The sequence below is a fragment of the Paenibacillus sp. S150 genome (genome assembly GCF_019352175.1).
GTDB lineage: Bacteria > Bacillota > Bacilli > Paenibacillales > Paenibacillaceae > Paenibacillus_AQ.
Genome location: NZ_JACBYI010000001.1, coordinates 576,717 through 634,387, shown reverse-complemented (window position 1 = coordinate 634,387; position 57,671 = coordinate 576,717). Strand labels below are relative to the sequence as shown.

The following is a 57,671-nucleotide window of genomic DNA, read 5'->3' as shown; positions in this document are numbered from 1 at the left end:
CCAGAAACATCTGCCTGAGCTGCTGAACATCCAGTTCATACTTACCATTCGACTGTCTGGCATAGAATTTTGAGTTGTGGTTGACCCTGTGAGGGCGTATCCAACTTCTAGGTGTGCGATAACAATAACGTATTTTGCATCATCAACGGAAATAAACTCAATATCTATTATGGCAATTCTAGGCTCTATGCCATTATTGAAAATATGCCTGAGCCTTAGTTCTTCTTTATCTATATCTACGCTCTCAACGCCAATCACCTCTGTAGGGATGCCTTCAACTTCGTCAATTCCAATTATTAAATCTCCGCCTTGTGAATTTGCGAATGAGGTAACTACCTCGCACAGTTTTTCTGATCGAATCATATCTCGCTTATAATCTATATTTTGCCCTTCTTTTACAGGGATATCTCCCATTAAAGATGTTATGTCATCAATTGTTAGTTGCCGTATAGGTTTTCGAGACAAAGACAAGAGAATCACACTCCCTTTACAAAAATTAACCCCTACCTAATTCCGTATTCTGTCTTGTACTCTTCAGGCGAATATATTTTTATAATATTCGAAAATGGGACACTGGCATCAAATTTAAGAAAGCAAGTATACTCTCGTGTATAGTTCTCATCATAAATATTAGCTAACGACTGATGGAGTATCCATTTTCTCTTTTTAAGTTCAATTTCTCTATCGTCCAGATAATCCAGTTCATACTTTTTCAATGCAAATCTATGCTCGTCAAAAAAAGTGAATTCTGTACAATGTGACATTAAGACATGAAATTTAATTACATAGCACTTGTTATCTCCGTTCTTCTTCCAGTCACTTTCAATTGACATATCACCCAATAGTTCTGCCAAATTCATTAAAAATTCAGGTCGTATATTACAGTATCCACCATAATCAAGTACATCGTCCGAGCCAAAAAAGGAGTTGATCTGATAATCTTCATACAATTTATAGATCACCCATTTTACAGCTTTCTCATCCTCATCGTCAAACGAACTAAAAGAAGAAGCGTATTTTCTACTTAAATCATATATTTTTTCTTTATAACGTATTTCTCTACCAAGGATATCAATTGATACACCTTTTTGCTGTAAATATCTTTTAAGAGGAGTGTCAAGAGTAAGTGACTGCTGTGAATTTAATAATCCAAGCTCTCTTATAGAACTGCAATTATCATTGTTAGTAGTAACATGAAGAGTTACAAGCAAAATTTCACCACTTAACAGTCCATCATCAGTAATATTAAGAAAATCTAAAAAGTCCTCAATTGAATACTCACCCATGCAATGCTTCGTATAAGACTTAATTGTATTCGCGTTAATATTTAGATGATCAAATAGCCCCTTCATAGTTCCATTAATTGATGTGAGGTCGTATACTATATTTTTGGTCATTAAATTCAAAAACCCCTTAGTTATAATTATTGTTTCCGTTCATTTTTTGCTCCCGGAACAAAGTCATTACGACACCACTTGATAAAGTTACCGGAATGATAAAGATATGTTTTAGCCGCACTTGCCTTTAACACGCCCCTTTTCAGCTTATCTGTAACCTCTTGCTCATAAGTCTCAAATAAAAGCTCTAGCTGGTTGATGAAATCTTGGGAAGCTCTCATATCAACAAATCCTCCTTATCATAGTGTTGGGAGTATTATATAATAACCGCGGCACTTTGTGTAAGTAATTGGTTTGTTGTGACTTGTTGATGTGAGTAAGAGGTAATAGATAAATCTTGTATGAATCATTGAAAAGACTGCTACTAAATCAGCAGAAATTCTTTGCTTGGATTGCCCAAGTGTTGGTGCAAAAGTTGCCAGAGGGCAGGAAACAGATTGAACAATTCATGTTGCAAATCAAGGAAGGAGGAACGGCTATGGGACTGGAGCAAATACTGGATGCGATTAAGCATGAGGGCATTGAGCAAGTGGTCAATCACTTGATAGTCGAAGGGGTAGATCAATCACTCATTGCCAGAGCAACTGGATTTTCAATAGATAAGATTGAATAATTGCGAAAACAATCTCACTGATGCCATGAAAAGACCGTTTCTTGTTGTGAACGGTTCTTTCATTTTGAATTCATTCTCATTCGCTTTCCTCGCTTTCAAGAGTATGTTTGATACCAATGACAGACTCAAACATAAGGCCGGTGTTGCATGTTGGTTTTCTTATTAGATGAACTATATTTCAGGTTCCAATTCTTTCTCCGGCTCTCGATCTGTTTCCTCCGCTTGTTCCTCTATGACGATTTCCTGTCCTTGCAATTCCTTAAACTCCAACGCAGAATTGATCTCGGATTGCCGCATAACCAGTTGTTGCAGCTTCTGTTCCTCCTCAAACGGCTTACCCCATTCTTTTTTCGCCGCGGCAAGCTGCTCCAGCATCTCTTCAGAATGCTGCTTCGTGGCTTGAAGCAATGATGGAAGCTTTTTAATCAGATTTTCGAGACGAGAAATATTCCCCAGTGCCGACTCGCCAAGCTCTGCGGTGTATCTTTCTGCTCCTTGGACCTGAATATGGACGGAATCAAAAATCGAGCGAGATAAGGAAAGAGGAAAGCCGTGAAACTGGCCAATGGTTCTGGGCGGTTGATCAATCTCGGTTAGTTTAGCCAACAAAAGCAGCACTTCCCCGGCTTGCGTTCGTTCTTCATAGTAGGTTCCATCCAGTTGAATTAAGAAATCCGATTGCCGATTCTGTTTTGCTATCTGGATATCCGCTTGAAGCTTCTCCTGTTTCTCCTCGCTTACCGTCAGCATCAAAGGATACTGCTTATGGATACGCTGCTCCAGCATCACCTGCTCATTTTGCCAGTTGGCCTTCAAGAGCTTGAGGCGGGAGACATCATTGTCCACCTGCATCTTTTCAGTCAGCATAGGATTGCCGGTGGCCACGGCCTTTATTTCGGCAGCGGACAGTACCGTCTCATCGGTGTCCTCACAGGAGCGGGAGATACTTTTGCCAGTCATGACCTGGGAGATGTAGCGCAGCTTCTGCTCCTGAATTTGCCACAAGTATGAGTCAAAGGTTCCCTTTGTGACATACCGAAAAATCTGTACAACGGGATTGCGGTTGCCTTGCCGCAGGATGCGGCCGTCTCGCTGGATAATGTCTGAAGGACGCCAAGGGCAGTCGGTATGATGTGCAGCAATGAGACGATCTTGAATGTTGGTCCCGGTTCCGAGCTTGGAGGTGGAACCAAGCAAAACCCGGACTTCGCCGCGGCGCACCTGCTCAAACAATTCCTCCCGCTGGGCATCCGTTTTGGCATCATGGATAAACGCGATTTCGTCCTCCGGTACGCCGCGAAGTATAAGTTGACTTTTTACCTCATGGTATACGTTAAAGACTCCCGGCTTGGGTGTACCGCTATCGCAAAAAACGACCTGGGTCAGCTTCTCGACCTCTGTTTGCTGCCAGATGTCATAGAGGTTGTGGATGCAGCGGTTTAATTTGGAGTCAGGATCGACAGAAGCATCCTCATAAACTAGTCGGGGATCAATGGACATCAGTTTGGCTTCATGCGTCAGCTTGAGCATGTTATCCTCGGAAGCATCCACTTCATTGTTGCGGATCTGCTCGGCCCGTACCACAAACTCATCCATCAGCTGCTGCTGAAACGGAGAACATTCACTGACAATAACGGTGGCTTTATCGCCTTCCAGTTTGGGAGTAGGTAGTTGCAGCATATCAGCGGTTTGAATGTCCGCTACGAGGCGAAACAGATTCATCAGTTCGGGCAGGTTGTGGAATTTGGCAAAGCGGGATTTCATCCGGTAGCCGCTGCCTTCCGGTGTGATTTCCAGGGAGGACACGACTTCACCGAAAGTCGCCGCCCAATTGTCAAAAAAGTTCAGCCCTAGCTTTTGCAGCAAATGAGGCTGGAGAAAACGCTGCATCACGTACATTTCCGACATACTGTTGCTGATCGGTGTGCCTGTGGCAAAGACCACGCCACGTCCGCCGTTCATTTCCTGCAGATACTGGCATTTGAGCAGCATATCGGTGGCCCGCTGGCTACTGGTTTTGCCGATTCCGGCGACATTGCGCATTTTCGTAAAGGTGAAGCAATTCTTGTAGACGTGAGCCTCATCCACAAATAGCATATCTACGCCCAATTGTTCAAAGTTGAGTAGATCATCCTTTTTGCCTTCATTCGCCAGACGCTCCAAACGGGATTTCAGGTTGTTCTCAAACACCACCATCTGCTTGATGCTCCAGTTGTCTCCCTTTTCTTTTTTCACCTGGTCAATGGTTTGAGACACATTGCGAATTTCATCTTGCAGGAGCTGCTCTTGACGTTCGCTGGAAATAGGGATTTTCTCAAACTGGCTATGGCCGATGATAACGGCATCGTAGTCACCCATGGCAATACGGGAGACAAAGCGTTGACGGTTGGTCAGGGCAAAATCCTTTTTCGTGGTTACGAGAATGTTAGCTGCAGGGAAGAAGCGCAGGAATTCATTGGCCCATTGCTCAGTCAGGTGATTGGGTACGCAGAACATTGGCTTTTGAATTGCACCGATTCGCTTCAACGACATGCCGGCAGTAATCATCGCGGCGGTTTTGCCTGCGCCGACTTCATGGGCCATAAGCGCCGTACCGGAGTAGAGAATACGGGCCACCGCATCCTTTTGGTGCTTGCGGAGCTGCATTTCCTCATTCATCCCGGCGAATACGAGGTGGTCGCCCGTGTAATGGCGGGGCCGAATCGTGTTGAATGTATCGTTGTAGATTGCCAGCAGATGGTCGGCGCGGTCCTTGTCGCGGAATAGCCAGGAAGCAAAGGCTTCCTTCATTTGCTGTTGCTTGGCACGGGCAATCATCGTTTCCTTGGCATTCACAACATATTTGATTTGCTCGTTCCCGCTGGAGTCCAGGTAGGTAACAGGATCACGGACGGTGATGCTTTGCAGGTTTAGACTGGATTCGTAAATCTCATAAGCGCTGGCGCGGCGTGTGCCATAGGTTTGGCTCACTTTGATGGAATCGCGCTCCAGGGATTTGCCGGATACACGCCAAAGGTTGGTGTATTCCAAATAATCTACATCGACGGTTTGCGTGGTCTGCAGAACCTGGGCAGTGGCGAAGGTTTCATACATAAACTCCCGGTAATACCGTACCGGAATCCACGGGCTGCCAATGCGAAAATCGATATCGCCGGGAAGCAGGGGGGCGGGCTGAACGGCGGTCAGTGCAGATACGTTGCGTTGAAACAGGTCGGGGTGCTCTTTCGCTTTCAAAATGGCGTAGGCCAGCTTGTCCTTTACGTTACCAGATAGATAGTCTTCATCCAGTTCCCAGCCTTCTTCTTCATCACCTGTATATTTCTGCGGGTTTAAAAAGATGCGTTCGCCCAATTCCTCACGGATTTCAGCTGTCGTTGTACGGCACAGGTGGGCCATGTAGGGCAGGTCAATGCGCAGCCGCTGATTCAGGCAGATTTGCAGCGCTTCAATCGCTGACTCTGCATGATCGGGTAGATGGTTGGAACGGATGGTGGGTCGAAAAAAGATGGCCGCTTTGCTCCACGTTTTCTCTGGGCTCAGGTCTTCGATGGAACGGAGCAGCGGCAGTTGATCGTCGTCGGCAAAAGCGGCTGTGTTGGCCCGATCATTAATATAACCGCAGGCGTGGACAAAGCGGTCATAAGCACTGTTTAATACTTGCTGAGTTGCTGTCAGTTCAGTTTCTTCATAGCCATATTCACGGGACTGAAGCGAAATCACTTCCAGCAGCGCGGTTCGGATTTCGCATAAGCCTTTGATGCGTTCTGCCTTTTTTCCCTTAATGTCCAGGGGCAACAACTCGCCGTTTTCGCAATAATAAATCTGCCCTTGTTCGTGGATATAAGTGAAATTTTTAATTCCGGGCGGTGCTTCTAGGCGTCTCGGTTCATCCGCGTCCAAAAGCATCGATGGTTTTAACTCTGTCACCTGATGGGAAAGGGGAGAGAAGACAGCCTGCAATCTTCCCAGCGCCTGCTCTAGTACGATGGATAGTTGCTGATCTTCATGCGGCACACAAGCAGTTGTCTGCTCCGCCCCGTACATCCCGCGATCCCAAATCATTTTCCCCAACAATTGGTCGGGGTTGCTGAGGTAATAGCGATTCATGGGGACTCCGTCTGGTGTTGTCCCGACGAACACCCAGTCTGGCATATCTTCTTTATTCAGCGTAAGAGGCAGCTCCCTTTTTTGCAAAAAGACAATATCTGTGGTCACGGTAGCACCAGCCAGAGCTTGAAAGGTCGTATTAGGCAGTCGAACGGCACCGATGAGCTCCGCTTTTTGGGCCAGGATTTCCCGAACCGCAGAATCCTGTTTGTCCATCGTTCCCTTACTGACAATGAAGGCAAGGATGCCGCCGGGTTTCAGCAGATCCACGGCTTTAATGAAAAAGTAGTCATGGATCAAATGATTCGTTTGGTAGTGCCGGTCAAAGATGCGGATATTGTGAAAAGGAATATTCGAGAACATCGCGTCAAAACGAGTATCCATCCAATCTACCGTTTCAAAGCCCTGGAGGTGGATCGTGGCTTGAGGGTACAACTGCCGGGAGATTCTGCCGGTCAGTTGATCCAGTTCCACCCCGTGAAGCTCCGCTTGCTCCCATTCCGGCGGCAGCACGGAGAAGAAATTGCCTGTGCCCATGGACGGCTCCAGCAGCTTGCGGCCTGTACCATCCGTTAGCCCAAAACGCTGCAAGGTAGCATGAATCGGTTGAATTACCGCTTGCTCGGTATAAAAGGCAGTAATCGTAGAATTGCGTGCCGCGGCATATTCTTCATCGTCCAGCAATTGCTTCAACTCGGTGTATTCATTCTCCCAGCCGGATGCCGTAGGGTGGAAAGCGTTAGCCAATCCGCCCCAGCCAACATAACCGGCCAGGATCTGCTGCTCTTCCACTGTTGCCTGTCGCTGTTCTGCTTCCAAATGTTTGAGTAAGCGGATCGCTTCCACATTTCGCTTATACTTGTTTTTGGGACCGGACACATAAGGAGATGCTTCCGGGTTAAAGCGATAGTTGACGGCGTAGATGGGATCAGCAGTAGGAGGCTGGTCCGAATGGAATGTGTCTAACTCAATTGGGTCTATCTTTGCATCGATAGAAGGCAGTGAAGTAGAGGACGCTTCTTCTCCAGACGGTTTAGGTAAGGTTTCTTCTGCCTCCATAGAGCCGCCGTCTAATTCCTGTTTTTCTCCATGGGATTGCTGTGTAGCATAGTCGAACAAGGTCCACTCGGGTTCTTCAGATGGGAAGGGGGCAAATTGTTCATCATAGCGTCCTTCCCGAATCAGCCGCAGCATCATGGCGGAAACCTTATTCCAGGTCAAACCTTCTCGATGGTTCCCGTCTGTATCTTTCCATTCCAGTTCCATTCCTTTGCTGGTTGTCAGGTAGCCTTTCAGGTTGTTGCCAAAGCTGCCCCATGTACCGCCAATCCCATACACTTGCTTGAGCAACGGGACAAGAGCGGCAGGTTTCACCGGATGCTGCTCGGTAACGAATTGGTAGATACGTGGCTTAATCACTGATGTTCCTCTATCGCTGCGCAGCAGGTACTCTAGCATTTCCTCGATGGTATGTTTTTCTGCTTGTTTGCTGGTTTCCGGCGTAAAAAAAGAACCGCTGGCAGGCGGCTCCGGGGAAGGGGGTTGCAAAAGATTTGTGGGAGAAGAAGGTACGGTTATCTCGGCTTCAGGACGATGTCGTTCAGTACCAGTTCTTCCGCTGTGGATTTGATCTGATTCAGATGCCGCGTCCGCTCCAGGGTGTCGTTGGTCTGCGGCATCGGCTGGAGCCGAAGCAGTTGCTCGCTCAATTGCTCCATCCGTTCCAGCGCTTCCTGTTCCACTTGGTGCATTTTCTTCATCAGGTCGCCTTGCATCTGGAGAATCAGGAAGCGCTGCGGGTGATGGTTGCGCAGATGGTTCAGTGCCATCCGCCCGTACTTGCCCAGCGGCTGCTGGTCGGCTTCCGGGTTGCCCGAGATTTGCAGATCGGGATACAGTAGACCGTCGATCTCGTGATAGGTCAGGCTTGGATGTTCCTTCTTGTTCATAAAAGGTGCTCCTTTCGTGTTCCATAAGTTTGATGTAACGGGCAATATCAGCAAGCAAGCCGCGGGCGATGGCATTCACCTGATAGCCCAAGCGGGCGACAAGAGGCAGAGTGTCTAAGTGAACAATGGTGGCGAAGTCGATGCCATTCGGTTCCGGCAGCTTGCAGCGGCGGTGGACGAGATAGCGAACGCTGTCCATAATCAGGTCGCCCATATGCTGCTCCAAGCCTTGCGGGGGCACTGTACCGAGAAAGTGATCCTCGATATCGTGTTCGAAGTCTTGCAGCAGTTCGTCCCAAATGGAAACCACAGAGGCTTTAGCCAGATCAGAGATTGCGCTGGATAGGTCCATGGTGTCGTAGGAAGTCAAGCGTCCCGCCAGTTCGGAAACGTCAATTTGCTCCAGACTCCAGAGTGCGGGTGCCGGTTTCCCGGTGGTTTGGGTGACATCAAACAGGTGATTTAACACTGGACTGCCCTGCTGGAAATCGCAAACGGCGATGCTCTTTTCGCCCTTTTTCACATAGCGCCCCAACTGATTCCAAAGAGGGAGGGGAGCCAGCATGGTGGTATCCGGGCGCTGAACATAGATCAGCAGGCTATTGTCAAAGGAGTATTTATAGATGGAAGCAGCGAAGTGCAGGTAGTCACTCCAAGCTTCTCCACTTTGGGTCAGATCGGCAATGGCTGACTCGTACAGATCCGCAACTGTTCTGCTCGACGCATGGCGGCTCTCCTTTCTTATGGAAATGGGATGGATCGCTGGTTTGTGAGACATTACGACTCCATTTCATACTCTTCTGAATGGTCTGCATGAATCGGGGAAAACGGGAGGAACGGCTGTTGCAAGGTGTGGGCATATTCGGCATACCGCAGCTTCAACGCTTCAAAAAAATAGGGCATGAGGCTGGTATCGAACAGGTGATACGGGCTGTAGTTCCGGGAGTAGTCCCGGTCTGCTTCGCTGTCTCCGGTATAGCCGTTAAACAAGTTGAAGGCTAGTCGGGTAAGCTTGATGGAGCTGCTGGTTTGCCAGCCTTGCTCTAAGCCCTCCAGCCGGATGCAGCTTTCCTCATAATCGTAGATATCCTGAATGTGCTGGCGGGTCTGCGGAGTCAGTCCCAGTAAGTAAAATAACGCCTTGCGATAAGGGTCTTGCTGGCTATGGGTCATGCGAATATTGCCTTCGTAAAATTGCTCATGCTTAATGTCTTTAAAGGTCGGGTACATGTTCGGTATCCTCCAGTTCTTGATGGGATTGGGGGGGCTGCTGCTGGGCAAAATACATCTCCAGCGCCTTATCGATAATCTCTTCCACTTCGGAAGCTTTGCTTTGCGGGTTAAAATATTTGGCATAGACCTTGTGCTTGAGTTTGAAAGGAGCAGGCGATTTAGCGCGTGGTTTGCGGGTCGCTTCGCCAGATAAGATTTTGGTTGCTTGTTCGGCGGTAAGCTTGCCGGAGTAATCACGCAGCAATTCGGCTTTCTTCATATCCAGCTTGTAGGCATGGTTGGACAAAATGTCTTCAATGATGGATTGTTCCGCCGCTGAAAGATAGGAGAGACTGACGGCCGGGTAAAGGCCAAGCTCTGCGTCATCCACTCGCTTTTTTAAGGAAGGCATAAGCTTGTCGATACGCAATAAGCGAGCCACTGTATTTTTGGCCAATCCGTATTCCAGGCCCAATTTTTCATCGCTTCTTAACTTTGTACCTAAAAGGGGCGAGGTTGGGTTTTCCTTGTCGTGGTGCGGGTTTTCGAGCTTTTTTAGTTCCTCAATAATATCGTTGCGTTTGCCCTGTGAGAACATATCCGAGTAGCGCAGGGATAGCACCTTAGCTTTCTCTGATGGCAGCATATCCGAAAAGGAGCGTTGCAGCACATTGGTCTCCACCACATACATAAGCGCTTCTTCATCGGTAAGCTGTTCCTTTATAATAGAAGGAAGTTGATCCATACCAATCATCAGGGCGGCGTTCATACGGTTATGCCCGGCCAGCATTTCATATTCGCAGCCGCTTTCGTCCACTTCGATTTTGCGGACAATAACCGGGATTAATACGCCGTTATTTTGAATGCTGTCTGCCATATCTGCGAGCCTTTCGCCCTCATATAAGCGAAACGGATGGTCTTTAAAAAATCTGATTTTGGTAATGGGAAGCGATTGGATTCCCCTTCCAACGCTGAGGGAGTTTCGGTATCCTTAAAGGATTGGTCAGAGAGCCGAAGCAACTCGTCAATGCTGCCGAGCTTCGGAACCATGCGCTTAGTCGTTGCCATGCTGCATCAGCTCCTTGGCTAAGTCTTGATAAGCAATGGTTACTTTAGCATTGGGCTGGTAATCAATCAGACTTTGGCTATAAAAATTGGCCTCCCCCACTGTGACGGTGAGAGGAATTTGTGATTCAAAGATGCGAATGATTCCTTCGTAGTACTCTTTCACCAGCTTGTATGCCTGTTTGTACAGATTGGTACGGAAATCACACATGGTCATCAGGATGCCTTCAATAGTAATTTGCTGATTGATTCGTTTCTTCACTTTTACGATAATATTAAGCAATTGAGTGAGGCCAGTAGCCGACCATAACTGCGGATTTACGGGAATCAATACACTGTCACTTGCGGCCAGGGCGTTGATCGTGAGCAAACCCAGCGACGGGTTGGTGTCGATGAGAATGTAGTCATAGTTTGTCTTCATCGGTTCCAGAAGTTCAGCTAATGTCTTTTCATTCCCCATCTCATTCCGCAAATTGATTTCGGTGACAGCCAGTTCAATGTTGCTCGGTATGAGGTCAATATTATCCTGACGATGCAGGTATTCCTCGGCTGCAGGAAGCGGGAGATCGCTTATCATTGCTTCTAAAATATTGCATATGGTAACCGGCAACAGATTAGATTGCTCAATTCCAAAGCATAAGGTGAGATTGCCTTGCGGGTCGAAGTCTACCAGCAGCACTTTTTTTCCTTCATGGGATAAGGCATGGGCTAAATTGTAGGCGGTGGTCGTTTTGCCTGTGCCACCCTTCTGGTTGGCAATGGTTATGATCTTGGCTTTAGTCATCGGAAAAACCTCCCCGGAGTTTATGCTCCACTAAAATTTGTCAATGGCAGGGAGCGGGGCTGGTTCTTGTCTAGTTCTCTCCGAGTTCTTCCCAACGTGCAAAAATGGCTGCTTTTTGGGTCAACCCGACAAACCCTTGCTGTACTTGGGGAAAACGGAAAAAACCGCGAAAAACCTTGATTCTACAAGGCTTTTCGCGGTTTTTAGATTCCTCTTCTTGGACTTAACTTCTGCTATCTTCCGAATAGCAGGTGCGACTCAAAATGCGGTGCCGAGAGGCTTGCCGGTTCGAGTCCGGCCATCGGTATACCAAAAGGGGTTTATAAGATTGCTTATCTAAGCGATTTTATAAGCCTTTTTCTTTTTAACAGCCAGGATCATCTGGGGCATGAGCACTGTTTTGTCATGCTGCTTGCAGAGGCTTCTATCAGACCTTTATTCAAAAGCCGGGTACTGGCGCGGCCAAGGGCTCCGAGGTCATCCAGTCCTTTACGGTTTCGAGCAAGGAGACGGTGATCAGATGGTTCAGCAGGCGCTTGCGGCCGGCGGTTTCGCAGCCAATGACCCTGTGGATATGGGCTTCTCCGCCGGTGGAGCTTCCAGGATCGGGATAGCCACCAATGGGAAGTTTTTTTCATGGAGGAAGGCGATCCCGGACAAGCCTGAGGGCAGTTTACGCAGTAAAAACCCAGGAGCAAGCCGCATGCTCCTGGGTTTCTTCTGTCTGCTATCCGATTTGTCGAGGAGTTTGTTCCGAAGGCACTTGTGGGAAAGACGAATGATCATATCATGTGCCGCCGCTTGGGGGAAGCCTGCTTATGCTCAGTGGATCAGAATGCGCTTGCCGAATTCCAGATGCGCCTCCATAGCCTGGGCCGCCGTTTCCTTGTGACCCTCCTGCAGCAACCGGAAAATGCGCAGATGATCTTCATATGATACCTGAATCCGGGTGCGGTCCTTGCGCAGCACCCGTACGGCAATTTGGAACAGCTTGTCTTGCAGCTGCTCCATCGCCTGAAGAATTTCGGCATTGCCGAGCACCGCAGCCAGCTTGCGGTGAAAAGCCGAATCGGCCTCGGTAAAGAGCAGGTGTCCTGGGCGAGGGCATAACCGCGCTGCAGCTCCAGGTTCTCTTCAAACCAGCTGATTGACTTGGAGGATCAGGCGAGAGGAAGGATGCAGGAAATGTGAAGAAGGAGATTAGGGAAAAGCGAAGCGAATTTGGAAAAATATTATCGTCATCTTCTTCTAATGGCATTTTAATGAGCCGGTTACGCAGTTTACCAACCGGAATATTCTGGTTATGGATGCAGCGATTTAATTTGGAGTCGGGATCAACGGGAGCGTCCTCATGAACCAGACGGGGATCAATGGCCATCAGTTTAGCTTCAGGGTCTAGCTTGAGCATGTTATCTTCCGAAGCGTCTTCATCATTATTGCGGGTCTGCTCGGCACGTACTATAAACTCGTCCATCAATTGCCGCTGAAACGGAGAACATTCACTGACGATAACGGCGGCTTGCGCGCCCCCAGTTCGGGCGCGGGCAACTGCGGCATACCAGCGGTTTGAATGTCCGCTGCCAGGCGAAACAGATTCATCAGTTCCGGCAGGTTGTGGAATTTGGAAAGCGGGATTTCATCCGGTAGCCGCTGCCCTCCGGGTGATTTCCAGGGAGGACACCACATCACCAAAGATCGCCGCCCAGTTGTCAAAGTAAGTGAGCTTCTTTCTAAGTAAACGAATGTAAAGGGTACACTTCGGTCAGCCGTTATGGATGCCTGGGCATCGGGAATTGAGAAGACACTGATGTGAAAAAGGGAGGTCACAGAAGTTATGACAGTCTGCTGCGGTCTCCCGATTTCATTTAAGTGAGCGGTTCGATTCCGTAAGTGTGTAGTTCGATCCCGCCGCAAATTACTAGGCCAGCTCAATCACAGCCATCTGATGATTCTCCAGATAAGGAACGGTGTAGGTGAGCTCGCCCTCTGGGCCTGCCGTAAACGGCAGCTCTATCTTCGACGGGGCCAGATAGACCCGGCGGACGGGACTGGGAGACGGAAGGCGCAGGCTGACAGAAATGTCCCGCAGCGGCACGATATCCTCGATGGCTTCAATGCGTCCCTTCAGTACAGGGGCGGCATAGAGCAGATGGTTCACATACCGCTGCTCCGCCTGCTGGTACTGCAGGGTTGTGATTCCCCGCGCCGGCAGATTGGTACTCAGGAGTGGCTGCGGGAGCAGCCGGGATAGCGCATGGAGTACTATGTCCTTAAGGATGAGATGGCCGCCATCTGCATATTCGCTGAACACATCCCAGGCGATGTAGATCCCTCCTTCACTCTCGATCATGCCAGGCCCATTGTCTTTCCTGGCACCGGGCGTGTGCTGATGTGAAGAAAAGGTGAAGATATCGCGGTTGAAATACGGATTCTCCAAATGGCCCAGAGAGAATCCGCCGTCCAGTTCCACAAGCTGGCCTTCGCCATACATCACATAGGATGCGGGCAGCAGGGCGCCCGGAGTGAAATGCGGACGGAAATATGATGGCCGGTAAGGATTGGCTCCCAGCCAGCTGATCCCCAGGTCCAGTGCAAATGCATCACCTGCCGCATTCAGGCCCGAACGCCCGGTAGCCAGCACCTTACCGCCGCCTGCCGTAAAGGCTGCTATTGCAGCGGCCAATTCCGGCCATACCGGCACCTCGTCCGGCAGAATCAGCACCTTGTAGGCGGTGAAATTGGTCAGTGTATCTACGATGTCATACAGATAATGGCCTTCACTGAGAATACGCACCGCCCCGGCATCGGCCAGATTGCGCTCCCCCTTCAGCAGCTGCCCGCCGGGACAGGCTTCACGCGCTGCCTCGAGGGACAGAACAGCGATGTCGGCAACGGATTGTACCCCGCTGCACCACTGTTCCTTCGCTTTCACCTCGGCATAGGCGGTGCCGATCAGCGCATAGGTCGCTTCATCCATCAGGCCTGAGGGGTGAAGCTGGTCGCCGATGGAGCATTTGGCACCATGGGCGAGGCTCAGAGCCGCTTCATACCGCAGTGCATTCGGATGCTTGTAGCCGCCGAATTCGCCCCAGGAGGTATGGAATTTGCCGGTCATGCCGAGAAAATCCATACCCAGCGTCTGGGCGTACCGTGCCGACAGCGGGAAGTGATCGTAGCCCCAGCCTCCGGTCGGGAGCGACTCCAGCTCGAGGTGGCTGTTGACAAGGACAAGGTCCCGGCGGCCCCGCTTTTGATGGCCGTTGTTGTGATAGACGGGAAGACCAGGCTTAACGGCATCGATAGTCTCCCGTACACGGCGCGCATAGTTCAGATAAGTCTGTTCACCCAGGGCAATGACAGCGGCTTCATCGCGCGGATCCTGGCCGGCTGCCCGCAGCGCGGCTACGCAATACTGGCAGCGGCATTTACGGACGCCGACAATGTCCAGAAAGATGCCGTCTGCGTCGTACCGGGAGACGACCTCATGGATTTGCGCCAGTAAAATATCCAGATAAGGCGTGCCCAGGCAAAATTCATGGTAACCCGGCGTCATAAAGTCCTGTACCCAGCGTGTGCGGTCCTCTGCATCGCGGATCAGCCACTCGGGATGGCGGCGGGCAAGCTTCTCATCAAGCCCCGCTGACAGGTATACCGGCGTCAGCACCCCGATTTCGTGCGCTGCCGTTATCATTTCCCCCAGCAGGTCAAAGGAAAGATGCGGATGAATCTCATTGGCTTCACTGGGATGGTAAGCCCAGCCATGATGGCATTTGGAGAAGACCGTGACCGAATCTATATGACCGGTACGCAGCATGGACTGGAACTGGGGTCTGGAGAATTCCTTGCCGATGCCGGGAATGGCTTCGGAAGTGTGGAAATCGAGATGAATCTGACGAAAACGCATTGATGAACAGCCCCTTATATGGTTGGATGAAAAGCGGATTCTCAGTCAATGTACCTCTTTTCGGCCGGAGGAGCCAGTGATAATATAGACTTTGAATAGCATAAAATCGACTTTTACAGGGGAGAGAGATACAGTGCTGTGTCTGGAATTTGCCATTCCGCCGCTGCCGCAGTTCGTCACGGTGGGGCTTGCCGTCTGGTCGCCGGGAGACCGGCATTTCGCCCGCACCTTCGGTGTGTACGATCTGCTATTGGTTAAACGCGGAACGCTCTACATGAAAGAACAAGATAAGGAATATGCAGTTGGTCCGGGCAAGCTGCTGGTACTGGAGGCGGGACTGCCGCATGAGGGGTACCGGGCGTGCGGGGAGGATACGGAGATATATTGGGTTCACTTCATCCATGAAGGCAAGCCGGCTTATATCCGGCAGGAGGAGATTCCATGGTCTTCGCTGCTGGCTAAAGGGACGGTAGAGGATGAAGAGCCTTCTGCACAGCAGCGGCTGTATATGCCGAAGTTCGCTGCAGTCGATGTAGAGGCACTGGAGCCGGTTTTACATGAGATGAATGAGCTTCACGGCCGGCTGAACGCTGAAAATGCGCTCCGGCTCCATGTTCTGCTGGCGGGGCTGATGGCTCTGCTTCAGGCGGAATGCGCGCGGACTGTCCTGCCGGAGCCGGCGGTCCGGCTGGCCCGGGCGGCTGCAGCCTATCTGGATGCTCACTGGAGAGAGCCGTTTAATCTGGCAGGACTTCAGGAGGAGCTGCATTTCCAGGCGGATTATATCACGAGGTGCATGAAGCAGCATATCGGCACAACCCCGCTGCAGTACGTGCTGCACCTGCGCCTGGAAGAAGCCAAAAAATTGCTGGGCGGTACGGTGCTGGGCATTCCCGACATTGCCGAACGGGTAGGCATCCGCGACCCTAATTACATGACGCGGCTGTTCAGTGCGAGGTTCGGCATAACCCCCGGAGCTTACCGGAGAAGGCTGCGCCAGAGGGAAGAGTCCGCTGCTGCAGCCGGTACGGAGGAGTCAGGGCACTAATCAGGAATGCCGTCACGAATGAAGCATTTTCTCGCGGTAAGCGCTTGGCGTGCAGTTGAATATATTGCGGAACTGGCGGGAGTAATAGTTCTGGTCATGAAAGCCGCTGTCCATGGCCACCTGGGGTATGGACAGGTCCGGGCTCCGCAGCAGTGTGCAGGAATAATCCAGCCGCTTGCGGATGACGTAATCCATAGGAGTGGTCTGATAGTTGCGGGTGAAGACCCTGAGAAACTGGCAGGTTGACATATAGGCCATATCCGCCATGGATTGCAACGTAATTGGCTGCAGAAAATGCTCCTCGATATAGGTGACCGTCTCGCCGATCCGCAGCGCCTTGTTGTCCTCAAGTCCGCTGCTGTTCTGATAATATCGCGAAAGCATGCCAACTCTTAGGTGGAACGGATAATGATTCTCCCGGACTGAAAAGTATGGGATGACGAAGGACAGGAAGCTTATATTGAGCGGCAGGCTGCTGATGAGACCGGCCAGCCGCAGAAGAATTACATGGCCTCTGCGAAGCATCTGGAGCACATAAGGAAGCAGTGTCATTTTCTTAATGACCAGCAGGCTTGACAGCGGACCCGCAAATGCGCCAGGGTTAATCTCTGTTGTCAGGTTGAACACCAGCAGCCGGTTCTCCGTTCCGCTTGTACATTATGGAGCCGCTCCTTATATGAACGTTACTCAGCTGCCTACCCCGAACAAAGGGTCAGGGCTATAATTTGTTAAATCGCTATAAATTTGTACTCTCTTAAGAGCAAACGCAAAGAAGCCGCCCCCGGCTTGCTTCAGGGAGCGGCTTCTTCAATATTGGCAGGGCAGCATTACAATTAAACCTGGTTGGGAATCTCCACTGCCGGATCGGTATCGGCCCCGTAGTCCACACCTTCGGTCTGGAAGCCGAACAGGTGGAAGAAGTCTTCACGGTAGCCTTCAAGATCCGAAAGCTCAGGAACGTTGCCGGTCTCCAGCTCGTTCCAACGTCTCATGACCTCGTTCTGCACATCCTCGCGCATCTCCCAGTCATCGATCCGGATCAGGTGGCTGCCGTCCGCTGCCGCTTCACCGCCATTGTACAGGTGCTCTGCGAACAAACGGTACATTTGCTGAATGCAATTTTCATGCAGATCTTTTTCCTTCATCACTTTATACAGCGCGGAAATGTACAGTGGAACCACCGGAATAGCCGAGCTGGACTGTGTGACGAGGGCTTTGTTGACGGATACAAAAGCGCGTCCGCCTTTTGCGCTCAGCTTTTCATTCAAGGCGATGGCGGTCTGCTCCAGATCATTTTTGGCCTGGCCGATGGTTCCGTCCCGGTAAATCGGATGGGTGACTGCAGGGCCGATGTAGGAATATGCTACGGTTGTTGCGCTGTCCGCAAGCACACCGGCTTCCTGGAGCTGATCGATCCACATGCCCCAATCTTCTCCGCCCATTACGGCGATAGTCTGGCGAACCTCGTCGTCTGTTGCCGGTTCAATGGTAACCGTGGATACTTCTCCTGTATGGAAGTTCATCGTTTTGTTCGTATAGGCGGTGCCGACCGGCTTGATAACGGAAGAGAAGGTTTCTCCTGTCACCGGATGGGTACGGCGCGGGGAGGCCACACTGTACACCACAAGATCTACCGTTCCGTATTCCGCCTGGATGAGTTCAATGGTCTTGGTCTTGATGGCATCGGAAAAAGCATCTCCTACGATGCTGTGTGATTTGAGGCCCTGCTGTACGGCTGCCTGTTCAAAGGCTGCGGAATTGTACCAGCCTGCGGAGGCGGTGCGCACGCCTTCTGCGGCTTTGTCGAAGAATACGCCGATGGTACTGGCACCGGCACCGAAAGCGGCGGCAATCCGCGAGGCCAGGCCATATCCGGTGGAGGCGCCGATAACGAGCACATTCACAGGTCCGGTTAGCTTTTTCTGCGCTTTCACATAATCGATCTGTTCCTGTATTTGTTTGGCGCACCCTTCCGGATGGGCGGTTGTGCAAATAAAGCCGCGTGTTTTTGGCTGAATGATCATCAAGGATTACCCCTTTGTTTAGATTTTTAACTTTTTCGCTAATATAGAGTATAGCAAATGATGGCATAGAAAGATAAGTATGAATGTATTTTTTGAGTTAATTCTCAAATGAAGGGCAAATACATCAATTTTTCTGTAAAAGCGCATAATTGCTCCCTTCACAGGCCACAATAGGAAAAAAGCAGAATGAAGGGATCAACGTGAATGCTTTTCGCTTAAAGAAACAACTGTGGCGGCGTTGGAGACGTTGGAAAAAAGCTCCCTGGGTAGGCGCGGCCTGTATCGCCTTAACGGTGCTGGCCTGGCGCGGCATGCAGGTGCCCGAGGAAATCAGCGGCTTGCTGAATGATTCCGCATGGGCTGTGCCGGATAGTCTGGACAGGCTGCAGAACGGTAATGCGGGAGAAAGTGTGCCGGCAGCGGCGGCTGTATATAGCCATGCTGAAGAGAACGACAGTGAAGCAGCGCCCGTAATGGGAAGTGAACAGCTGCTTGAGGCCGTCAGGGCAGAGCCGATCTCCAGGATAGTCCATCTGAAGACCACCTACCTTTCAGGTGAGGAAATTGTGACCCTGCCCGGCAGCCGGTCGATAATCCAGCTCAAAGAGGTGATTGTAAATCACCCGGACTGGAATGGCTGGATCAGCACGGATGGCGATTTGTGGCTGGAGCACAGCGTCAATGATTTGTCGCCGCTGATTAAGAAGGATGCCTTTATCGGCGTGGACGAGCACGGAAACCTGACGCTGTTCAAGGGTCCGCCCGCAGGGGAGAAGGTGCTCAAAACTTTTTTTCAGATGGATATGGGCTCCATGAAGTCCTCGCTGCCGGAGGATATCCTGGACCAGCTGCATGCCGGTATCCGTGTTCAGGATGTGGAGGAGTACAATAGCGTGCTGTCCACCTTCAGCGATTACGCGCGGGATTCATCCGAACAGGTTATGCAGAGCGAGGAATAGCATATATGGAATGAAGGCCGCCCCAGAGCTGCTGTCTGGCTTGGGCGGCTTTTTTGTTGTTTAGGAAATTATGCTTCTCGTCAGTTGTGGATAAGGCAGATATGAAGTTAGGGAAAATTATAATGCGTCTTAATCGTGCTGAATGGTGGTGAGTTTGCTGAGCCGTGCTGAATGGTGCGGAGTCTGTGGGTTCTATGTTTTGCAGGAGGAATTCACATCGTCAACCGCTGATTTTGGGTTTGAGCCAAAAAGGTAATTTAATCCATAGGAATGGAACCGGAGAACCTGAAAAAGCTGATGGAACGTAAGGGAGAGATTCATAGGGAACGGAAGCGAAGTGTAAAAAGTAACACTAATGGGCTGGAATTCTGGCTTGAACGGGCTTTAGTGGGATTTTGTACACCTAATGGAGGCCATCTCCCCCCATACGGCTGATTTCAGCCGGATTAGTTGTACTTTTTTCCACTAGGGATGATCCAGGATCCGAATGCGGTGGATTAGTTATCCTTTTTACCACTAAAATGACTGCCCTTTGGAAGAATGGTTCAAGTACATCTTAATGTAGGCGTCTTCCTCTGCAAGGGAGAGAGACGGATCGATCAGGTATCCTTTTTTCCACTAACCCTTGCGAAAAAGCGGCTGCGGAATATGAAGAGACCTTTTCCGCTTGGCTTCCCGCCTGGCTTCAGCAGCCGGCCTTACACTTGAAATGCAAACAGCTTCGCTGCCCGGTCAAGGACGGCATAGCCGTTTTGTTCTTTTCTGCAGAAACTTTTATTCTCCCGGAAGAAGGTTTTTTGCTATAATGGTTAGAAGGAATACATATGTTCGCTTTACGGCTCGGAAATGGATGAAACAGTGGGAATATCCTGCCTGTTTAAGAGGAGAGAGTGGATTTGCGCATCTTGGGAATTGACCCGGGGCTGGCTATTGTCGGCTTCGGCTTCGTAGATAAGGAAGGAAATAAATTGACCCCGGTTCAGTATGGTTGCATCCAGACCGAAGCGCACACGCCGGATGAGGAGCGTCTGCTGCATGTCTATGAAGGCATGGTGCAGCTCATTGAGAAATACAAGCCCGATGAGGTAGCAGTGGAGAAGCTGTTCTTCAGCCGCAACGTGACCACAGCGCTGCCGGTGGCACAGGCAAGGGGAGTGCTGATTCTGGCTGCTGTTCAAGCCGGACTCCATGTTGCGGAATACACCCCGGTGATGGTGAAGCAGGCTGTGGTCGGCTACGGGAAGGCCGAGAAGAAGCAGGTGCAGGAAATGGTCAAGCTGCTGCTGAAGCTGTCGGCGGTCCCGAAGCCCGATGATGTCGCGGACGCGCTGGCGGTTGCGGTATGCCACGCCCATTCGGTTAGTCTTAATTCCAAATTAAATGAGGTATTGCGAAAATGATAGATTACTTAAGAGGTCCGGTTGTGCATTTGGAGCCGGAATATGTGGTGCTGGATGTTCAGGGTGTAGGCTACCGGGTGTTCTGCCCGAATCCGTATGCTTTTGCCAAGCTGGAGGGTCCGGTGACCATCTACATTCATTACCAGACCCGCGAGGACGCTACATTGCTCTTCGGGTTCCCGACAAGAGAAGAGCAGAAGCTGTTCCGCAAGCTGATTGAGGTATCCGGCATCGGCCCGCGCGTGGCGCTGGGAATTCTGACCGGCGGGACGCCGGATCAGCTGATCTCGGCGATATACCAGGAGAATATCACCTTCCTGACCAAGCTTCCGGGTATCGGCAAAAAAACGGCCCAGCGGATGATTCTTGATCTGCGTGACAAGCTGGGCGGTCTGGGCGAGGTGCCGATGCAGACCGGACTGTTCGCTGTTGCGGCTGAAGCCCGGGAAGCGGCGGAGGCGCTGCCCTGGGAGGAAGCGCGGGACGGGCTGAAGGCACTCGGTTATACCGAAGCCGAATTGGACCGGGTATGGCTGATCATGAAGAAAGAGGGCGCCGATACCGGACCTGTGGATGTGCTGATGAAGAAAGCGCTGGGGCTGCTGTATATAGCCAAATAGGCAGCTTGACAGAACGGAGTGATGGATGAATGGACGACCGGATTATATCGGCTAATCTGATGATGGACGAGCAGGCGGCGGAATTAAGTCTGCGCCCCCGTTACCTGGGGGAATACATCGGACAGAACCGGGTCAAGGAGAACCTGAAAATATATATCGAAGCCGCCAAAATGCGCAGTGAAGCGCTGGACCATGTGCTGCTCTACGGACCGCCCGGGCTGGGCAAAACGACACTCGCCAATATTATCGCCAATGAACTGGGCGTGAATCTGCGCACAACCTCCGGTCCGGCGATTGAGCGGCCCGGCGATCTGGCCGCGCTGCTGACCAACCTGCAGCAGGGCGATGTGCTGTTCATTGACGAGATTCACCGGCTGCACCGCACGGTGGAGGAGGTCATGTATCCGGCGATGGAGGATTTTGCGCTGGATATTATGATCGGCAAAGGGCCAAGCGCCCGCTCGGTGCGTCTTGACCTGCCGCCATTTACACTGATCGGGGCTACGACCCGCGCCGGGCTGCTGTCTGCGCCGCTGCGTGACCGCTTCGGCGTCGTCAGCCGGCTGGAGTATTATACGATCGACGAACTGAGCTTCATCGTCTCCCGAAATGCCGAGCTGCTTGGCATCGAGATTCTTGGCGATGCCGCAGAGGAGATTGCTCTGCGTTCCCGGGGAACTCCGCGGATCGCCAACCGCCTGCTGAAGCGGGTCCGTGATTTCGCCCAGGTGCGCGGCGACGGGATTATCACTCCGGAGATTGCCGGAGAATCGCTGAAGATGCTCCAGGTGGACCCGCGCGGGCTGGACAGCATCGACCACAAAATGCTGCATTCCATGATCACTTCCTTCCGGGGCGGACCTGTCGGCCTTGATACTATTGCTGCAACAATCGGTGAAGAGAGCCAGACTATCGAGGATGTGTATGAGCCGTATCTGCTGCAGATTGGCTTCTTGCAGCGGACACCGCGGGGGAGAGTGGTGACACCCGCCGCTTATCAGCACTTGGGCCTTCCCCTCCCTCCGCAGCCGCAGTGAGCTTGTTTTGCTATCATTTCTATAACTAGGAGGCCTCAGGATGAATTTTGCCAGATGGAAAAAGACAGGAATAGGCTTGCTTGCGGGTGCGCTGATTGCCGGCGGCCTGCTGCTTCCTGCCGCTGACAGCCATGCCGATTCGAATGCAACGATTCGTGTGGCCTTATATGCAGATATAGGCAGCAAATATAAATCTACCGTCCCCTTCGTGACGCTGCAGTCCACAATGGACTTCAGCCTGATGTCCGGCAGTTCGCAGCTGCTGCCCATTCCGGCGAATAACAGAATCCGTGTCAGCCTCGACGGGTACAAGGTCAAGGTTATGGAGAGCCCCGCTTGGCAGGCGGCGGCAGATGCCGCCAAGAAGCTGCAATCCACCTCCGATAAGCCGATGCTGTTCGTGGCTTCGCGGAAGGGTGCGACCGTCTATCAGCTCTACACCGGCCCTTATACCAGCGAAAGTGCGGCTAAGGAAGGATTGTCCCGGGTAGGCAAAGCTGGCCTATCCCTTCCCCAAGGGCAGGCTCCGGCACTGACGGGCAGCAAGCATTTGTCTGCCGGCCAGTTCAGCACCCAGAGTGAAGCCGATGCTGTCCTGAGCACGATTACAGGCGCGGGCTTTGACGCCTGGAAGACTCTGGTGGACGGAACGGACGGCAGCGCGCAAGTGGCGGTATGGGTCGGCGAAGCGGCTAGCGACAGCGAGCTTGCCGCTGTGCGCACGGCCGTTGCGGCTGCGCTTCCGCAGCTTGCCGTCTCCGCCGGGGCGGCTGCTGCGCCGGGAATGATGATCCGTACGGACGCCGGTCTGGATCTTAGCAGCGAGACCCAGGCATACCACTACCAGGTATCCGGCACAGGGGCCAAGTTTGTGGCCGCAGGGAATTCGGCCGGCATTCAATTGGCGGAGCGCTCCCAGCGTATTTACCGCGGCGATCTGGAGCTTAGCGGCCTCGCCGGGTCGCTGGCTGTAATTAATGAAGTCCCGTTGGAACAGTATTTGTATGCGGTTGTCGGCGGAGAAGTTTCCTCGGGCTGGCCCGAAGAGGCGCTCAAAGCTCAGGCTGTTGCGGCCCGAAGCTACGCGCTGGCGCAGGGCAACCGCTTTGATGTGGCCAATGTGGTGGACACCACACTCAGCCAGGTATACAACGGCATCGGCGCTGAGGCACCGGTAATTACCAAAGCGGTAGATGCTACCGCAGGCGAGGTGCTTATGAGCGGCGGCAAGGTAGTGGAAGCCGTATTCTCCTCCAACAGCGGCGGCGTGACGGCCGATCCGTCTGAGGTGTGGGACAATGGAGGCGCGGCGTTCGCCAGTGTCGCCAGCGCCGAAGACGCTGCAGCTGTTGCGACTACGAAGAAATGGTATTACCTGCTGCTGGATAGCGGCGTCTCCGGCTATGCCCGCGAGGATAATATTCAACTGACCGGCAGCAGAACGGCGGCCGGGCTGACTATTGCCACAGCGAGCACCAAAGATGTGAACATCCGCCCGCTGCCCGTCATTGATAGCAGCGCAAGTCCGGTAGGCAAGCTGAATCCGGGCGATCAGGCCGTTGTGCTGGACCAGTTCTATGAGAACGGAAGCTATAGCTGGGTCAAAGGACCTTACACCTCTGCGGACCTGCTCAAAAGCCTTGCGGGGAAGACCGACAATTCGCCGCCCTCTTCCATAGTCAGTCTGCAGGTTACGCAGCGCGGCCCTTCGGGAAGAGCCACACAGGTAAAAGCCAATGGGGAGATTCTGCAGGTGAAATACCCCGATCTTTTCCGTTCGGCGTTTGGCGGACTCCCCAGTACTTTGTTTGATATTGTACCTGCCTCCAGTTATACTGTATTGGGCGCTGACGGCTCTACGGCAACCATCAACAGCTCCCAGAGCGCTGGAGTACTCTCAGCCTCCGGCAAAGTGACGGTGAACGGCAAAGGTACGGTTGTGATGGGCGGAGATGCTTCGTCCAGGGTCGTTACGAGCAGTCCCGGCTTTTATTTTATCGGCTGGGGCAACGGCCATGGTCTGGGAATGTCCCAATGGGGCGTGAAGGGCATGGCGGACAACGGGTATGATTACAAGCAAATATTGCAACACTATTTTAATAACGTTACTATAGTTAAGGAATGAAGACTTGAACATGAATGTAGATGATTATGACTTTCATTTGCCGGAGGAGCTTATAGCCCAGACTCCGCTGTCCGACCGCAGCGCTTCCCGCCTGCTGCTCGTGAACAAGGAGAACGGACAACTGGAGCACCGGCACTTTACGGATATACTGGAGCAATTTCAACCTGGTGATACACTGGTTTTGAACGATACGCGGGTGATCCCCGCCAGACTCTTCGGAGTCAAGGAAGACACGGGCGCGAAGGCGGAGGTTCTGCTGCTGAAGAGTCTCGGCGAAGACCGCTGGGAAGCGCTGGTGAAGCCCGGCAAGAAGCTGAAGACCGGAGCTGTAATTATTTTCAGCGGGGAGCTCCGTGCAGTCATTGAAGATGAGGCAGATATGGGGGGACGGACGCTCCGCTTCATCTATACAGGGATATTCCAGGAAATTCTGGACAGGCTGGGAAGCATGCCGCTCCCGCCGTATATTAAGGAGACACTGGATGACCGAGAGCGGTATCAGACGGTATATGCCAAGCATGAAGGCTCGGCAGCCGCACCGACCGCCGGTCTGCATTTCACCCGGGAGCTGCTGGAGCAAATCGCTGACAAAGGCGTGACAATTGCCTATATTACGCTTCATGTCGGACTTGGAACCTTCCGTCCCATGTCGGTGGAGAAGGTGGAGGAGCATGTAATGCATGCCGAGTATTTCGTCCTGCCCGGGGAGACTGCGGAGGCGCTTAATGCGGCCAGAGCCGGAGGAGGACGGATCATAGCCGTTGGCACAACGTCCTGCCGGACGCTCGAAACGGTCGGAAGGCAATTTCAGGGCGGTCCGATTGCAGAATGCAGCGGCTGGACGGATATTTTCATCTATCCCGGTTATAAGTTCACCATTGTTAACGCACTGATTACCAATTTTCATTTGCCCAAGTCTACACTGGTGATGCTGGTGAGCGCTTTAGCCGGACGTGAGAATATCCTTGCCGCCTATGAAGCCGCGATCCGGCAGAAATACCGCTTTTTCAGCTTCGGCGATGCAATGTTTATTTATTAAGCAAGAGGAAGGGTTAAATCTATGGCAGCAATAACTTATGAACACATTAAGACCTGCAGGCAATCCGGTGCCAGGCTCGGCCGGGTGCACACTCCGCATGGCATAATTGAGACACCTGCATTTATGCCTGTCGGCACACTCGCTACCGTCAAAACGATGAGCCCTGAAGAGCTGAAGCAAATGGATGCCCATATTATTCTGAGCAACACCTACCATTTATTTTTGCGTCCGGGCCATGATATTATCCGTGAAGCAGGCGGCCTGCACAAATTCATGAACTGGGACCGGCCGATCCTGACGGACAGCGGGGGCTTTCAAGTATTCTCTCTGAGTGATATGCGCAAAATCTCCGAAGAAGGCGTACATTTCCGTTCCCACTTGAACGGGGACAAGAAATTTCTCTCGCCGGAAGTGGCAATGGAAATTCAAAATGCGCTCGGTTCCGATATTATGATGGCTTTTGATGAATGTCCGCCGTATCCGGCAGAATACGATTACGTCAAAAAGTCACTGGAACGGACTACCCGATGGGCCGAAAGATGTCTCGAAAGCCATGCCCGTCCTGAAGATCAGGGCCTTTTCGCTATCGTTCAGGGGGGGATGCATGAGGATTTGCGGCGCCAGAGTGCGGCTGATTTGACTTCCATGGATTTCCCGGGGTATGCTATTGGGGGGCTCAGCGTCGGAGAGTCCAAGCAGCTTATGTATGAAGTGCTGGATTATACGGTTCCACTGCTGCCGCAAGGAAAACCCCGTTATTTAATGGGCGTGGGTTCACCGGATGCGCTGCTGGAAGGTTCTATCCGCGGAGTGGACATGTTCGATTGTGTTCTGCCTACGCGTATTGCCCGCAATGGAACAACGATGACCAGTCAGGGAAGACTCGTAGTACGCAACGCGCAGTATGCACGTGATTTCGGGCCGCTCGATCCGGAATGCGACTGCTATACCTGCCGGAATTATTCCCGCGCTTATTTGCGCCATTTGATCAAAGCCGATGAAACCTTCGGCTTGCGGTTAACGACATACCATAATTTGTACTTCCTGCTGGAATTGATGCGTAAAGTGCGTGAAGCCATCAGGGAAGATCGGCTGCTTGATTTTCGCGATGAGTTTTTTGCACAATACGGATTATATGATAATCTAAAAGGCTTTTAGTACAACTGGATTGTGCTTTAGTGCATTTTGAAAGGGGGGGAGAATTATGTTTCAATATGCAGCAGCTTCTGGGAGCGGCGGAAGCATTCTGGGTCTTGTAGGCCCATTTGTGCTGATGTTCGTGGTGTTCTACTTCCTGCTGATTCGTCCGCAGCAGAAGAAGACCAAAGCGCGCAACGGCATGCTGAAAGCCTTGAAAAAAGGCGATAAGGTAGTAACCATCGGTGGCCTTCACGGGACGATCATGGAAATTTCCGATGATATCGTGGTCCTGCGGGTAAACGATGTAACCAAGCTGACTTTTGACCGCGGATCCATCAGCCACTCTGTTGTGGAAGTAGAAGACAAAGAGTAGCTTTTAATTGTAAACGGTACATAAAAGCGGCGTCCTCTTTAAGGAGAGTGGCGCCGCTTTTTTAAATGAATTTATATGTTTCACGCTAAAAATTAGCCTTATCTTTCCCGCTGAAACGGGTACCGCCTTTATAAGGACGGCGAAGCCGTTTCTTCTTAAAAGATAAGAATTTATCTGTTTTGGGGTCCCCGCAAAGTACCTGAGTCATCATCGAAGCCAAGGCCCCGCTTTGTGGGGTTATTTTGCAGGAATTCAAGCTTAAAGATTTGCATGAAACAAAGGGACTGCCGCAGAAGCAGTCCCTTTTGAAATGGCTTGCAAAAAAATGTCAGCGGGTATCGGTTGCACGGCTGCGGACGGTCAGTCTGTCTTCTCCGCTGCGCAGAGTGAGCTTGGCGAGCTGGACGGCAGCCGTGGTCGACAGAACCGCCAGCAGGGTACCGCCAACCATGTCGGTCAACCAGTGAATGCCAAGATAGAAAATTCCGAACACAATAATAACTGCGGAGACCGTAGTCATTGCCATCCAGCGGCGGTTGCCGGAACGGTAGGCAAGCAGTGCTGTGGATACTGAGATTGCGGTGTGCAGGCTCGGAAAGCAATTGTTGAGACCCGATAAGGGCCTGTACTCCTGCTCGAACCTTGGGAAGACATCCAGCATGGTAAAGCGGACACCCGCCGGAACATAGGACCAGACCTCGTTCACCGGGAAATACAGATAGAACGGAATAGCGATGGCATAATTGATAATAATCATGTAGCAGGTTGCGTAGAGCATCACACGGTTCTTATCCAGCAAGTAAACGCCCAGAGAGGCGGCCAGCACGGATTGCAGCATGAAAATATAGAAGAATACAATGATTGGCGTCAGCCAGGGAGTATAGAATAAATGCTGCAAATTTCTGACAAAGTGACCCTCCAGTCCAAAAACGAAGGACGTGTAATCGGAAGCAAGATGCATTTGCTTCTCTATCTGCAGTTCGTATTTATTTAAGGCCAGCACGCCGAACATCCCTGCAACCAGCAGCAGAAATTTATAAGAGCGCAGGAGTTCTCTTCCGATCTCAACTAACGCCAATAGAGGGTTGCGGCGGGCACCGAGCCACATCAACACAGCTACAATTACAACTGTGTACAGCACAACATAATTCATAGATTGGTAAAGCAAAACAATCGAAGCCTCCTTGATTCCGCAAATGAAGTCAGATGGATTCAGTTTACCATATTTTCAGGAACGGGATTCGATTTTAAAAAAATTAATAATTTTAGGATTTATGTAAATTAACCCCAAATATTCCGCCGAAAGCCGCGATGCCTGCAGCAGCCAGAATCCATAAGCAATCTATACCGGCAGGTGTGCTGTCCAGCGCCAGAAAACCAATCAGCAGAACAAGAACGCCGTAGAAAGCTCCCGTGATTCCCCCGTGATACCATCCTTTGCTGGATGCTCTTCGTCCTGCAGTCAATCCCCCGAAAGCGGCAGCGATGCCGTGTACAATATAGGTATACATGGTAAGATCCTGTTCTTCCAGTCCGCTTCCCCAGAGCAGAAGAGAGAGGATAAGTGCGCCCAGCAGCATCCAAACGAATGAACGGCATAAACCCGATAATACAGGACTCGATATTCTCCACGAAAACAGACGGCGGATTAAATACATGGTACAACCTCCTAAAAGTTTTTTGAGCGTTACACCTGCGAATAAGCCTCGAGAAAAACTGCTTCGAAAGCATACGCCGGGTTTTTTGAGCGTTACCCCTGCGGACAAGGCTCTTGCAAAAGGCCTCAGACAGTTTGTGCCAAGTATGATTACTAATTATTGTATGGGGGGGCTTGCCCCAATAGTACAAGAAAGGGAGGAATGGTTTTACCATTAATTAATAAGCAGGCTTCCGAATGTTCCCTGAGTGCAGAGGCCAGAATAGGGAGACATTAATTTGCCCGCACTGAAGGTCTGCGGGAAAGAAACGGAAGGGGAGCGAAGAGAATATGTTCCAGCATATTTCCGCCCATATCTTTCTGACCGTGCTGATGTATATCTTCATTTTCCTGAGCATGAGGATTATGGGCAAACGGGAGATCGGCAAGCTGTCGGTATTTGATTTGACAATTTCCATCATGATTGCGGAGATTGCAGTACTCGTCATTGAAGATATTGAACGGCCGATTTACGATGGGATAGTGCCCATGGCAACACTGGTTCTGATTCAGGTTCTGGTTGCACAGCTCAGCCTGAAGAGCAGAAAGCTGCGGCTGCTGGTCGACGGCAAGCCAAGCATTCTTATATCGGACGGCAAGCTGCACCGTGGAGAGATGCGCAGACAGCGTTACAACATTGATGATCTGCTGCTTCAGCTGCGCGGACAAAATATAGACAGCCCCGCGGATGTTGAATTTGCAATTCTTGAGACCAGCGGCCAGCTTACAGTCATTGAAAAAAACAAGGGCGTCTCCTCCAGCAATCAAAGCGGCAACAGCAGCTCCGGCGCAAAACAGGGAAACCAAAAAGGGGATTCAGGGGAAAGCGGCTCAGGCAGCGTGAAGCTGCCGAGCCATAAAATCAGATATGAGGGCCTGCCGATTCCGCTGATCATGGACGGCAAGGTTCAGGACCAAAACCTGGAGATGATCGGCAAGACCCGTTTCTGGCTTAGAACACAAATCCGCCAAAAGGGTGTAGCTGATTTCCGCGATGTGTTTCTTTGCTCCATTGACCACAAGGGTAAGATTTATGTAGACCGCCTGTAGACCAAGGGCTTCAGCGCCATTTTTTAATAAACGGCACCCGGTCCAGATCGCGTATGGAGATTAAGCCGGATAGCAGGCAGATCCCGAAGTACAGCGCCATTCCGCTGCCGGCGGCGAACAGGAATTGCGCCCACTGTGCTTTGGCGATTGGCACAGAGGTGTAGATATAGGACATCCCGGCAGCCATGATGATCATCGCCGCAATTGTTTTGAGCGGGTCGGCGATTCTCACCGACAGAGAGATCAGCTTGACCACACTGAAGCCGTGAAGAAGAGTCACCATGATGCTGTTGACGATAATCGCGATAATCGCGCCGTAGATTCCATATTCCGGCTGTGAGGCCAGCGCAAGTATTAGCAGGATTTTGACGACCGCCCCAATCAGTGTGTTGATCAGCGCCCTGCCCGGGCGGTCCATGGCCTGGAGGGCTGCCTGCAGGGGTGCTTGGACATATAAAAACAATCCGAAAGGCGCCATCATCCGCAGCATTGGTGCGGTGTCGGGGCTGCCGTACATCAGAGTGCAGAGCGGTACGGCAAAAATGTACATAACCGCAGCAAACGGAGCGCCGGTTACCATCGCGAGGCGCAGCGCCTGGTGCATTCTTTTGTGAATCGCGGGCAGATCATGGCGTGCCGCAGCCTCCGACAAGGAAGGCACGAGCGATACAGCGAGTGAAGAGCTGAGCACCCCAGGCAGCATCAGCAAGGGAATGACCATCCCCTGGAGAGAACCGTATTGTGCAGTGGATACGGCTGTGGCGATTCCGGCAAGGGCCAGGCTGCGGGCAGTGATAATGGATTCCAGCAGATAGGAGAAGGACCCCACCAGCCGTCCGGCAGTAACGGGAACAGAGATGCTGATCAGCCGCTGCAAAATGGAAAGCTCCTTGGGGGAAGGACCGGGCTCCGGCTGATTGTCCGGTACAAGGGCGGGGGTGTCTGCTGAAGGGGATAAGCCCGCGTTCTTGTCCTTTTTTACGATAAAATAATATTGCCATAAGAGCGCCAGCATGCCGACAATCTCTCCGATCGTTACTCCCAGCATGGCTCCAGCCGCCGCGTAGGCAATTCCCCGCGGAAGCAGCATCCAGGAGAACCAGAGCATGAACACAATCCTGATGACCGATTCCAGCACCGAGGACAGCGCGGAGGGAATCATGTTCTGTCTGCCCTGGAAATAGCCCCTGTAGACTGCGGAAACAGCAACAATGGAGATCATCGGTGTCATGCCAACAAAGGTGTAATAGACACGGCTGTCGGTCAGAATGACATTGGAGACCCAAGAGGCGCCGAACAGTGCGAGTATGGTGAAAAAAATACCCAGCCCGAGACTGAGGGCCAGTCCGCTATGAAGAATCCTCCTGGATTTCCCGGGGCGTCCCTCTCCCTCGGCTTCTGCGACCATTTTGGCGATGGCCAGCGGAATTCCGCCGGTAATGATGGTAACCAGTACAATGAAAAAGGGGTAACCAAGCTGATATAGACCCACGCCCTCGGCGCCGATCACACGCGGTAAAATAATTCGCGGAATAAAACCGAGCATCCGGTTAATGATGCCTGCGGCCAACAGAATCAAGGTTCCTTGAATAAAGCTCTGTTTCCTCAAAGGGCACTCCTTCTTCCCAAAATAGTGTCTCCTACATTGATATGCGGCACATGGCCTTTTCCATGACAAGCTTTAGATGTGACAACTTTTCAGCCGGAAGAAGGAAAGACCGGAAGTCTGGTCGAATATATACTTGTGAACATGCATAAGCGAGCGATCTTTGGAGGTGTCAACACGTGGAATCGGAACAATGGAATTACGAACAGCTAAGTGATGAAATCGAAGCCATGTGCCGCAGTAAAGCGGAGGAATTCAGGCTCCTCGGCTATGAATATGTAACGGGCAGGGACATTTGGGATTGCGTCAGCCGCAATTATGCCAAGGAAGGCAGACCTGCCCTGCATAAGCTGGTGAATGATATCTATTCATTGAAGGCCAATAGTTATATGAACTATCTGACTATTGCCGCTTATCGCGGTTTGAACTGATAAAGGAACCATTTTCTTTTGCAAACGGCTACAGGAAGCGGTAAAGTAAGAGAAGAGCAATTCAGCATTTCCTATGACAAACGGATGGCTTGCCGCTTGAGCAGAGCCGGCCGTTTCTTTGTGTGAGAACCGTTCCGTCATTCCTGCCTGAATTGACGGTGATTTCGCACGTAGCTATAATAGGAATATTGAGTAATGAAAGGGGAACTAGCAAGAGCATGAAGAGAATGTTGAGCTTTATTATTACCGTGCTCGTATTAACAGGGGTTATGGTGTTCACCACTCCGGGGCTGCTGGACAAGGTTCGTCTGGGGCTTGACCTGAAGGGCGGCTTCGAGATTCTGTATCACGCCGAGCCGATGGAGGCGGGAGCCGAATTATCCCGTGCTTCGCTGCAAAAAACAGCGGAAAGCCTGGAGAAGCGGGCGAATGCGCTTGGAACAAGCGAGCCTGAGGTCACTACAGAAGGAACGGACCGCATCCGCCTGAAGATCGCGGGCGTTACCGACGAGGCCGAAGTCCGCAAGAAGATGAAAGAGCCCGCAGTCCTGACCTTTCGCAGTGCTGCCGAAGGCGATGCTGCAGGAACGTACAGCAAGATTGAGCTTGTCGGCAGTGACTTTGTCGAGGGAGCAGCGGAGGTTCAGCGCAATAATCTGAATCAGCCTGAAATCAGCATAAAGATTAAGGATAAAGACAAATTTGCAGAGATTACCAAACGTCTGCTGGGTCAAGAACTGGCTATTTATCTGGATGATAAGTTGTTGTCTGCCCCCACTGTCAGAGCAGAGCTTACGGACGGATCTGCCTCAATCTCCGGGAACTATACTTTAAATGAAGCCCGGGAACTGGCCGATACAATTAACCTTGGTGCGCTGCCGCTGAAGCTGACGGAGAAGTATTCCCAGAGCGTAGGCGCAACACTGGGCAAACAGTCTCTTGATCAGACGATCAAAGCCGGACTTGTAGCTTCGGTAATTATTCTGCTCTTCATGATCGGCATGTACCGTTTGCCGGGTGCTCTGGCCAGCTTCGCGCTGATCCTGCATACCTGGCTGCTTATTTTCGTGTTCGTCGTTGCCGACTTTACCTTGACTCTCCCCGGTATTGCCGCATTCATTCTCGGTATAGGGATGGCGGTCGATGCCAATATCATTACCAATGAACGGATAAGGGAAGAAATGCGCAACGGCAAGAGTATTCTGTCTTCTGTCAAAGCAGGCAACAAAACCTCCTTCCGCACAGTTATGGACGCGAACATAACCACTATTATTGTGGCGGCCGTAATGTTCGCATTCGGAACTGGTGCGGTAAAGGGCTTTGCATTGATCCTGATTGTGGAAATTGTGCTTAGTATTGTGACAAACCTTTATTTCGCCCATTGGCTGCTTACCGTGCTGGTCAAAGCCGGCGCTCTGAAAAAGCCGAAGCAATTTGGGGTAAAGGAGAGTGACATCCATGCGCTTTAAGAAAGAGCTTGATTATGTACATCTGAGTAAATATTTCTATATCATCTCTATTGCGATTACTATAGTGGGTCTGGTTTTTCTGGCAACATTGGGGCTGAACTACAGCGTTGATTTCAAGGCAGGCTCCAATGTTGACGTGGCGCTGTCGAAGAACATCACGCTGGAGGAGCTTAAGCCCGCTCTTAATGAGCTGAGCGTCTCCCATGAGCCAACCATTACCTTAGGCGAGAACCGGGTCAATATCCGTTATGATGAAGTGCTTGATGAAGATCAGGATGAAGCACTGAAAGCTGTAATTTCGAAGCTGGATGACCAAGCCTCCTTCGAGATCAACACTGTCGATACGGAAATGGCCAAGGAGCTGGCGCGCAACGCCATCTATGCCGTGCTCATCTCTTGTCTGGGGATTATCATCTATGTGAGTATCCGCTTTGAATGGCGGTTTGCCTTGGCTGCGATTGTGGCGCTCATCCATGATGCGTTTATCGTCGTTGCCTTCTTCTCCATCTTCCGTCTGGAGGTCGATCTGACCTTCATTATAGCGGTGCTTACGATTATCGGTTACTCCATCAATGACACGATCGTTATCTTTGACCGGATACGAGAGAATTTGCGCTTCGGCAAGCAGAAGACGTATGAGGATCTTAAGACGCTGGTCAACAAAAGTGTGGCCCAGACGCTTATGCGGTCCCTGTACACAGCATTTACAGTATTCGTTGCGGCCTTCTTCCTGCTTGTTCTGGGCGGAGAGTCGATCAAAATGTTCTCACTCGCCATGGTTATCGGCCTGCTCTTCGGAGCCTACTCGTCCATCTTTATTGCAAGTCCGCTCTGGCTGGTGCTGAAGAAGCGCCAGAAGACGGCTGTGAAGAATAGTCCGGCCAAAGTCTAAAGCCGGTCACACCCGAAAAGCCGCGTCAAAGACGACGCGGCTTTTCGGAATCTTTGGAACGGGATGTCAGACGGAGCTGCCATCATGAGATTACTTGCTAGTGGTAAGGAGGGCCTCGTAATGAATGACAAACAATCGCTGCACAGTGATAAAGTTGTCTGGACCGGAGTTGCCAGTGATCTTGTGCTGGCTGTAGCCAAAGGAAGCTTTGGTTATATTTCGGGCAGCAAGGCATTAATGGGTGACGCATTATATTCGGGATCGGACGCGGCAGCCAGGCTGGCGGAGATTCTCCCGCTTCCGTGGCGTACCGAGCGAAAACAGAAGAACAGAGCAACACAGCGCAATCAGGAGAGCAATAAGAGACCGATTATTGCCATTCTTTTTTCCGTGCTGATTCTGATGGGGGGACTGCAAATTGCCTTCTCGGCGATTCGTGATCTGACCAGAGGACATCTGACGGCACCCGGACAGGCGGCACTTGTCACCGTCCTCATCTCCATTGTTGTGAAAGAGGCAATTTTTCAGTGCCACTACCGTTATTTCAAAAAAAAGGGCGATGGCAGCCATGCCGCATATGCGGATAACCACCGCTTCAGTCTATATACCTCCATCACTGTATTTATCGGGATATCTCTGGCTATGGCCGGAGGAACGTTCAACTGGCATCCGCTGCTGTATATGGACCCGATTGCCGCGCTGCTCACCGGGTGCTTCATTATCCGCAAAGGCTATTCACTCATCGCAGCATCCGTGTACGGCAAAAAGCTTCAAGAGCTTCCTTCCGAAGAAGCAGCCACCTTCATTGAAACTGTTCAGCGGGTGCACGGGGTTATCCGTGTAGAATATCTGCAGGCCCTGGAACAAGGCCGGTATGTAAATCTGCAGGTCAAAATCAGTGTGAATCCGCGCATTACGGTAATGGAAGCCCAGGATATTTCGGAATGCGCCAGAAAGCTGCTGCAGCACCGTTTTGTGCATGTTGGCGAGGTGCATATGGATGTCGTGCCTTATGATCCGGGTTATCCTTACAAAAGCAACCATGAGCTCGTGGACAATGAAATTCCCACGCTGCTCCAGTAGCCCGCAAAGGGAGAGAAAGGTGAATTCTATTGCTGCATTCAAAAACAAGATGGCAATCTCCTGCAGCCGACCCCAATGAAGTCCGGGAGCTGGCCCGGAGCCTTTCGGTTTCCCCGCTTCTGTCGTCGCTGCTTGTGAAGAGAGGCATGAACACGCCTGACAAGGCGCTCGTGTTCATGGAGGGCGGAGAGCAGGATGGGCATGACCCTTTTCTGCTTAAAGGGATGGCCGAAGCGGTTCCCCGAATCCGAAAGGCATTGCAGGAAGAAGAACATATCCTTGTGTATGGCGATTATGATGCGGATGGAGTGTCCAGTACTGCGCTGATGATCTATCTGCTGCGCTATCTGGGCGCTTCTTTTGATATTTATATTCCCCACCGTGCAAGTGAAGGCTACGGGCTGCACAATCACGCGCTGGATTGGGCGAAGCAGCAGGGCGTCTCGCTTGTGATTACCGTAGACACCGGAATCAGTGCATATCATCAGATTGCTTATGCGCAGGAGCTTGGGATTGAGGTAATCGTTACAGATCATCATGAGCCTCCTGAGCTTCTTCCCGAGGCGTATGCCTTGATCAACCCCAAGCTGCCGGATTGTCCTTATCCCTTCAAGGGATTGGCTGGAGTGGGGGTAGCCTATAAGCTGGCTCAGGCGCTGCTTGGGGATAAGGTTCCCGGGGAATGGAGCGAGATCGCTGCCATTGGCACGGTGGCCGACTTGATGCCGCTGCTGGATGAGAACCGCAGCATTGTGCGCAAAGGCCTCTCAAGCATGCGGAACTCGCCGTTCCCCGGTATCCGCGCCTTGCTTGCAGTAAGCGGAATCATGATGGACACGGTAAGTGCGGTGAACATCGCTTTTGGCATGGCGCCGCGCATCAATGCCAGCGGGCGTCTGGATCATGCCGGACGCGCGGTCACTCTGCTGACTACGGAGCAGCCGGATGAAGCAGAAGAGCTTGCCGGTGAGCTGGACCTGCTGAACAAGGAACGGCAGCTGGTCGTCGAGAGAATTGTAGCCGAAGCCACGGCTATGCTGGAGCTGAAGATCCAGCGCGATAAGCTGCCCGATATTATCGTCCTTGCCCAATTGGGCTGGAACGTCGGAGTAGTGGGCATTGTAGCCTCCAAGCTGCTGGAACGGTACTACCGCCCGGTAATCATTCTCAATATTCATCCGGAGACAGGGATGTGCAAGGGGTCGGCCCGCTCCATTCCCGGCCTGGATATTTACGCAGCATTATCCTCCTGTGCAGACTTGATGGATCATTACGGCGGCCATCCGGCCGCTGCCGGCATGAGTCTGCATCAGGACAGGCTGGAAGACTTTGCGGCAGCCTTGAACGACTATGCCGCTACGGTGCTGACACCGGAGCACTTCCTGCCCGTTACGGCAGCGGACGAAGAAACGGCAATTGCCGATTTGTCGCTGCAGGCTGCACTCGAACTGGACAGGCTGGCTCCGTTTGGAATGTCTAATCCGGTGCCGAAATTCATTGTCCGCGGTGCTGCCGTGAAGGAAACCCGCAAGATGGGCCAGGACGGCAAGCATTTGAAGCTAGTTCTCCAGCAGGGCAGCCATACCATTGAAGTGGTAGCCTTCGGCAAGGGAGGTCTTGCCGAATTGCTTCCGGGCGGCACTCCGATTGATGTTCTGGCAGAGCTGTCGGTCAACGAGTGGAACGGCTCACGGAAGCCGCAGCTTATGCTGCAGGATTTGGCGGTGCCGAAGCCTCAGCTCTTTGATCTTCGCGGAGCTGCCGACGCCGTGAAGCAGGCTGCACAGCTCAAGGAGCTGCTGCAGCCCTACAGCGGCGGACAGCCGCTCCGGACAGCTGCGGTCTTCCAGAACAGCCGCTTGTCGCCGCTGAGCGCGCTCAAGGGCATGTCTCTGTGGGTATATGATGAAGATGCCGGGATATCCCCGCTTCAGCTTGAGCCGGGGGATACGGAAGAGCCACAGGCATCTTTGCTCTGCCTGCTCGATATGCCGGAGACACCGGAGCAGCTGGATGCGCTGCTTGCTGCATTTCCGAATGCGGAGAATATCGCCTTGCTGCATTCGATCCGGGATGGCCGCGACCGGCTGCAGATACCGACAAGAGACCATTTCAAAGTGTTATATAAATTACTTGCCGTGCTGGCTGCAGCTCCAATACCTGAGCATGAGCTGCTGCTGCGGCTCAGCCGCCAGTCTTCAACGGGGATGCGGATGCTGACCAAAATGCTGGACGTGTTCGAGGAGCTTGATTTTATCCGGCGCAGCCGCGGGGCCATCACCTTTGTAATCCAGCCCGCCGCTAAGAGCCTTACGGCTTCGCAGCATTTTGTCAGATTGGGGCAGACCGCGGAAATGGAGCGGTATTTCATGGAGAGCAGCCGGATTGAGCTGCAGGAATGGATGCTGTCCCGCCGCCGGGACGTATCCCGGGTGGGATAAAGCTCTCTGCTTGCGCAGCAGGTTTTGTACGAAGATAACACAGTGAAATATATGCCAACAAAACTTTCAGGAGATGATAATGTGGATTTCAAAGACAACATTCGTGTGATTCCGGATTTTCCGCAGCCGGGCATCAGCTTCAAAGATATAACTACTCTGCTTAAGGACGGCGAGGCTTACCGCCGGGCGATTGATGAGCTTAAGGCTCTGGTCTCCCATCTTCAGATTGACGTAATTGCCGGACCGGAAGCACGCGGATTCGTGGTGGGTGCGCCTCTGGCTTATGCCCTCGGCGTCGGTTTCGTACCGATCCGCAAAAGCGGCAAGCTGCCGTATGACACTATAGAGGTAGGCTATGACCTGGAATACGGGAAGGACACACTCGCTGTCCACACGGATGCGGTCAAGCCCGGACAGAACGTACTTATTGCCGACGACCTGCTTGCAACGGGGGGGACCATTGCCACTTCGGTCAGCCTGGTGGAACAGCTTGGCGGCACAGTAGTCGGAGCAGCTTTCCTGATTGAATTGACTCAGCTTGCCGGCCGCAACAAGCTCTCCGGTATTGAAGTTTATTCGCTCCTTACTTACGAAGACTGACATCAACCGGATAACTTTTCCCGGGAAATAAAAAGCGGACTGCTGTCGAATAAAGACAGCAGTCCGCTTTTGCAATTGTTTAGGATTTTCCACTTGTACAAATCATGAATTATAAGTAAACCGCAAGTTTAAGTATCTATTGCTTAATGCTCAGCTTTCCCGCTGTCCTGCTCGTTGGACAAACCGAGAACTTCGATTAATTTGAAGAGCAGGGACAGAATCATTCCGACAATGGTCGCAAGCGCCATGCCTTTGAGCTGTACGCCTTTGACAGTCAGCGAGATGCCGCTGATGCCGACCACAAGAACCAAAGTAGCCAGAATCATGTTGGTTGCCTTGGAGAAATCAACCTTCTGCTCGACAAAGATGCGCAGGCCGGATGCGGCGATAACGCCGAACAGCAAGAGCGACACCCCGCCCATAACAGGCTGGGGAATGTTGGAAATAATAGAAGAAAACGTGCCGGAGAACGAGAGCAGAATTGCAATTACTGCTGCGCCGCCGATCACATATACCGAATAGACTTTGGTCAGCGCCATCACTCCGATATTTTCCCCGTAGGTTGTATTGGGTGTAGAGCCGAAAAAGCCGGAAATTATGGTGGAAATCCCGTTGCCCATCAGCGAGCGGTCCAGCCCGGGATCTTTGGTCAGGTCTTTGCCGACGATATTGCTTGTCACGAGCAAGTGGCCGATGTGTTCCACAATAACAACAAGCGATACCGGGACGATGGTCAGAATAACCTGCCAGTCGAAGGAGGGGGTTACAATAGTGGGGTGGGAAAAGAAATGCGCGCTGGAAATTGCCTCCGTGTTCACCACTTGCATAATATAGGCTAAAATGTAACCGGTCACGATACCGATGAGGATATGAATGATTTTGGGGAAGCCGCGGAAGAGCACTGCGCCAAAGACAGTAACGCCCAATGTTACCAGAGAAAGGGTGATTGCTTTGGGGTCCGGTGTCCATTCAGTCACGCCTTCAGGGGCAATGAGTCCGGACATCCGCGCCGCAACCGGGACCAGCTCCAGCCCGATGGTTGCTACGATAGCGCCCATAACCGCCGGAGGAAAAACAACATCAATCCAGCCGGTTCCGGCATAACGGACGATCAATGCGACAATAATGAAAATCACGCCAGTTATGATAAAGGCACCGAGAGCAAGCGAATATCCATGCAGATGATCTCCCTTATGTTTATCCAGCACGCTGAGCACCGGCGAAATAAAGGCAAAGCTTGAACCAAGATATGCAGGGATTTTGCCGCGGCAGATCAAAATGTAGAGCAGTGTGCCGATACCGTTCATCAGCAGGATCATGCCGGGATCTACCCCGAACAGGTTAGGGACAAGCACCGTGCTGCCGAACATGGCGAACAAATGCTGAAGACTCAGCAAAAAGCCCGGACCCCAAGGAAGTCTTTCGTTAACTTGAATTTCGCGTTGCAATGGTGTTCACTTCTCTTTCATGTCTATTTTATGTGAGGTTCCAAAAAACCGCCTTTACTAGATTAAATAGAACGGCGATTTTTTACAACAACATTTTTGCAAGTGCCACGAAATTGTCTATTCTTGACGCATTTTCTTGCCCGGATGCCATGCTATGGCAAGTGTTGACGTAATCCATTGCAAGCGTCATAATTATAGACAACTTTAAACTGCGTGTAGCGCAGATTTGGAACATATGGAACCTGCAAATTCTGCAACGCTTGCGGGTTCATTTTATTATAGAAAGGAAACGGATACGACGAGAATGGGCATAGAGCAATTAATCGAAAAGGCCGGCGCCTATATAAAAGAAAAAGATCTTCTCCGCATCCGGGAAGCTTATGAGTTTGCCGATCAGGCTCATCACGGGCAGGTTCGGAAGTCGGGGGAGCCGTACATTCTGCATCCGCTGGCGGTCGCAGATATTGTCGTTAATATGCAAATGGATGTAATATCCATAATTGCAGCGCTGTTGCATGATGTCGTAGAGGATACCACCGTATCCCTGGAGCAGATCCGTGAGAAATTTGGCGATATTTGCGCCATGCTGGTAGACGGTTTGACCAAGCTGGAACGGATTCGTTTCCGCTCCAAGGAAGAACAGCAGAATGAGAACTACCGCAAGATGTTTATCGCTATGGCTCAGGATATCCGGGTCATTGTGATTAAGCTGGCGGACCGTTTGCATAATATGCGTACTCTTAAATATCAATCCGAAGAAAGCCAGCGCCGTATTTCCTATGAAACGCTGGAGATTTTTTGTCCCATCGCCGACAGGCTGGGGATTTCCGCGATTAAATGGGAGATGGAGGATATCGCTCTCCGTTATTTGAATCCGCAGCAGTATTACCGCATTGCCAATCTGGTGCATAAGAAGCGGGCGGAGCGGGAGCAGTTCATCGAGAGCGTCATCGGCCGTATCCGTGCCAAGCTTGACGAAATGGGCATCGAAGGCGACCTTTCGGGCCGGCCGAAGCATATCTACAGCGTATATAACAAAATGAACACGAGAAACAAGCAGTTCAACGAGATTTACGATCTGCTCGCCATCCGCATTATCGTCGACAACATTAAGGACTGTTATGCCACACTCGGTATTATTCATACTCTTTGGAAGCCGATGCCCGGCCGTTTCAAGGATTATATTGCTATGCCCAAAGCGAACATGTACCAGTCGCTGCACACCACTGTGGTGGGTCCGGGGGGAGAACCGACGGAAGTGCAAATCAGGACGTGGGAGATGCACCGTACTGCCGAATTCGGGATTGCCGCCCACTGGGCCTACAAGGAAGGCAACAGCAATGCTGTCAATCCGGAGAACCGGATGCCATTTTTCCGCGAGATTCTGGAGCTGCAGCACGAAGCCAAGGATGCCGAGGAGTTCGTAGAGTCGCTGAAGATGGACTTTTTCTCCGATCTCGTGTTTGTTTTTACGCCTAAAGGTGAGGTTGTGGAGCTTCCTGCCGGCTCTGTGCCGCTTGATTTCGCCTTCCGGATTCATACGGAGGTTGGGAACCGGACCATCGGCTCCAAGGTGAACGGGCGCATTGTGCCGCTGGACCATAAGCTGAAGACCGGGGATATTGTAGAAATCCTGACCTCGAAGAATTCCTACGGCCCAAGCCGCGACTGGCTGAAGATCGCCCAATCCTCGCATGCGCGCAGCAAGATCAAGCAATGGTTCAAGAAGGAGAAACGCGAGGAGAACGTTGAAAAGGGACGGGAAGCGATTGAGCGCGAGCTCAAGCGTCTGAACGTGGAGGTTTCGGATTGGCTGACGGAAGATAAGCTGTCGGAAGCGGCGAAGAAATTTGCGTTCAATGATATTGAAGATATGCTTTCGGCAGTAGGCTTTGGCGGAATCACAGCTGCGCAAATCGCTTCCAAGCTCACGGAGAAGCTGCGCAAGGAACAGGAAGAGGCGGCTGGACATCTGGAGCTTACCACCGAAATGAAGGAGATCAAGTCCAGCGGGGAGAAGCGCAATCAGCCGACCAACGGGGTGCGCGTAAAAGGCATCGACAATCTGCTTGTCCGCTTTGCCCGATGTTGCAATCCGGTGCCTGGCGACGATATTATCGGCTATGTAACCCGGGGCCGCGGCGTTTCCGTTCATCGTGAAGACTGTCCGAATATTCCCACCGATGGTGATAATGAAGAATCGGCACGGGTTATCGAAGTGGAATGGGAAGGCAGTATGGAGGCCAACTACAGCGTGGATATTGAGATTACCGGCCATGACCGCAACGGCCTGCTCAATGAGGTGCTGCAGGCGGTGTCGGAGAGCAAGACGAATATATCTGCTGTCACCGGACGAAGCGACAAGAACAAAATGGCGATGATCCATATGACGATTCTGATCCGCAACACCGATCATTTGCAGTCCGTAGTGGACCGGGTGAAGCGGGTCAAGGATGTATATACGGTTAACCGCATCATGCAATAACGCAAGGAGCTGAAAGCATAATGAGAGTCGTTGTGCAGCGCTGCAAGCAGGCAGAGGTCAGTGTAGCGGGTGCAGTGGCCGGAGCGATTGGGGAAGGCCTGATGCTGCTGGTCGGATTTGCCCATGGGGACACGGAGAAGGACGCCAAGTATTTGGCCGGAAAGATTGCCGGTCTGCGAATTTTTGAGGACAGCGCGGGGAAAATGAACTTCAGCGTTACCGACACAGGAGGAGCCATATTGTCGGTGTCGCAGTTCACATTGTATGGAGACTGCCGCAAAGGACGGCGGCCGAATTTTATGGCTGCGGCAGCGCCTGCCGAGGCAGAGCGGCTGTATGATTATTTCAATCAGGAGCTGAGAGAAGGCGGTCTTCAGGTGGAGACCGGTGTTTTTGGTGCGATGATGGACGTATCGCTGACCAACTGGGGGCCGGTAACGCTTCTGCTGGACAGCCATGGCTGAACAGAGCCGGGACCCGGCGTGGGCAGCCAGACCAATTGAATATATCTGCTGATCAGGAGTGCCGTACGAGATTCCGGAAGGAACCTTGCGAGCGGTGCTTTTTTTGTTGTTTAGGAAATTATGCTTCCCGCCAATTGTGAATAAGGCAGGTATGAAGTTAGGGCAAAATTATAATGCGTCTTAATCGTGCCGAATGGTGCGGAGTCTGCTGAGTTTGCTGAGCCGTGCGGAGTTTGCTGAGCCGTGCGGAGTCTGCTGAGTTGCTGGGTCGTGCTGAGTTTGTTGAATTGTGCTGAGTTTGCTGAGCCGTGCGGAGCCTGCAGAGTTGCTGAGTTGTGCGGAGTCTGCTGAGTTTGCTGGGTTTGCTGAATCGTACTGAGTCTCCTGAGCCGTGCAGAGTCTGCGGGTTCTATGTTTTGCAGGAGGAAGCGCGAAATAGAGCGGGTCCAACCGAGGCTGCTACCGGGGCAGGGACGTGAAGTGGAATGGAGTAAAGTGGAATTCGCAAGAATTAGTGCACTTAAAATGGACGGAAAAGTCTTCGGTAAAGGAATCGTGGAAAAAAGCTGGCTCCATCAAAAATTAGGGGCCGGCACTAAATGCGGACATAGGGAGGGCCAGAGGAATCCTGGAGAAACGATACTATTCGCTTTTAAAGACCGGTTTCAACCAGTAGTCTTATTCCAATCAGGAAACCGGGCTTTAGCAGCGGCCGGAAGAACCCTCTGAACCCGCAGCGGACTTCATTCACATCGTCAACCGCTGATTTTGGTGTTGAGCCAAAAAGGTAATTGAATGTATATGAATTGAACTGGCGGACCTGAAAACGCTGATGAAACGCAAGGAGGTTCATAGGGAACGGAAGCGAAGTGTAAAAAGTAACACTAATGGGCTGGAATTCTGGATTTACCGGGCTTTAGTGGGATTTTGTACACTTAATAGAGGCCCACTCCCTCCAAATGGCTGATTTCAGCCGAATTAGTTGTACTTTTTCCCACTAGGAATGAATCAGAATTCGAATGCGCTGGATTAGTTGTACTTTTTCCCACTAGGGATGTTCCAGGATCCGAATGCGCTACCTTAGTTATCCTTTTTACCACTGAAATGGCTGCCCTTTGGATGAATGGTTCAAGTACATCTTAATGTAGGCGTATTCCTCTGTAAGGGAGAGAAACGGATCGATTAAGTCTCCCTTTTCCCGCTAACGCAAGCGAAAAAGGGAGGATTACGTTTCCTTTTTCCACTTGGGCGTAGCCGCCGGGGCTGAGCAGGAAAGTCTGGAGGGATCGGGGAGGAAGAGCTTCAGCCGGCCGGGGGAACCGGAGAGCCAGGGAACCGCAGCCAGCCTTACACCTGAAATACAAACAGCTGCGCTGCCCGGTCAAGGACGGCATAGCCATTTTGTTCTTAAAAGATCAAGAATGTATATGTTTCACGCTATAAATTAGCCTTATCTTTCTCGCTGAAACGGATATCGTCCTTATAAGGACGATATCCGTTTCCACTTGTTTGGAAATGCAGGCAGACCGGTGCGGTCCCGCTTTGGCGGATAGAGCCTCGTTCAGCTGGATAAACTAGAAGGGAGCGAATATTCACGAACAGCAGGGAGTCCTGTCATGAGACAATCAGAAAAAGCCCGGTGCTGGAGAAGCATTCCTGCATATTGTGCAGGCTGCTCAGCCGAAGCCGCGGCGGCGGCCAGGGTTGCCGAAGACAATAAAGAACTTCAAATCCTAAAGGGGAACAGCCGCAGCCTTTTGCCGCGCACCTGAGGTGCCGAACAGCGCGCCTTTTCCTGTGCGTGTCTCCAGTTCATTTCTCCGGGTCGTTAGAAAGTCCGTGAATGCGGGTAATAGAAAGACGAAGACAGAATAGTGAAAGGAGCGTTCATCTACATGAGCAAAGTAGCTTTTCTGCTTGCAAGCGGTTTTGAAGATTCCGAAATGAAGGTACCTTACGATGAAGTGATAAAAGCAGGACATCAGGCCGAGATCATCGGTTTGAAGAAAAATGAGACTTTGCTGGGCAAAAAAGGCGGCGTGTCTTATGCGGCGGAAAAAGCCATCAGTGAGGTCAAGGCTGGCGATTATGATGCTGTAGTCATCCCGGGAGGTTCTTCGCCGGAGAATTTGCGGCGGGACCCGGACATTCTCAAGTTCGTCAAGGAAGCGGATGGTGCGGGCAAACCGATTGCTTCCATATGCCATGGTCCGCAAATCCTGATCAGCGCCGATCTGCTGCAGGGCCGCACGGTAACCTCATATCCGCCGCTGAAGGATGATGTGATTAACGCCGGTGCCGAGTTTAAGGATGAAGAGGTTGTCCTTGACCGCAATTACATTACGTCACGCACACCCAAGGATGAGCCCGCATTTGTGCGTGAGCTGCTTAAGGTGTTGTAATACTTGCAACACAGCTGTACAGGATTGCTGATTTGACCATTCATGAGGAGGGAACGACCATGACTAAAAGAATTCAGGCGTATTTCAGAACCGAAGATGAAGCAGAAGGTGCGAAGACGGCATTGATACCTTACGGAGTGGAAGGCCTTGAAGTATCCGCATTGACAGATCCACTGGACAAAGGGGACCATCGCAGCCGCAATATCCTGCTGCCGCTGGTGCCTTACAACAATTCAGCGATGGCAGGCGGCGCTTTTGGGGTTGCGGGAGCATCGGGCTCACTTTCAGGGGCGGCTATTGTGCCGGGCATACGGGTGGACGATGATCCGGACGACGACACAGATGCCCGCAGTGCCGGAGATGTGCGCAGTGAAAAAGATGTCGATGACCGTGATTTGGGAAATCTGCATTATGTTATGGACCTTAAAGTTTCTGAAGAGAAGCACAATGAGGTCATAGAGGTGCTGCGCGGCAAACGCGCCTTTGTGGAGATTTTTGAAGATTGAGAATGAATTCCTGCCGGCCGTTTAAAAGTAAGCCCTGGCTGCCCTTAAAAGGCGGCCGGGGCTTATTCGATTTGAAAAGGGCGGCAAAGCCGTTTCTGCTTGTTTGTTAAAATATCAAAAATTGTACTAAATCCCTGGACAGAGAATAATGTTGTAGTGTAAAGTAATTTGTGGGTAAGAGGATCAGGGGATGTCCGGATAAATAAAACGCTTTCTTTTCTGTAATGCAACCGTAATATTTCATTCATGATTCCTTAATATAGCGTGTTTATAATAGAAGCATGACCCCCTTTTTTATAATATATGATGATGGACCTGCAGCAATCGGCTGCAGGTCATTTTTTTTGAAATATAAGACACCCATGCCGCTGCGCGGCACCGCTGAGAAATGAAATATCGCTGCGGCCGCGTGATTACAGGGCAGAATTTATATGCTTGGCACACTAAATGATCCTTCTATTTCTTGCTGAAACACCCCGTCCCTCATAAGGACGGCGTAGCCGTTTCTGCTTGAAAGATAAAAATTTATAGGTTTTGGGGTAAGCGAAGCTTATCCGTTATTTCACGGCTGCGCTGTAAAGAATGGATCGGGACTGCGGCCAAGCAAACTGCGCGATTGCGTTGGCCGCAGCGGGCAGGTAAAGGGAATCAAAGGCAGAAGTACCTTTGAATTCGCCCGAAGCCGGCAGGACGGTGAAATCAAAGGCAGAAGTACCTTTGAATTCGCCCGAAGCCGGCTGGGCGGTGAAATCAAAGGCAGAAGTACCTTTGATTCTCCTAGAAGCCGGCAGGACGGTGGAATCAAAGGCAGAAGTACCTTTGATTCTCCTAGAAGCCGGCTGGGCGGTGAAATCAAAGGCAGAAGTACCTTTGAATTCGCCCGAAGCCGGCAGGACGGTGAAATCAAAGGCAGAAGTACCTTTGAATTCGCCCGAAGCCGGCAGGACGGTGGAATCAAAGGCAGAAGTACCTTTGAATTCGCCCGAAGCCGGCAGGGCGGTGAAATCAGCGCGAAATGCTTCTTCTCCTTCTTCTCCTCCCCACTGAAATGGCTGCTTTCTTATATAGGACGCCGATAGGCGTCTTTCTTGCATTTTAGGAAATTATGAATTCCTTTTGCTGTGTATAAAGTTGGAAGGGTATATAAAGTTGGATATGCAGCCAGCCTTCAAATAACGCTGAAGGTGGCGGATTTTGTAGTAATTTAATGCTTGGAGGGACATGATTTCATTTCATTCCTTGACTTTAGCGCAGTGGTTCAGTAGAATCTAACAATATACGGTATGTTATAATGTTTTGATGACGGGACCAAGTAATCCGTACCCCACAACCCCAGAGAAGAATCCCGGCTGAACCGGCTGCAAGTCCATTCGCAGGACGAGCGCCCCCTTTCCGCCTGGCTGTAAGGATTCTGTTGATGAACGGATGAATGACTTCCCCGAGAACGCACGGCGAAAGCAGGCAATCATAATTGCCGCAGATCAGTAGCCGGAGCGCGTAGGCGGGCGTTAACCGCTTAGAGCGGATTTAGGGCAGGTTGCATGAATCCGGAATGTGGGTGGTACCACGGGTGAATTATTGGTTATGATAATCCCTCGTCCCTGTTTGTAACAAACAGGACGAGGGATTTTTTGTTATTTTCAGGAGGGATAGGCTGTGGCTAAGGAAAGATTCGAGAAACCTACGGGCACGCAGGATGTGCTGCCGGGTGCAGCGGAGAAATGGCAGGCTGTAGAGAGCAGGGCGAGAGAGCTCTGCCGGCGCTTCAACTATCGTGAGATCCGCACGCCGATGTTCGAGCATACGGGGCTTTTCGAACGGGGCGTAGGGGAAACAACGGATATTGTGGAAGGTGAAATGTATACCTTCAAGGATAAGGGCGACCGTGATCTGGCGCTCCGTCCGGAAGGAACGGCAGGTGTCGTGCGCGCCTATGTTCAGAACAAGCTGTACGGCGAGCCGGATGTCAGCAAGCTGTATTATATCGGACCGATGTTCCGTTATGAGCGGCCGCAGGCGGGAAGATACCGCCAGTTCCACCAGTTTGGCATTGAGGCCTTTGGAGCGGTGGACCCGGCCATTGATGCCGAAGTCGTTTCACTCGGATATCAGTTCTATAAGGATTTGGGCCTTAAGAATGTGAAGGTAGAGCTGAACTCCGTAGGGAATGCGCCCAGCCGTGCCGCTTACCGGGAGAAGCTGCTGGATTTCCTGCGGCCGATGAGAGACAGCCTCTGCAGCGACTGCCGGCGCCGGATGGAACGCAATCCGCTGCGTGTGCTGGACTGCAAGGTGGACCAGGACAAGTTTGGCGGTGCGCCGTCCATTCTTGACAGTCTCGACGAGGAATGCACTGCGCATTTTGAGCAGGTCAAAGCACACCTGGATGTTATGGGTGTGGAGTACAGCATCAACCCCCGTCTGGTACGCGGTCTCGATTATTACACGCACACTGCGTTTGAATATAAAGCGGCAGGCATCGGGTCTATCGATACAGTCGGCGGCGGCGGCCGTTACAACGGTCTGGTGGAGGAAATCGGCGGGCCGGACCAGCCGGGCATCGGTTTCGGAATTGGCCTGGAGCGGATTCTGCTGATTCTGGAGAATCAGGGTGTGGAGCTGGAAGCGGCCAAACCGCTGGATGTGTATTTTGTCGCTCTTGGCGAAGCGGCGGATATGGAGATTACGAAGCAGCTGTTCATCCTGCGCAGCCTGGGCTATTCTGCCGAACGCGATTATCTCGGCCGCAAATTGAAGGCGCAAATGAAATCGGCAGACCGGATGTCGGCGCGGTTTACAGCGATTCTCGGCGAAGACGAGTTGAATAACGGCGTCATCGCACTGAAAACGATGGCCACAGGCGAACAGCGGACTGTCAAGCTGGAAGACCTGGCATCGTCGCTGGGCTGAGATTTTGAAGAGCAGAACCGAATGATCTGCAATAACCTAAAAGCGTGGTGAAAAGTGTCCGGAGAGCCGACAGGGAGTAGGAACAGTGATAGCGTTCGCCTTTGTAGCCGGATTTTCCCCTATAGCGGGATACAAAATCAAAAAATCTGGCTACAACAGCGAGTGGAAACCCCTATCGGCCGTAGGCCACGACAAAATCACCACTCTTCTAAGTATTTAAACCATAAAGGGGTAGGATGAATGATGAGTAGAAGCCATAACTGCGGACAATTGACGCCGGAGCATATCGGTGGGACGGTAACATTGAACGGCTGGGTGCAGACCCGCCGCGACCTGGGGGGCGTACTGTTCATCGACTTGCGTGACCGTACAGGTATCGTGCAAATCGTGTTCAACCCGGACTATTCCGGTGAAGCCCTGCAGATTGCCGACAAGGTGCGCAGTGAATATGTGCTGTCCGTTACGGGTAAGGTTGTGAAGAGAGATGAAGAAACCGTCAACCGCAACCTGCCAACCGGAGAGATTGAAGTGCAGATTACGAATATCGAAGTGCTGAATGCTGCCAAAACGCCGCCATTCTTCATTGAAGACGGTGTGGAGGTGGATGAATCTCTGCGTATGAAATACCGCTATCTTGATTTGCGCCGCCCGGAAATGTACAAGACACTGCTGCTCCGTTCCAAAGCGGCGAAGATATTCCGCGATTTCCTGGACAACGAAGGCTTTATCGATGTGGAAACACCGATTCTCACCAAAAGCTCCCCGGAAGGCGCACGCGATTACCTGGTGCCGAGCCGGGTGCATGAAGGCGAATTCTTCGCGCTTCCGCAGTCGCCGCAAATCTACAAGCAGCTGCTGATGGTCGGCGGCATTGAGCGCTACTACCAGATCGCGCGCTGCTTCCGCGATGAGGATCTGCGCGCCGACCGCCAGCCGGAATTCACCCAGGTCGATATTGAGACTTCGTTCATGCCTCAGGACGACCTGCTGGCTATGATGGAAACTCTAATGCAGCGCCTCTTGAAGGAAACGGTTGGAGTAGAGGTTGCCGTTCCGTTCCAGCGCCTGACGTATGCCGAAGCCATAGGCAAATACGGCTCGGATAAGCCGGACCTGCGCTTTGGCCTGGAGCTTGTGGAAATGAACGACATCGTCGCTTCCAGCGGAGTGAAGGTATTCGCTTCTGTTATTGAGAAGGGCGGAGAGGTGAAATGTCTCAACGCCAAAGGCTGCGGTACCTGGACCCGCAAGGAAATCGATGACCTGGGACCTTATGCCGCGCGTTACGGGGCGAAGGGTCTTGCCTGGATTCAAGTGAAAGACGGCGAATTCAAGGGTCCAATCGTCAAGTTCTTCACAGAAGAAGAAATTGCGGCTGTGAAGGAACGCACCGGAGCCGAAGAAGGCGACCTGCTGCTGTTCTCCGCAGACAACCAAAAGGTAGTGGCTGATGTTCTTGGGGCGCTGCGCCTGAAGATCGGCCGCCAGCTAGGCCTCATCGACGACAGTGTGTTCAAATTCGCCTGGGTTACTGAATTCCCGCTGCTCAGCTATGATGAAGACCAGAAGCGCTATGTGGCGGAGCACCATCCGTTTACCCGTCCGATGGACGAGGATCTGCACCTGTTCGAGACCGATCCGGGAGCCATCCGTGCGCAAGCCTATGATATCGTGCTTAACGGCTATGAGGTGGGCGGCGGCTCACAGCGTATTTATAAACGCGACGTCCAGGAAAAAATGTTCGATGCTCTTGGCTTCACACCAGAAGTAGCCTACGACAAATTCGGCTACCTGATGGATGCCTTCGAATACGGCACGCCTCCGCATGGCGGAATTGCCTTCGGTTTCGACCGTCTTGTTATGCTGCTGGCCGGCCGCACCAACCTGCGTGAAACCATTGCTTTCCCAAAAACGGCAAGTGCTACCGATCTGCTGATGGACGCTCCGTCGCCGGTGGATGCTGCGCAGCTGGAGCAGCTGCACATCAGGCTGGCGCCTAAGCCGGAGAAAGTGAAAAATTAACTAAAGCACATGCATGCGAAGCGGCTATAAGCCGTCCGCATGCTTCATACAAGGAGGCATGAACATTATGCTGCATCAGTTCTCGCGTACAGAGCTGGCGATCGGACCGGAAGGTCTGGAGATCATGAAGAACAGCACAGTGGCAGTGCTCGGGATCGGCGGTGTGGGTGCCATGGCGGTTGAAGCTCTGGCCCGCACCGGGATCGGCCGCATTATCCTGATAGACAAGGACTCGGTGGATATCACCAATATCAACCGTCAGATTCATGCGCTGACCACAACCGTCGGCCGGAACAAGACGGATCTGATGGTGGAGCGCATCAGGCTGATCAATCCCGAATGCGAAGCGGTTGCCCTGAACATGTTCTATACGGAGGAAACGTATGAGGAGCTGTTCAAATACAAGCTGGATTTCGTAATCGATGCTTCGGATACCATTATCTACAAAATTCATATCATCAAGGAATGTCTGGCCCGGGGAATCCCGTTGATCTCCAGTATGGGCGCAGCCAACAAAATGGACCCGACCCGCTTTCAGGTCGCTGACATTTCCAAGACCAGCATGGACCCGATTGCCCGTGTCATCCGCCAGAAGCTGCGCAAGGAAGGCATCAAGAGAGGGGTTAAGGTGGTGTTCTCCACCGAAACGCCGGTAAAACCGCGTGAGGATGTCACGGAACAGATTGTTCCCGAGAATGCGCCGGACAGGCGCAAAGCGAAGCAGCCTCCGGCCAGCAACTCCTTTGTCCCTCCGGTCGTCGGCCTGATTATGGTCAGTGTCACGGTGCGTGATCTGCTGGAGGCGGGCGGCGTCACTGTTTGAATGAAGCTTTGCCGTCCCTTATACAGAAGCATTGCTCCTTAAGCAGCGATAGTTCTTATCGCCTTCAGGAACGCTTCAGCGGGGAATAGCAGGGTAATGTATAGCGTACTGCTTATAATTTTTATATTTGGACAAAGGGCGTACAGCCGCAATCCGGCTGCTTACGCCCTTTTATTGCGGCTTGTGAGAAGAGAAGGTCTTTCAGGCGGTTTATAGATCCGTGGAGGTTTTTACATGAAATTGAAGGCTTGGCGGAATAGTGTGGGCCTGGAGCCGGGCGACAACTGGAAACGGGAATTCCCGGCGGGCATCCTCTCCTATTTTGCTTCTGTATATATTGTAATGGTCAATGCGGCGATTCTGCATGATGCGGGAATGCCGCTGCGGGCGGCAATGGTGGCTACGCTGCTGACGGCGGTAACCGGATGTCTCCTGATGGCCTTTGGCGGCAAGACGCCGATTGTCGTGGTGCCGGGCATGGGCATCAATGCTTTTTTCACCTATACGCTTGTGCATTCCATGAAGCTGGATTGGCGTGAAGCGCTCGCTGTAGTGGCGGTAACCGGTGTGCTGTTTGCCGTCGTGGCTTTTACCTCGCTGTACCGGATATTGAGCGACGCGATTCCTTATAATCTGCAGCATGCGATCACTGTCGGAATCGGCTTGTTTCTGACATTTATCGGTCTGCAAAAAAGCGGGATCGTCATTGCCCACCGCACGACGTTTGTCGCTATCGGACATTTCAGCGATCCGGCAGTCATCACCTCCTGCGTGACTCTGATTCTGGCGCTTATGCTGTTCATCCGCGGCACACGGGGCGGGCTGCTGATCAGCATGCTGGCGGGCACAGGGCTGGCCTATCTGCTGGGGGCGGCCCATGCGCCGGAGAAGACGGCTACCGGGCATGTGTTCACGGGATACAGCGGTGTGTTCGCCGGCATGGACTGGAGCAGAGGGATCAGTCTGGTCTTCTGGATTGCGGTTTTCCTGCTGCTGCTGATTGTCGTGTTTGAGAATATTGGCCTGATCTCGTCCCAGACGCTGATGGCAGGCCGTCCGGAACGCTTCAAAAGCAGCCTGAGGGCGCTCTCCATCGCCAATATCGCCGCGGGCCTCTTCGGGAGCAGCCCCGTGGTTGCGGCTGCGGAATCCACGGCCGGGATTGCCGCAGGCGGGCGCTCCGGCTTAACTTCGCTGGTCACCGGCCTGCTGTTCGGGGCCACCTTCCTGTTCATTCCGCTGCTGGCCTATGTGCCGGACAGCGCCATCGCGCCGATTCTGATTGTCATCGGCGGGCTGATGGTGCAGAGCGTGCGGGAGATGGATTTCAGCGACTTGACGGAGCTGTTTCCCGCGTTCCTGATCATGGTTATGATTCCGTTCACCTACAGTATTGTGGACGGCATGGCGTTCGGTTTCATTGCCTATCCCCTTGTTAAGCTGGCCGCGGGCAAAGGCAAGGATGTACCGCTTGCGCTGTATGGCATCGCTGGTCTTTTTGTCGCCAACTTTGTGCTGCATGCCTTTATGGGGTGAGCTTTCCGCTCAAAATTTACAGGCTGAAGGGTATGGTATTCCTGAAACTGTTGTGATATGATGAATATCCTTTTTGTGTGAGTGAAGCCAGTCTTGCACGGGGTAAATCAGGGTATGCGTATGCTTCCGAAGCGAGTTTGTACGAAGCTGAATCAAGAAGCAATGCCCGCATAACTTTTAGGAGGTAACTGAAATTGGAGGACAACTTTCAAAGTGCCTATCAAGAGGAAGAAGACAGGCTGAACAGCGCGCTTACGGAGATTGACACAGTTCTTGAGAGACTGCGCAGCATTCCGGTGTACACAGGACACGAGTATACGGAGCAGGCGCTGGAAGCCTCAAGAGAGCAGCGGCGCAAAGATCTTGCCAAGCTGCGGCAGGAGCCTTATTTCGGACGGCTTGATTTTCAGGGCAAGGATGAGGAAGAACGCAAGGCGCTCTACATCGGCAAAATCGGTGTAGACCGGGAACAGGTAAGCGACCGTCCGCTGGTGATCGACTGGCGCGCTCCGGTGGCGAGCCTGTTCTATTCGTTTACCGGCGGCACGGAGCCGGCCTCCTACGAAGCCCCCGAGGGGTTGATCGAAGGGCTGGTATATCTGAAGCGCAACGTGGTGATCCGCAAGCAGATCCTGGAGCGGGTGGCGGACACCTATAACCGAGACAGCGACGGGCCGGCCGTATCGGATGAATTCCTCGTCTACCGGCTGGGCGAGAATAAGGACAACCGGCTCCGCGATATCGTCTCGACGATTCAGGAGGAGCAGGACAAAATTATCCGCGCGGCAAAGAACACCGCGCTGATTATCCAGGGCGTGGCCGGCAGCGGCAAAACCACAGTCGCGCTGCACCGTCTGGCGTTCCTGCTGTATCAATACAAGGATCAGGTTTTGGCGGAAAAAATGATTATTTTTGCCCCCAACCGGATGTTCCTGGATTATATTTCAGATGTGCTGCCCGAGCTTGGCGTCGGCAATATTGCCCAGAGCACCTTCCCGGACTGGGCGGCGGAAGTGCTTGGGGTTGTCTTGCCGGAGCAGAATGCGGCAGAGACAATGAATCTTTGGTTTGAAAGAGAAGGCGGCATGCCGGAGATTACGGAAGAAACACCGGGCCGCTTCAAGGGGTCGACAGTCCTGATGGGAATTATTGAGGCGGCTGTCCGGCTGCTGGAGAACGGGGCGGTGCCGGAAGGCGATTTCGCCCCGTGGGAAGGCTCGGTGCTGCGCCGCTCCATGATTTTGCGCTGGCATAACGAGGAATACGCTCCGTATCCGCCGGCCAAGCGCAAAGAGCGGGTCATGGCGCGGATTCACCGCTGGATCGGAATGGAGCTGAAGAAGAGCCCCTCGGCTGCTGCACTTAAGGAACGCAAGAAGAAAAGCGCGGCTAAGGAAAAAGCATACAGCGCGAAATGGCCGAAGTATGATCCGTTGAATATTTACAAGCAGATTTTCCGCGCGGTGAAGGTGCCCGAGGACTGGCCGGTGGAAGCACCGGAGGCCATTCCGCAGGGGGTGCTGAAGTCTACGGTCAAGGACCTCAAAAAAGGCATTCTGCATGATGAGGATCTGCCGCCGCTGCTCTACATTCATTATTTGCTGAACGGCAATGACGGCGGCAGCCGGTTCGACCATATCGTTATAGATGAGGCCCAGGACTTCTCGCCATTTCAGATTGCTGTGCTGGATTTGTATGTAAAAGGGCATTCCCTTACCATCCTGGGCGATCTGTCGCAGGGAATTCATGCTTATAAAGGTGTACACGCCTGGGAAGAAATGCAAACCCTCTTCGCCCCGGAACACACCGCTTACCATGCGCTGACCCGCAGCTACCGTTCAACGATGGAAATTATTGAATTCGCGGGCGGTATTCTGTCTGCCGGGGTCGGCAGCAGCCTGCTTGCTGTTCCTGTCTTCCGCAGCGGAAATCCGGTCCGGCTGATTTCCTATGGGGATCGGCTGCCGCAGGCGGCAACGGGCGGGGACAGCCGCATTCAGGCTGTCAGAACGGCGCTGGCGTTACTATCGGGCCGGGAATACCGGACAGTGGCTGTATTGACCCGCAGCCTGCGGGAAGCCGCAGAGCTGTACACAGCGCTTGAAGGACAGTTCGAAGAGCTTCATCTGATCGACGGAAGCATGACCGAATACCGCGGCGGGCTGTCCGTGCTGCCGGTCTACCTGTCCAAGGGGCTGGAGTTCGACGCCGTGATTCTTGCGGATGGCGATTCGGAGCATTACGGACCCGCAGCGTGGGACGCCAAGCTGATGTATGTAGGCTGCACCCGCGCACTGCATGAGCTGTGGCTGCTGCACGGCGGCAGTCTTCCGCCCTATTTGCAGAGCGGGGCTGGGACCGTCTTGGGCTGGCCTCTACACGAACCTCAGTAAATACAACGCAAAGACCGCAACGGGAAAATATCCCTTGCGGTCTTTGTTTTCTATTCCGTTCAGCTCTGTTATGGCTTCACCCGTGGACTGGAAGCAGCTTGCCTTTCAGGCTTGCGCCGTGAAATGAAACCGCTCCACCTTCTGCTGCATATCGGAAGCCATCGCGGACAACGCCGCGGAAGAAGAGGTGATCTCCTCCATAGAGGCCAGCTGTTCTTCCGTTGCCGCCGTTACACTTTGGAAGGAATCCAGTGCCGCTTTGGCGACAGCGGCCATTTCCTGGACCGAGGCGGCTACCTCGGCGGAGCTGGCCGACATTTGCTGGGTAACCGCCGAGACCTCATGAATCTGTTCCCCCACATGGCGGGTGGACTGCTCAATCTGGATGAATGCCTCACCTGCTTCAAGCGCCAGGACCATGCCCTGCTCTACATCTTCGACCACCTGATGCCGCATGATCTCATAGGTGCTGGCGATCAGCTCGATCATCTCGGAGATCGTCTCCTGGATTTGCCCCGCGCTCAGCTTGGAGGCTTCAGACAGCTTGCGTACTTCTCCGGCCACAACGGCAAAACCTCTGCCATGCTCCCCGGCCCGTGCGGCTTCAATCCCCGCATTCAGCGACAGCAGATTGGTCTGCTTGGCGATAGAGGCAATGGCCGTGCTGGCCTCGGCGACCTTGGCGCTAAGCCCGTTCAGCTCGGCGATCAGGCTGCCGGACTGCTGCACCGAGCGGCGGATGGTCTGCATCTGCGCTTCCACATCCTGAACTTTGGCACTGCCGTTCGTTACATCCTTCTCTGTCAGCAGAGCGGCGTTGACAATGGACTGCGAGGCTGAAGCAATCTTGTGGATTGCGGCTGACATCTCATCCATCGTTACAGCAACTTCGGCGGACGCATAGGCCTGGGTCTCCACGCCCCGTGTGGATTCCTCAATCAGTGCGGTGACATATTCCACGGCCTTGCTGTTCTCGCCGGTGCTGGCTGTCAGCTGCTCACTGGCTGCCGCCAGGTGGCCCGATGTGCCGGCGACATCCTGCACCATTGTGCGCAGCGATTGAACCATGGCATTATAATTGCCGGCGAGCTCGCCGATTTCATCCTTGCGCTTGGTATGGACCGCTTCATCCAGCTGGCCTTCACTCACCCGCTTGGCTGAACGGTTCAGAGCTTCCAGCGGTGCGGTGATCCGGCGGATTATGATAAAGGTGACAATAGCGGCAAGGAGCACGGCAGCGGCGAGGACGATCACAGATTTCAATAAAATAGGATACACCGCTTGGGTGTATTCGTCTTCGGGAAGGACGCCTACGACTTTGAACCCGGTTAATTGATTGGTCACATAATAGCCGTCCATCCGGGTATCCGCCGCATTGTCTTTATAGGAGACCTTGCCCATAGGTGCTGCACTCAGGGCCTCCAGCTGTGAACCGGTAACGGATGCGGCAACCTCCATTGACGGATGATATATGACCCTGTTCGTGCTGTCCAGAATGTATACATAACCGCTCGAGCCGAGACTTACCGTCTTGGCCAGATCCATTAGCCCGTTCATGCTGAGGCTGACGGTGATTGCTCCTTTGCCGTCTGAAAGGGCTCTGGAAATGGGGAGAATGAAGGAACCGGTCACTTGGGAGTAAATCGGATCAATCACCGATGCGGCCTCCGGAGTTTGGAGTGCAGCGATGTACCAGTCCCGTGCCCGGGGATCATAATCCTGCGGATCGGATACGGGAGCCAGCATATATTTGCCGTCACTGTTGCCCAGGGCAACGATATCAATTTCGGGATGCTCCGCTTTGAACTTGTCAATCAGCTTGCGGACCCTGGGTGAATTGTTGGTCAGCTCTTCTGCGGTGATTTGGTCGGCCAGCTCATTGACACTTGCGCTTTCCAATTGAACCAGCTGGGTCAGGGTTTTGTCGAGAATTTGGATGCTGGAGTTAGTGGTTTCCTCCATTTTGGAGCGCAGCTCCGATTTGGAGGTTTCCGAGGAGATGCCAGCCAGTGCAAGAGAGGGCAGCACAATGGCGGTAATAATGAACAACATCAGCTCTGTTCTGAGTTTCTTGATGTGGAAAAAAAGCTTTAGAGTACCCCGGATTGCTGTCATAGTAATTTCCTCCATATCTCAAAATAACTAGATAATTTATTATCTATTTCGACATAAATCGACTAATTATTTAGTATTTCGTCAAATTTTTTTTGGCCCATCTGGTGGAAAACGATTATAACTATTCTTGAACTTGTAACTGCGGATGCCCTATGGCTTAATATAAGTGTCCGGCCGGGCAAGATTACTTCTGGAAGGAGGCTGATTGCAATGATTTCAGAATACGAGGTGGTTTCCGTCTAGTACGGAAGCCTGTATATAAGGAGGCCGCGAGGCCTCCTTATCATTTATGGACAGAAGCGGAGCCGGCTGCTGATTACCGCTATTCGGCTGACGGGACCCCATTGAATGTAGACGCTGACCACAGGGTTTTATATAATGAAATTACGGTTTTTCCAAATTTGAGCAGAAGAAAGGAGGCAGGTGACATGAAGCTGATGAGCAGCAAAAGGATCGGACCCAACGGTACACACCTGTTGAAGGAGGAAACGATACGTGAGTTA

The 57,671-nt window shown here is 52.2% G+C and carries 49 protein-coding genes (3 of these 49 running past the window's edge); 28 read left to right on the top strand and 21 right to left on the bottom strand.

The annotated features are described in order from the left end of the window. Positions 1-10, bottom strand: the 5' end (the start) of a protein-coding gene (locus HYD27_RS02555) for a hypothetical protein (RefSeq protein ID WP_219211004.1). It extends 629 nt beyond the left edge of the window; only the first 10 of its 639 coding nucleotides appear in the window; the start codon lies at positions 8-10; its stop codon lies off the left edge, out of view. Then, positions 1-471, bottom strand: partial view of an AlbA family DNA-binding domain-containing protein gene (locus tag HYD27_RS02550; protein ID WP_219211002.1) — the 5' portion only. 63 nt of this gene lie to the left of the window's left edge; the window shows 471 of its 534 coding nt (coding positions 1-471); the start codon lies at positions 469-471; the stop codon falls past the left edge of the window. Before HYD27_RS02550 ends, HYD27_RS02555 begins: the two co-directional genes overlap by 73 nt. A gap of 32 nt (positions 472-503) precedes the next feature. Beyond that, positions 504-1,397, bottom strand: a complete 894-nt coding sequence (locus HYD27_RS02545; protein WP_219211000.1) for a hypothetical protein — start codon at positions 1,395-1,397, stop codon at positions 504-506. A 26-nt stretch (positions 1,398-1,423) separates the two neighbouring features. Next, on the bottom strand, positions 1,424-1,618 hold the full coding sequence (locus tag HYD27_RS02540) for a hypothetical protein (RefSeq protein ID WP_219210997.1): 195 nt from the start codon (positions 1,616-1,618) through the stop codon (positions 1,424-1,426). Positions 1,619-1,734: 116 nt separating this feature from the next. On the opposite strand from HYD27_RS02540, the gene HYD27_RS02535 reads away from it, so the two are divergent. Then, complete coding sequence (locus HYD27_RS02535) at positions 1,735-2,010, top strand: hypothetical protein (protein ID WP_219210995.1); 276 nt, start codon at positions 1,735-1,737, stop codon at positions 2,008-2,010. Positions 2,011-2,181: 171 nt separating this feature from the next. Here HYD27_RS02535 and HYD27_RS31855 read toward each other — a convergent pair whose 3' ends face one another. After that, positions 2,182-4,656, bottom strand: a complete 2,475-nt coding sequence (locus HYD27_RS31855; protein WP_228744938.1) for an SNF2-related protein — start codon at positions 4,654-4,656, stop codon at positions 2,182-2,184. Positions 4,657-7,691: 3,035 nt separating this feature from the next. After that, positions 7,692-8,066 carry a TnpV protein gene (locus HYD27_RS02525; protein WP_219210991.1) on the bottom strand — a complete coding sequence of 125 codons (375 nt, stop codon included), beginning with the start codon at positions 8,064-8,066 and terminating at the stop codon, positions 7,692-7,694. Positions 8,067-8,184: 118 nt separating this feature from the next. Here HYD27_RS02525 and HYD27_RS02520 point away from each other — a divergent pair, with 118 nt between their 5' ends. Continuing rightward, positions 8,185-8,412: a hypothetical protein gene (locus tag HYD27_RS02520; RefSeq protein ID WP_219210989.1), complete on the top strand. Its 228-nt coding sequence runs from the start codon at positions 8,185-8,187 to the stop codon at positions 8,410-8,412. A 431-nt stretch (positions 8,413-8,843) separates the two neighbouring features. Here the strand turns inward: HYD27_RS02520 and HYD27_RS02515 are convergent, their stop codons facing one another. From HYD27_RS02515 to HYD27_RS02490, 7 genes are all read right to left on the bottom strand, one after another. Beyond that, positions 8,844-9,296 (bottom strand): DUF6075 family protein, encoded by a 453-nt coding sequence (locus tag HYD27_RS02515; RefSeq protein ID WP_219210987.1) that lies wholly within the window; start codon positions 9,294-9,296, stop codon positions 8,844-8,846. Beyond that, positions 9,280-10,212: a ParB N-terminal domain-containing protein gene (locus tag HYD27_RS02510; RefSeq protein ID WP_309242004.1), complete on the bottom strand. Its 933-nt coding sequence runs from the start codon at positions 10,210-10,212 to the stop codon at positions 9,280-9,282. Before HYD27_RS02510 ends, HYD27_RS02515 begins: the two co-directional genes overlap by 17 nt. After that, on the bottom strand, positions 10,122-10,346 hold the full coding sequence (locus tag HYD27_RS31745; RefSeq protein WP_220101462.1) for a hypothetical protein: 225 nt from the start codon (positions 10,344-10,346) through the stop codon (positions 10,122-10,124). Before HYD27_RS31745 ends, HYD27_RS02510 begins: the two co-directional genes overlap by 91 nt. Then, entirely contained in the window at positions 10,333-11,127 is a 795-nt protein-coding gene (locus HYD27_RS02505; protein WP_219210985.1) for a ParA family protein, read from the bottom strand. Before HYD27_RS02505 ends, HYD27_RS31745 begins: the two co-directional genes overlap by 14 nt. A gap of 822 nt (positions 11,128-11,949) precedes the next feature. Continuing rightward, the gene (locus HYD27_RS02500) at positions 11,950-12,168 is read right to left on the bottom strand and encodes an FCD domain-containing protein (RefSeq protein ID WP_309241999.1); all 219 of its coding nucleotides are present in this window, start codon (positions 12,166-12,168) and stop codon (positions 11,950-11,952) included. A gap of 432 nt (positions 12,169-12,600) precedes the next feature. Continuing rightward, positions 12,601-12,819 carry a hypothetical protein gene (locus HYD27_RS02495; protein ID WP_219210983.1) on the bottom strand — a complete coding sequence of 73 codons (219 nt, stop codon included), beginning with the start codon at positions 12,817-12,819 and terminating at the stop codon, positions 12,601-12,603. A 226-nt stretch (positions 12,820-13,045) separates the two neighbouring features. Then, on the bottom strand, positions 13,046-15,031 hold the full coding sequence (locus HYD27_RS02490; RefSeq protein WP_219210980.1) for an alpha-amylase family protein: 1,986 nt from the start codon (positions 15,029-15,031) through the stop codon (positions 13,046-13,048). Positions 15,032-15,164: 133 nt separating this feature from the next. Here HYD27_RS02490 and HYD27_RS02485 point away from each other — a divergent pair, with 133 nt between their 5' ends. Beyond that, positions 15,165-16,079, top strand: a complete 915-nt coding sequence (locus HYD27_RS02485; protein WP_219210979.1) for an AraC family transcriptional regulator — start codon at positions 15,165-15,167, stop codon at positions 16,077-16,079. Positions 16,080-16,091: 12 nt separating this feature from the next. On the opposite strand, the gene HYD27_RS02480 is transcribed toward HYD27_RS02485, so the two are convergent. Further along, positions 16,092-16,706, bottom strand: a complete 615-nt coding sequence (locus HYD27_RS02480; RefSeq protein WP_219210968.1) for a helix-turn-helix domain-containing protein — start codon at positions 16,704-16,706, stop codon at positions 16,092-16,094. Positions 16,707-16,912: 206 nt separating this feature from the next. After that, positions 16,913-18,103: an enoyl-ACP reductase FabV gene (gene fabV, locus HYD27_RS02475; RefSeq protein ID WP_219210966.1), complete on the bottom strand. Its 1,191-nt coding sequence runs from the start codon at positions 18,101-18,103 to the stop codon at positions 16,913-16,915. Positions 18,104-18,303: 200 nt separating this feature from the next. Between fabV and HYD27_RS32600 the strand changes: the two genes are divergently transcribed. The 8 genes from HYD27_RS32600 to yajC all read left to right on the top strand — a co-directional run bounded on the left by HYD27_RS32600 (position 18,304) and on the right by yajC (position 26,796). Then, positions 18,304-19,062, top strand: a complete 759-nt coding sequence (locus HYD27_RS32600) for a BofC C-terminal domain-containing protein (protein ID WP_219210964.1) — start codon at positions 18,304-18,306, stop codon at positions 19,060-19,062. A gap of 896 nt (positions 19,063-19,958) precedes the next feature. Next, complete coding sequence (gene ruvC, locus HYD27_RS02465) at positions 19,959-20,462, top strand: crossover junction endodeoxyribonuclease RuvC (protein WP_219210961.1); 504 nt, start codon at positions 19,959-19,961, stop codon at positions 20,460-20,462. After that, the gene (gene ruvA, locus HYD27_RS02460; RefSeq protein ID WP_219210959.1) at positions 20,459-21,082 is read left to right on the top strand and encodes a Holliday junction branch migration protein RuvA; all 624 of its coding nucleotides are present in this window, start codon (positions 20,459-20,461) and stop codon (positions 21,080-21,082) included. Before ruvC ends, ruvA begins: the two co-directional genes overlap by 4 nt. A gap of 29 nt (positions 21,083-21,111) precedes the next feature. After that, the gene (gene ruvB / locus HYD27_RS02455; RefSeq protein ID WP_219210957.1) at positions 21,112-22,119 is read left to right on the top strand and encodes a Holliday junction branch migration DNA helicase RuvB; all 1,008 of its coding nucleotides are present in this window, start codon (positions 21,112-21,114) and stop codon (positions 22,117-22,119) included. 40 nt (positions 22,120-22,159) lie between these two features. Next, positions 22,160-24,244: a SpoIID/LytB domain-containing protein gene (locus tag HYD27_RS02450; RefSeq protein WP_219210955.1), complete on the top strand. Its 2,085-nt coding sequence runs from the start codon at positions 22,160-22,162 to the stop codon at positions 24,242-24,244. A gap of 10 nt (positions 24,245-24,254) precedes the next feature. Continuing rightward, positions 24,255-25,283: a tRNA preQ1(34) S-adenosylmethionine ribosyltransferase-isomerase QueA gene (queA, locus tag HYD27_RS02445; protein ID WP_219210954.1), complete on the top strand. Its 1,029-nt coding sequence runs from the start codon at positions 24,255-24,257 to the stop codon at positions 25,281-25,283. Positions 25,284-25,304: 21 nt separating this feature from the next. Then, positions 25,305-26,441 carry a tRNA guanosine(34) transglycosylase Tgt gene (gene tgt, locus HYD27_RS02440; protein WP_219210952.1) on the top strand — a complete coding sequence of 379 codons (1,137 nt, stop codon included), beginning with the start codon at positions 25,305-25,307 and terminating at the stop codon, positions 26,439-26,441. Positions 26,442-26,487: 46 nt separating this feature from the next. After that, positions 26,488-26,796, top strand: a complete 309-nt coding sequence (yajC, locus tag HYD27_RS02435) for a preprotein translocase subunit YajC (protein ID WP_219210950.1) — start codon at positions 26,488-26,490, stop codon at positions 26,794-26,796. Between the two features lie 328 nt (positions 26,797-27,124). Here yajC and HYD27_RS02430 read toward each other — a convergent pair whose 3' ends face one another. Together HYD27_RS02430 and HYD27_RS02425 are read right to left on the bottom strand one after the other, a co-directional pair. Beyond that, positions 27,125-27,964 (bottom strand): phosphatase PAP2 family protein, encoded by an 840-nt coding sequence (locus HYD27_RS02430; protein ID WP_228744883.1) that lies wholly within the window; start codon positions 27,962-27,964, stop codon positions 27,125-27,127. Positions 27,965-28,061: 97 nt separating this feature from the next. Then, a complete protein-coding gene (locus tag HYD27_RS02425; protein ID WP_219210947.1) occupies positions 28,062-28,454 on the bottom strand; it encodes a TIGR04086 family membrane protein in 393 nt (130 codons plus the stop codon). Between the two features lie 329 nt (positions 28,455-28,783). Here HYD27_RS02425 and HYD27_RS02420 point away from each other — a divergent pair, with 329 nt between their 5' ends. Further along, positions 28,784-29,542 (top strand): YetF domain-containing protein, encoded by a 759-nt coding sequence (locus HYD27_RS02420; protein WP_219210945.1) that lies wholly within the window; start codon positions 28,784-28,786, stop codon positions 29,540-29,542. A 10-nt stretch (positions 29,543-29,552) separates the two neighbouring features. Here the strand turns inward: HYD27_RS02420 and spoVB are convergent, their stop codons facing one another. Continuing rightward, positions 29,553-31,151: a stage V sporulation protein B gene (gene spoVB / locus HYD27_RS02415; RefSeq protein ID WP_219210943.1), complete on the bottom strand. Its 1,599-nt coding sequence runs from the start codon at positions 31,149-31,151 to the stop codon at positions 29,553-29,555. A gap of 176 nt (positions 31,152-31,327) precedes the next feature. Between spoVB and HYD27_RS02410 the strand changes: the two genes are divergently transcribed. From HYD27_RS02410 to HYD27_RS02385, 6 genes are all read left to right on the top strand, one after another. Next, positions 31,328-31,579 (top strand): post-transcriptional regulator, encoded by a 252-nt coding sequence (locus HYD27_RS02410; RefSeq protein WP_219210941.1) that lies wholly within the window; start codon positions 31,328-31,330, stop codon positions 31,577-31,579. A 218-nt stretch (positions 31,580-31,797) separates the two neighbouring features. Beyond that, entirely contained in the window at positions 31,798-33,048 is a 1,251-nt protein-coding gene (gene secD, locus HYD27_RS02405; RefSeq protein ID WP_219210939.1) for a protein translocase subunit SecD, read from the top strand. After that, positions 33,038-33,940: a protein translocase subunit SecF gene (gene secF / locus HYD27_RS02400; protein ID WP_219210938.1), complete on the top strand. Its 903-nt coding sequence runs from the start codon at positions 33,038-33,040 to the stop codon at positions 33,938-33,940. The genes secD and secF overlap by 11 nt, the downstream gene beginning before the upstream one ends. Before the next feature lie 120 nt (positions 33,941-34,060). After that, positions 34,061-35,023 carry a cation diffusion facilitator family transporter gene (locus HYD27_RS02395; RefSeq protein ID WP_219210937.1) on the top strand — a complete coding sequence of 321 codons (963 nt, stop codon included), beginning with the start codon at positions 34,061-34,063 and terminating at the stop codon, positions 35,021-35,023. A 29-nt stretch (positions 35,024-35,052) separates the two neighbouring features. Next, positions 35,053-37,464 (top strand): single-stranded-DNA-specific exonuclease RecJ, encoded by a 2,412-nt coding sequence (recJ, locus tag HYD27_RS02390; protein ID WP_219210934.1) that lies wholly within the window; start codon positions 35,053-35,055, stop codon positions 37,462-37,464. A gap of 81 nt (positions 37,465-37,545) precedes the next feature. Continuing rightward, positions 37,546-38,064 carry an adenine phosphoribosyltransferase gene (locus HYD27_RS02385; protein ID WP_219210932.1) on the top strand — a complete coding sequence of 173 codons (519 nt, stop codon included), beginning with the start codon at positions 37,546-37,548 and terminating at the stop codon, positions 38,062-38,064. Between the two features lie 143 nt (positions 38,065-38,207). On the opposite strand, the gene uraA is transcribed toward HYD27_RS02385, so the two are convergent. Next, positions 38,208-39,512 carry a uracil permease gene (gene uraA, locus HYD27_RS02380; protein WP_219210930.1) on the bottom strand — a complete coding sequence of 435 codons (1,305 nt, stop codon included), beginning with the start codon at positions 39,510-39,512 and terminating at the stop codon, positions 38,208-38,210. Positions 39,513-39,816: 304 nt separating this feature from the next. Between uraA and HYD27_RS02375 the strand changes: the two genes are divergently transcribed. The 4 genes from HYD27_RS02375 (at position 39,817) to HYD27_RS02360 (ending at position 45,369) form a co-directional block, all read left to right on the top strand. Continuing rightward, positions 39,817-41,997, top strand: coding sequence for a RelA/SpoT family protein (locus HYD27_RS02375; protein ID WP_219211126.1), 2,181 nt, complete (start codon positions 39,817-39,819; stop codon positions 41,995-41,997). Between the two features lie 20 nt (positions 41,998-42,017). Then, the gene (gene dtd / locus HYD27_RS02370; protein WP_219210928.1) at positions 42,018-42,461 is read left to right on the top strand and encodes a D-aminoacyl-tRNA deacylase; all 444 of its coding nucleotides are present in this window, start codon (positions 42,018-42,020) and stop codon (positions 42,459-42,461) included. 1,895 nt (positions 42,462-44,356) lie between these two features. Further along, a complete protein-coding gene (locus HYD27_RS02365) occupies positions 44,357-44,863 on the top strand; it encodes a type 1 glutamine amidotransferase domain-containing protein (protein WP_219210926.1) in 507 nt (168 codons plus the stop codon). Between the two features lie 59 nt (positions 44,864-44,922). Then, complete coding sequence (locus HYD27_RS02360; protein ID WP_219210924.1) at positions 44,923-45,369, top strand: hypothetical protein; 447 nt, start codon at positions 44,923-44,925, stop codon at positions 45,367-45,369. Between the two features lie 557 nt (positions 45,370-45,926). Here HYD27_RS02360 and HYD27_RS02355 read toward each other — a convergent pair. Then, positions 45,927-46,463: a hypothetical protein gene (locus HYD27_RS02355; RefSeq protein ID WP_219210922.1), complete on the bottom strand. Its 537-nt coding sequence runs from the start codon at positions 46,461-46,463 to the stop codon at positions 45,927-45,929. Positions 46,464-47,025: 562 nt separating this feature from the next. Here HYD27_RS02355 and hisS point away from each other — a divergent pair. The 5 genes from hisS to HYD27_RS02330 all read left to right on the top strand — a co-directional run bounded on the left by hisS (position 47,026) and on the right by HYD27_RS02330 (position 55,053). After that, complete coding sequence (gene hisS / locus HYD27_RS02350; protein ID WP_219210920.1) at positions 47,026-48,279, top strand: histidine--tRNA ligase; 1,254 nt, start codon at positions 47,026-47,028, stop codon at positions 48,277-48,279. A gap of 243 nt (positions 48,280-48,522) precedes the next feature. Then, a complete protein-coding gene (aspS, locus tag HYD27_RS02345; RefSeq protein ID WP_219211125.1) occupies positions 48,523-50,301 on the top strand; it encodes an aspartate--tRNA ligase in 1,779 nt (592 codons plus the stop codon). Between the two features lie 67 nt (positions 50,302-50,368). After that, entirely contained in the window at positions 50,369-51,124 is a 756-nt protein-coding gene (locus HYD27_RS02340; protein ID WP_219210918.1) for a tRNA threonylcarbamoyladenosine dehydratase, read from the top strand. A 234-nt stretch (positions 51,125-51,358) separates the two neighbouring features. Continuing rightward, entirely contained in the window at positions 51,359-52,660 is a 1,302-nt protein-coding gene (locus HYD27_RS02335; RefSeq protein ID WP_219210917.1) for an NCS2 family permease, read from the top strand. A gap of 194 nt (positions 52,661-52,854) precedes the next feature. Then, on the top strand, positions 52,855-55,053 hold the full coding sequence (locus tag HYD27_RS02330; RefSeq protein WP_219210915.1) for a HelD family protein: 2,199 nt from the start codon (positions 52,855-52,857) through the stop codon (positions 55,051-55,053). A gap of 105 nt (positions 55,054-55,158) precedes the next feature. On the opposite strand, the gene HYD27_RS02325 is transcribed toward HYD27_RS02330, so the two are convergent. Continuing rightward, positions 55,159-57,168 carry a methyl-accepting chemotaxis protein gene (locus HYD27_RS02325; protein ID WP_219210913.1) on the bottom strand — a complete coding sequence of 670 codons (2,010 nt, stop codon included), beginning with the start codon at positions 57,166-57,168 and terminating at the stop codon, positions 55,159-55,161. Positions 57,169-57,663: 495 nt separating this feature from the next. Between HYD27_RS02325 and HYD27_RS02320 the strand changes: the two genes are divergently transcribed. Beyond that, on the top strand, positions 57,664-57,671 hold the 5' end (the start) of the coding sequence (locus tag HYD27_RS02320) for a CD3324 family protein (RefSeq protein ID WP_219210911.1). 274 nt of this gene lie beyond the right edge of the window; 8 of the gene's 282 nt are visible here — the first part of the coding sequence; the start codon lies at positions 57,664-57,666; its stop codon lies off the right edge, out of view.

What these genes read in the sequence shown, in the direction of transcription:
- HYD27_RS02490 (WP_219210980.1), bottom strand. Translation starts at nt 15,031, where the DNA reads ATGCGTTTTCGTCAGATTCATCTCGATTTCCACACTTCCGAAGCCATT.
- HYD27_RS02420 (WP_219210945.1), top strand. Translation starts at nt 28,784, where the DNA reads ATGTTCCAGCATATTTCCGCCCATATCTTTCTGACCGTGCTGATGTAT.
- HYD27_RS02525 (WP_219210991.1), bottom strand. Translation starts at nt 8,066, where the DNA reads ATGAACAAGAAGGAACATCCAAGCCTGACCTATCACGAGATCGACGGT.
- fabV (WP_219210966.1), bottom strand. Translation starts at nt 18,103, where the DNA reads ATGATCATTCAGCCAAAAACACGCGGCTTTATTTGCACAACCGCCCAT.
- secD (WP_219210939.1), top strand. Translation starts at nt 31,798, where the DNA reads ATGAAGAGAATGTTGAGCTTTATTATTACCGTGCTCGTATTAACAGGG.
- aspS (WP_219211125.1), top strand. Translation starts at nt 48,523, where the DNA reads ATGAGTAGAAGCCATAACTGCGGACAATTGACGCCGGAGCATATCGGT.
- HYD27_RS02375 (WP_219211126.1), top strand. Translation starts at nt 39,817, where the DNA reads ATGGGCATAGAGCAATTAATCGAAAAGGCCGGCGCCTATATAAAAGAA.
- HYD27_RS02425 (WP_219210947.1), bottom strand. Translation starts at nt 28,454, where the DNA reads ATGTATTTAATCCGCCGTCTGTTTTCGTGGAGAATATCGAGTCCTGTA.
- HYD27_RS02360 (WP_219210924.1), top strand. Translation starts at nt 44,923, where the DNA reads ATGACTAAAAGAATTCAGGCGTATTTCAGAACCGAAGATGAAGCAGAA.
- HYD27_RS02545 (WP_219211000.1), bottom strand. Translation starts at nt 1,397, where the DNA reads ATGACCAAAAATATAGTATACGACCTCACATCAATTAATGGAACTATG.
- dtd (WP_219210928.1), top strand. Translation starts at nt 42,018, where the DNA reads ATGAGAGTCGTTGTGCAGCGCTGCAAGCAGGCAGAGGTCAGTGTAGCG.
- HYD27_RS31745 (WP_220101462.1), bottom strand. Translation starts at nt 10,346, where the DNA reads ATGGCAACGACTAAGCGCATGGTTCCGAAGCTCGGCAGCATTGACGAG.
- yajC (WP_219210950.1), top strand. Translation starts at nt 26,488, where the DNA reads ATGTTTCAATATGCAGCAGCTTCTGGGAGCGGCGGAAGCATTCTGGGT.
- HYD27_RS02335 (WP_219210917.1), top strand. Translation starts at nt 51,359, where the DNA reads ATGAAATTGAAGGCTTGGCGGAATAGTGTGGGCCTGGAGCCGGGCGAC.
- HYD27_RS02325 (WP_219210913.1), bottom strand. Translation starts at nt 57,168, where the DNA reads ATGACAGCAATCCGGGGTACTCTAAAGCTTTTTTTCCACATCAAGAAA.
- HYD27_RS02515 (WP_219210987.1), bottom strand. Translation starts at nt 9,296, where the DNA reads ATGTACCCGACCTTTAAAGACATTAAGCATGAGCAATTTTACGAAGGC.
- HYD27_RS02340 (WP_219210918.1), top strand. Translation starts at nt 50,369, where the DNA reads ATGCTGCATCAGTTCTCGCGTACAGAGCTGGCGATCGGACCGGAAGGT.
- HYD27_RS02450 (WP_219210955.1), top strand. Translation starts at nt 22,160, where the DNA reads ATGAATTTTGCCAGATGGAAAAAGACAGGAATAGGCTTGCTTGCGGGT.
- HYD27_RS02365 (WP_219210926.1), top strand. Translation starts at nt 44,357, where the DNA reads ATGAGCAAAGTAGCTTTTCTGCTTGCAAGCGGTTTTGAAGATTCCGAA.
- ruvA (WP_219210959.1), top strand. Translation starts at nt 20,459, where the DNA reads ATGATAGATTACTTAAGAGGTCCGGTTGTGCATTTGGAGCCGGAATAT.
- HYD27_RS02395 (WP_219210937.1), top strand. Translation starts at nt 34,061, where the DNA reads ATGAATGACAAACAATCGCTGCACAGTGATAAAGTTGTCTGGACCGGA.
- tgt (WP_219210952.1), top strand. Translation starts at nt 25,305, where the DNA reads ATGGCAGCAATAACTTATGAACACATTAAGACCTGCAGGCAATCCGGT.
- ruvB (WP_219210957.1), top strand. Translation starts at nt 21,112, where the DNA reads ATGGACGACCGGATTATATCGGCTAATCTGATGATGGACGAGCAGGCG.
- HYD27_RS02355 (WP_219210922.1), bottom strand. Translation starts at nt 46,463, where the DNA reads ATGCAAGAAAGACGCCTATCGGCGTCCTATATAAGAAAGCAGCCATTT.
- secF (WP_219210938.1), top strand. Translation starts at nt 33,038, where the DNA reads ATGCGCTTTAAGAAAGAGCTTGATTATGTACATCTGAGTAAATATTTC.
- HYD27_RS02540 (WP_219210997.1), bottom strand. Translation starts at nt 1,618, where the DNA reads ATGAGAGCTTCCCAAGATTTCATCAACCAGCTAGAGCTTTTATTTGAG.
- queA (WP_219210954.1), top strand. Translation starts at nt 24,255, where the DNA reads ATGAATGTAGATGATTATGACTTTCATTTGCCGGAGGAGCTTATAGCC.
- HYD27_RS02505 (WP_219210985.1), bottom strand. Translation starts at nt 11,127, where the DNA reads ATGACTAAAGCCAAGATCATAACCATTGCCAACCAGAAGGGTGGCACA.
- HYD27_RS31855 (WP_228744938.1), bottom strand. Translation starts at nt 4,656, where the DNA reads ATGCAGCTCCGCAAGCACCAAAAGGATGCGGTGGCCCGTATTCTCTAC.